This window comes from Alcaligenes nematophilus, from assembly GCF_026344155.1.
Classification (GTDB): domain Bacteria; phylum Pseudomonadota; class Gammaproteobacteria; order Burkholderiales; family Burkholderiaceae_B; genus Alcaligenes; species Alcaligenes phenolicus.
In genome coordinates this window covers 684,191-740,089 of record NZ_JAPKMZ010000002.1, presented here as the reverse complement: position 1 = coordinate 740,089, position 55,899 = coordinate 684,191, and the positions used below count along the sequence as shown (strand labels likewise).

Here is a 55,899-nt window from a genome sequence, read left to right as displayed (position 1 = left end):
GGCCATCGGGTCGCTGATCAGGGCAGGCAGTTCACCCAGGGCTGCCCAGGGGCTGGGGAAGGAATCCAGCCCCACCCAACGGGCCAGCCCTGCCCAGGCCAGCAGCACCAGAATGGCCGCCATGACCAAGGAGGCCCAGCGATGTTCATACCAGTGCTGTGGCGTCATGGGTGGGCCTCCGCCATCAAGGATTGCTCCAGACGAATAATGGTTTCCTGATAGACCGGATTGCGCAGCAGCTCGCTACGGACGCGGGGGCGGGGCAAGTCAATCTCCACCACCTCCTTGATACGGCCGGGCGAGCCAGTCATGACAATCACGGTATCGGACAGGAAGACGGCCTCGTCCACGCCGTGCGTCACAAAGACCACGGTGTTGCGTAACTGCTCCCACAAGCTGAGCAGTTCCGTTTGCAGGGTGACGCGCGTATGGGCATCCAGCGCCCCGAAGGGCTCGTCCATCAGCAGGATGTCCGGCTCATAGGCCAGGGTGCGGGCGATGGCCGCACGCTGACGCATACCGCCGGACAGTTCACGTGGATAGAAGGAGGCGTAAGGCCCCAGCTTGACCTTGTCCAGCCATTCGCTGGCGCGCTGTTCGGCCTGGTCCTTGGGCATGCCTTGTTCGCGCATGCCGTAGGCCACGTTTCCCAGCACGGTTTTCCAGGGGAACAGGGCGTATTCCTGAAACACCGGGCCCCGGTCTGGACCTGGGCCGGTAATGGGCTTGCCCTTGACGCGGATCTGGCCGCTGGAGCAGGACTCAAAGCCCCCTAACATATAGAGCAGGGTGCTTTTGCCGCAACCGCTGGGTCCCAGAATAGACACGAATCGCCCTGCCGGAATGCTCAGGGCGATGTCTTGCAGGGCCGTATGGCTGCGGCCCTGCCGGGTGTTAAAGGTTTTACCGACACCATCCAGTTCAATCATGGTGTGTCCTCGCGTAAATCGGCTCGGTAAAAGTCCTGCACGTTCAAGGCTTGCTTCAGGAAACCGGCCTTGTGATAGCGGTCGTAGGTGCCCTGGATGGATTCCAGATTGGGCTGCATGTCCGGGACGCGGGCAAAGTCCTTGTCGGTGAACAGGTACTGGGCCAGCAAGTCTTTGGGCGCACGGGTAATTTGTGCCGTAACTTCTACGGCCAGTGCAGGGTCTTTGCTGAGCATGCCCATGGCCGTTTTCAAGTCCTGCACATAGGCGCGCACCACTTCTGGGTTAGCGTCGCTATAGGATTTGCTGCAGGCTTCGAAGATCTGTACCGATGGGCTGGCCACTTCGGACAGGGAGAACAGTTTGCGCAAACCGCCTTTCTTCTCGTTCAGCAGGGCAAAGGGCTGGGCCATGGGGCCTGCATCAATGCGGCCACTGCGAATGGCGTCGGCCGCAGGGGGAAAGCCGGTTTCAACGATTTTCACGTCCTTGTCCGGGTCGATACCGTTCTGACGCAGCCACAGCAGCATGTCGAAGTACACACCGGCTCCATAAGCATTGGTGCCAATGACCTTGCCTTTCAGGTCCGCCGCGGTCTTGATCGGGCTGTCTTCCTTCACGGCCCAATAGACGGAGAAGTGATCATCGTCCGAATGCACGTGCTGGGCCACGATATAGGCTTCCAGACCGCTTTCAATAGCGCCATTGGCCAGCGACATGGGGGCCATGGTGGAGCATTCCAGAACGCCAGCACGCATGGCTTGCACCATGGGCGAAGTGCCCTGGAACTGAGTCCACTGGATTTGATATTTCTTGCCCAGTTGCGGGAACAGCTCGGGGCGCTTGGCCATCAGGTACTTGGCTTCCTCGCCCGGAATGGTCCAGCCTACCCGCAAGGTGGGGACTTCCTGAGCCTGGCTCAGACCGTGACAGCTCATCAGGGCAAACAGCAACGCAGCGGTTTTTTTCATTCCTGTGTCTCCTTGGCAAGGTGTTCGGCGCGGGCAGGGGCCAGGCCGATGTGATCCAGCATTCCCAGTACGCGGGCCAGCACGTCGCGTCGATACGCTTGTTGCTGGTCCACCGGGTATTCGTGAAAGCCTTGTCCGCTGCGCAGACCGTTGCGTCCACTTTCCATATAACGGGTGATGATGTCGGGTACGGCGTAGCGTTCCGGGTCCAGGTTCTGCGACAGGTATTGCCCGGCGTGATACAGAATGTCGTTGCCGCCGTAGTCGATGAACTCCAGCACGCCGATGCTGGCAAAGCGGAAACCCAGGCCGTAGCGGGTGGCCTTATCAATATCGGCTGCGCTGGCTACGCCTTCCTCAACCATGCGAGCGGCCTCGTTCATGATCAGGGTTTGCAGGCGTGGAACGATGAAACCGGGGTGGCAACCACAGACCACAGGCACTTTGCCGATGGATTCCAGATTGCTTTGCAGACGGCTCAAGGTCTGCTCGCTGGTGCCGGGGTGGGCACTGATTTCGACCAGTGGAATCAGGAATGCCGGGTTAAGCCAATGTGCGTTCAGGAAACGCTCCGGATGGCTCAACATGGGGGCCAGATCCGAGGCCAGCATGGTGGAAGTGGTGGAGGCGATCAGCGCATCGGGCCGGGCCAGTTCGCCGATACGTCCCAGGGCGTCGGTCTTGGCTTCTTGTGTTTCGGGCACGCCTTCATAAATCAGATCGGCCTGGCCCAGCACTTGCGCCGCTGCGCTCAAGGGGGCGACGCTGATGCAGGCCAGATGGTCGTCGATCTGTTCGGTGGCGAACATGCCCAGGTCGGCCAGTTGTTCCAGCGTGGCACGCAATTCCTGGCGTATTTCGGCTTCCAGACGGGCACTATCAGCAGGCTGACGGGGTTTGAAATCCAGTAAGGTCACGGCTTGGCCGCGCAGCGCATAGGCCAGGGCGATGCCCCGCCCCATGCGACCTGCGCCCACCGCAACGATACGTTTGATCGGGGCGGGCGCGTTCATCAGGCTCTCCCGGCTTGCAGCATCTCTTGCAGTTGCTCGCGGCTCATCGTGTCCAGACCCAGGCTGGCCAGTGTGCGTTGGCCTTGGCGCAAATCTTCACCCACGATGGCACCGGCAATCGCCAGCAAGCCTTTGGTGACGGGAGCATCTACACCGGCCCAGTCGGCTACCGAGGCAAAGAAGGCCAGACCCAGCATGGTGTCTTCACGCATGTAGCGGTGTTCGTGCAGGTCGATCTTCTCGCGCCAGTCGCCGCTTTTCACCAGCTTGGAGTGCGAGGAACGGTCGCCATACATCCACTGATCGTTTTCATAATGGTCGGACAGCGGGAAGTGCGGGGCACCGTAGCCCAGCGCTTCACGAATGCGCATGCGCTCATTGTCCAGTTGCGTGGTCACGGCACGGACCGAAGGCTGAGTGCCTTCGTTATGAATGTCCCAGGCCGGGAAGTGCTCCAGCGGGCCGGCGTTCATCATGATCAGCGGTGGGTGGATGATGGGGCCGGCGTTCATCAGGGCACCGGACAGGGCATCTTCGCAGCGCTCCACGCTGGGGAAGACCTTGCCAATCACATCCAGGGCGTGATCGGTATTACGCGCAGGGTACACGCCAGTAGGCAGGCGGGTGGCGCGGGTGGTGATGTTGATGACGGTATCGCCATGTTTGCGGGCCAGCCAGGGCAGGGTGCCGGTTTCGGCCCAGCTGACATCGGCCTTGTTGCCGGTGCCGCGCACGATCTCGCTCATGATGAAGGAGCCAAAGGTGCCTGGGGGCAGAAATACGACCTGGCCGTCTGTCAGGTGCGGAGCCATGACGCGGGCAATATCGGTTTGGGCAATGGCGGGCGAAGGAATCAGTACCAGATCGGCACCGGCGATGGCCTCGCCAATATCAGCGCAGACTTTGGCAATGGGGATTTCGCGCTCGCCTGCTTCGTCTTTCAAGGTCATGACTGGACGGTCCAGCAAAGGCTGCAACTGGGCCGTATCACGACGCCATAAACGGACCTCGTGGCCCTGTTCGCTCAAGTCTGCCGCTGCTGCGTAACAACCGTGCCCGCCACCTAATACCGCTACCTTCATGTTTGTCTCCAATCTCTTTTTTTGATTTCTATGCACTTGCATATAAATACAGACTAAAAGAAGTTGAGGCCTAAAACAAGAGGATGAATGGGGGGAGTTACCCTAGGGCGGGAAAACTTGGATATGAAGTGAAAAGGCGCGTCATGCGCGCCGGAAGAACACGGCTAAGCCGCGCCACAAGCCAGTTCCAGGGCACGCAAGGTGGCTTGTGCCAGAACGTGGCCGTGGCCGGCTCCGGGCAGAACATGCAGATTCGCCTGCATGCCTTGGGCTTGCAAGTGCGCTTGGAGTTTTTGCATGGTGGGCAGGGTAGGCACACCATTTTTGCGTCCTTCCGGGCCCGCTGCCTGAGCGCTAAGCGGATACCAGGCCTCGGAGGCACCGGCCAGAATATCTACCAGCACCGGCTTGTCTACCCGCTCCAGCAAGGTCCAGATCAGGGGATCACGCCACCACAAGGAAGGGCTGGCGCACAGGTAGTGCTGAATGGGCAGGCTTTGCCGGCTAAGGGCATACAGCACAAACAGACCAGCGTAGGAGTGGCCGTACAGGCTGATGCGCGAACGGGTCAGCGCAGGCTCCATGCTTTGGGCCAAGGCTAGTGCCATACGCACTTGTTCGATCATGGCAGGAGCGCCACCCGCCTGCCATTGGGGGACGCGTGGGTCTTCCCATAGAGTGCCGTCCGGGCTGGGCGGGGTGTAATCCAGAGCGCGATAACGTGTGATCTGATCGCGCTCGCCTTGGTAACCCAGCGACAGAATCGCGCAGTGCTGCAAGGCGGGGTGGCCGCTTTCTTCCAGCAAGGGCAAGGTCCACTGACCATCGAGCAGGCACAGCAAAGGCAGGGGGCCTTGTTCTGGCTTGCTGTCTGGCAGGCGTAGCAAGACGTGATGGGGATGGCCGCCCGCAGGCGGCAGTTCCAGTGGAATCAGGCGTGACATGAAGGCTTAGGGGGCGGGCTTCAAATCAATCATGTAGGTGCCTTCCATCGGCACGGTCAGGAAGCGCTGGTTCACTTCTTCCAGTGTTTTCAGAGCCGAGACGCCCTGGAAGCGGTCGGGGTGAATCCAGGCCGCCAGAGCTTCGATAAAGATCATGTGCAAAGGCGAATCGTTGAAGGCGTGCCAGATGCCGTGGCTATTGCCGCTGCGCACGGCTGGCAAGGCTTGCAGACGGTTGCCATCGATAATGGCCTGCAAGCTTTTACGAGCCTGGTCTTCGCTGACGCCTGTGCCAATAGCCAATCCACCGGAGGTGGTGCGCTTGCCTGCGCCTGTGCCCGTAGCCACATAGACCACAGGCGCGCGGGAATTGATGTATTCAAAATTCAGCTTGCCGGTGGAGCTTTTCAGGACATCCGCGCCAATATTGTGGCCGCCTGCATAGCTGATCATGTCGTTAAAGGTGCCTGCGCCGGGCGAGTTGCAGCAGTCCGTGCTGCCTGCATGGGCATGCACAAAAACGGGCGGATGATCCTCCTTGGGCAGATCGGCCAGTCGCTGGGCAACGCCCTGCATGTGTTCTTCGTAGAACTGGATGAACTCGTCGGTGCGTTCTTTCTCACCCACGGCGTAGCCCAATGCGCGCAGGCTGGGTACGGTGTTCTCCAGCGGGTTCACAAAGAAGTCGATCACAATGACGGGCACTTTGGCGGCAGTCAGGCGCTGGATCAGGGCCGAGTCGCGTGTGTCCTGACCGGGAGTCAGGCCCGCAAAGGCGGCCGTCAGCACGACCAGATCCGGACGCAGGGCCAGGGCCTGTTCGATCGAGAAGGTGTCTGCCGTATGGCGACCCACAATAGGGATACTGGCCAGTTGCGGGTAGCGCTTCAGATAGGTCTCGTACTCGTTGGAGAAGGAGGTTTTGAACTCGTCCGACCAGCCTGCAATCAGGTTTGCTGGCTCGGGGTGGACCAAAGCCAGTACCGGGAAGTGACGTGCCTGAGTCAGCACAATGCGTTTGGCGGGGCCAGGCAGGGTAACGGTACGACCCATGGCATCAGTAACTTCGATGGGCTGGGCCTGCACGCCTAAAGGCAAGAGCAAGGTCAGCGACAGCAGCAGGTGGCGCAGGATGTTCATGGGTTCTCCGAAGGTCACAGCACAGGCTCTTGCAGCCCGTCGATAATGATTTGCAAGGTGCCTTGCGAGCAGCTCTCCACGCGGGCGCGTACGCCATAAGCCTGGGCCAGCGAGTTGGGGGTAATCACCTTGGCAGGCTCGCCTTGCGCCAGCAGACCACCGCCTTCAATCATCAGCGCATAGTCACTATGGCGCAGAGCTACGTTCAGGTCATGCAGCACGATCAGAGTGATCAGATTGTTGTCGTGGGTTTCCTGGGCCAGCAAGTCCATCACGTGGAATTGATAGTTCAGGTCCAGAGCCGACAAGGGTTCGTCCAGCAGCAGCAGGGTAGGCTTGCGTATCAGGGCTTGCGCCAGGCCCACCAGCTGTTTCTGACCGCCCGAAAGCTGGTCCAGATAGTGCATGGACAAGTGCGCAATGCCCAGGCGTTGCAGGATGTGCATGATGTGCTCATGATCCACATCGCGGGCGTGGCCACCAGGGGCCGAGGCATTGGCCGCCACCAGTACGGATTCAAACACACGCAGGTGGACCGAGGCGGGCAGGGATTGGGGCAGGTACACCACTTTTTGGGCGCGCTGCTCGAAGCTGACGCCGCTCAGCTCCTGACCGTCCAGCAGGATCTCGCCGGTGGTGGGCTTGAGCAGCCCCGCCAGGGACTTGAGCAGGGTGGATTTGCCGCTACCATTGGGGCCCAGCAAAGCCACCAGTTGACCGGGCTGCAAAGGCTCGATGGTCAACTTGGACAGAATTTCGCGTTTGCCGTAAGACAGGCTCAGATCGTGGACTTCAAGCATGGTTCACTTTATTTGGCGTCGCAGCACAACGCCCAGGAAGAAGGGCACACCCACCAGCGAGGTGACAATGCCGACCGGAATAATGATGCCGGGCACAATGTTTTTCGAGGCAATCGAGGCCAGCGACAGAATCACCCCACCGACCAGTGCACTGCCGGGCAGGTAGAAACGGTGATCTTCACCAAACAGGCGGCGGGCAATATGCGGCGCAATCAGGCCCACAAAGCCGATGGTGCCCACAAAGGATACGGCCAGTGCAGCCAGCAAGCTGATACGCAGCAAGGACACCAGGCGCAGGCGTGAGACATTGATACCAAAGCTGGTGGCGCGGTCTTCACCCAGACGCAGGGCGGTCAGTTTCCAGGTATCACGCAGCGACAGCGGCAGAATCAGCGCAAACACCGCCAGCATGATGCCGACCTTGCCCCAGGAGGAGCGCGACAGGCTGCCCATGGTCCAGAACACCAGCCCTTGCAGGGCTTCGGCGCTGGCCACAAATTGCACCAGCGAGACCAGTGCGTTAAAGGAGAACACCAGCGCAATACCGAACAGCACCAGGTTGGCGGTGCTCATGGCGCCCCAGCGGGCCACCGCGTCCAAAAGCATGGCGGATAGCAGGGCAAAAATAAAGGCATTGGCGGCAATGGTCCAGGCTTGCGGAATACCAGGAATCGACAGGTCCAGCACAATTGCCAGGGAGGCGCCAAAGGCCGCCGCCGAGGAAATCCCCAAGGTAAAGGGGCTGGCCAGCGGGTTATTCAGAATGGTCTGCATCTCCGCACCGGACAGGCCGAGTGCTAAACCAATGGCCATGGCCATCAAGGCATAAGGCAGGCGGATTTCCCAGACGATAACGCGGGTGGTCGGGTCGGACTGTTCCGGGTTGAACAGCGCGTGGCTCAGTTCTCCCAGGCTAAGACCCGAGGGGCCCAACATGAAATCGGCCACAATCGAGGCCAGAATCACAAGAACCAGGGCTCCAACCAGGAGCCAGCGACGTCTGAGGATGTGTTGATAGTCGGCCAGCGCAGGGGCCGGAACAGCAGATGTGGACATTAAGTGTCTGAATGATAACCGTTTACATAGAAAGAAAGTATAGTTCATCAGCCGGGCTTTGGCGCCCTTACCGCGATTCTTTTATGCAGCTTGAACATTTGGATTTTCTTTCCCCATTGGGCCGACAGTATCGTCTGACTTTGGCCTGGCCGGACGTGCCAGCGCCTGCGCAGGGCTGGCCATTGCTGTGTGTGCTTGATCTACCGCAATTTGAAGCGGTGCTGGCCACCTGTGAGAAGCAGGCTCCACAAGCCTGTGCGGTGCTGGGGATAGGCTATGGCACGGAGGTCTGGCGCGATCAGGACTTCACCCCCGCGCTCAATGGAGAAGCGGGCCACGCGCTGGATTTTCTGGCCATGATGCAGGATGTTTTCTTGCCCTGGGCCTACGCACAAGCGCCTTTGAATACGCAGCGGCGTTTGCTCTGCGGCCATTCCCTGGGTGGCCTGTTTGCCTTGCAACTGCTGTATCAACAGCCAGAATTGTTCGATGCACTGGTGGTGTCCAGTCCCTCGGTCTGGTGGGGGGAGGGCTATCTGGCCCGACTGCTGGCTCAACCCCTGCCCAAAGCCGCTTTGACGATGCCTGTACAGTTCTCCGTTGGCGAGTTCGAGCAAAGCCTGGGCCCGGCAGAGGAAGCCATGCCCGAGGACAAGCGCGAGCTGCGTCGTTTGCGTTTGCAAGAGCGCCGCATGGTGGATGGCACCCGCGAGCTGGCGCAGGCTTTGGCGCAGCAACAAGGTGGCGAGCCGCGTTTTCGCATCGTGCCGGGCTGTAATCACAGTCAATCCGGTTTGGCTGCCTTGCCGCAAGGCTGTCTGGAATGGTTGGCTGATTAGCCCTGTGTTTTCTTGCCCATAAAGACGTTCAGCACGGTGATTGCCTGTATCCTCTGAACGTCCCGGAGCAGACCCGTATAATGCTGCTCATGCTTGCTTGAACCGGCTTTTCTGCCTTTCTCGTTCTCTTCTTCCCGTATTTTCAGGTCACCGCCCTATGGCTGCGCGTCGCGCTTCGTCTGTTTCCGATTCTCTCGTCCCCACTCAAGCGGGCTTGCTGCTCCATCCTCAATGGCTGGATTATCCGCGTCTGGAAGGTGTGGCTCGTCAGGTCGCCAAGAAAGCGCGTTATCAGGACCGGGCAGGGATACGGCGCGTGTGGCTGAAAGCCTGGCGCTTGCCGCAGGACGCCGCCTTTTTCAATCAGATCATCGCCGCCGAACTGGGTTTGAAGGATGCGGACCAGCGCCTGCAGTCCCAAGGCGTGCCCGAGGTCGTGATTCGTACCCTGCGCTTGCTGTATCAAATGAGCGTGGACAAGCTGGAAGCGGATATTTATGAAGCCTTGCGCGAACAACTGCTTGAACAGCGCGCTCAATTGGCCGGAGCGATTGCCTCCCAGTCCTTGCCTTTAAGCGAGAACTGGCCCGAGGCTGAGCGCGGCCCGCGCTTGCAGGCTTTGGTGCAAGCCTGGCAGTCCATGCCTTTGGCGCAGACCTATTTGTGGCAGTTGCAAGCCGCACAGCGCGATCGCGAGCAACGCAGTCAACGCTGGGAGCAGGCCCAAAAAGAACGTGAACAAGCGCGCCAAAAAGAACAAAACGACAAACAGCGCAAGTTCAATCAGGCCCAGGAGCGTCTGACAGCCTGGTTGAAAGAACAAGGTTGCGAGCCGCAACGCATCACCCTGGAGGCCTTCGAGGGCCTGCAAGCCGGGGAACCTGCCCATTGGTTCATGACTGTGTATGGCCGTAATGCCAGTGCCGCTGTCTTGACCCAGGAGTTCAAGCTTGATGCCGAGCAGCAGGAGTTTCTGCTGCAAGCCCAGGCACAACGTCAGGAACGTCAGCGCGAGCAACGCCAGCAGCGTTGGGCCTGGGAGCAGGAGTGCATAGGCTCGGAAGAGACCATGGCCTTGCTGGGTATTACCCGGCAGGAATACGAGCTGTGGCTGGCTGATCGCCGCTTGCCCAGTACCAAGCTGGAAGTGCGGGGTGGAACCGTTGGCGGGCGTGATCGTGTCGCCCATCACCCGGATTTATTAGCAGCGATTGATCAAAGCCAGATTGAGCAATGGCGCGAGCAATACGCCAGCAGCTTGAGCAATCGTGAACGTGCGCAGTACCAGCGAGCGGCTGACCGTGCGCGCACACAATGGCGTCAGCAACAAGTGCTGAACCAGATCAAGAAGCAAGAAGCGTGCGATTACGAAATTGACCCGGAAGATCCCTTGCGCCTGTGGTGGCATAAGGACTTGTGGCTGGCGGTGAATGTGCCCGTAGCGGGCGAGCGTCAGCACTGGCGCGCCAATGTTCGTATGCAGGCCGCCGTACCTTTGCCACGTACCGGCTCGGAGCTGGATCGATTGCCCGCTCGTGTTTCGGTCTTGTTCAACACGGCAGCTCAAAACCGTCTGTCCCAGCGTCTGGAAGATTCGCTGGATGCGTTTTTGCAAACCCAGCGCCCCCTGATTGATGGCTCGTCCTTTCTGGAACTGGCCAAAGCCTTGCGCATGGCTCTGGAAGAGGGCATCGAGCAAAAGGAAATCGAGGCCGGGGATTTTGAAAAGCGTCTGCTCAATGGCCCGGTGCGCCGCATCCTGGAAAGTGTGGAGCAGCAGCGCGCTCAAGATTTGATGCGCCTGGGCGACTTCCCGGAAATGTTCAGCCTGGCCCGAGGCATCCGCCGCCATCTGGTGTTCCGTTTGGGCCCGACCAATTCGGGCAAGACGCACGAGGCCCTGGAAGCCCTGATGGAAGCCCGATCCGGCGTATATCTGGCTCCGCTGCGACTGCTGGCCATGGAGGTGCGTGATCGTCTGATGAACGCGGGCATCCCCTGCAATCTGGTGACGGGCGAAGAGCGCGTGATGGTGCCCGGTGCCCAGCACACTGCCTGCACGGTCGAGATGATGGACCCCACGATGGAAGTGCGCGTGGCCGTCCTGGACGAGATTCAAATGTTGCAAGACGAGCAGCGCGGCTGGGCCTGGACGGCCGCCCTGGTCGGTGTTCCGGCCCGTACCCTGTTTGTCTGTGGTGATGCTTCCGTCCTGCGTCCGTGCGAGCGTCTGGTGCGTTCCATGGAAGAGACCATGGAGCTGGAATTTACCGAACGCAAAACCCCGCTGGAGGTCATGCCTTATCCGGTAGACCCGCCGCGAGCCACAGGCAAGCAAGGGCGTCAGGAAGCGCCGTGGCGGGGGCGCAAAGATCGTCAGCGTGAAGCTCAGGGCGTGTCCAAAGGTGATGCGGTGGTGGCCTTCACCCGTAAGGATGTCCTAACGCTAAGTGCTCGTTACCGCGCCCAAGGCTGGAAAGTCGCCACCATTTACGGCGCGCTGGCTCCGGAAGTGCGCCGCACCGAGTCCGAGCGCTTTTCCCAAGGCGAGGCCGAGGTGCTGGTGGCCACCGATGCGATTGGCATGGGCTTGAACCTGCCGATTCGCCGCGTTTTGTTCTCTACGGTGCACAAGTTTGACGGCCGCTCCATGCGAGCCTTGAACGCAACCGAAGTGCGCCAGATTGCCGGACGGGCAGGCCGCTATGGCTTGTACCCCAAAGGCTATGTGGGGGCGATGGACAAGCAGGATCTGAACCATATTCGTACCCAATTGCAAAGCGACGCCCCCAGCGTGGATTTGCGCTTGCCCATTGCACCCAGCCCCGAGCACGTGCAGGCGCTGGCCTCTTTACTGGATAACAACAATATCGGCGCTGTGCTGCAGTACTTTGCGCAGAAAGTAGCTTCCGATAGCCCCTTGTTTCAGACAGCGGGCTTGAAAGACGCCATTGAGCTGGGCTTTTGTGTAGACCGCCTGGCTCCCAAGCTGGATTTGCGGGAGAAGTTCACCTTTGCCTGCGCGCCGGTGTCCGTGGATAAGGATACGGAGCTGGATTACTTCAAGCGTTGCCTGTCCGCCTATGTGGCACAACGCCCCATGGCCTTGCCACCGGCGCCGTCCTGGCTGAAATCCGCCAGTCCCTCCCGCCTGGAAGACGCCGAATTGCTCAGCAAGCAGATCAGCCTCTATGCCTGGTTCAGCATGAAGTTCCCGCAAGTGTTTGACCAAGGTCCCTGGTTGCCGGAAGTGCGCTCCCAGGTCAGCCGCTTTATTGAGCGCAGCCTGCTGCATCAAAGCGGTTTCGGACAGACTAGCCGCGAGGCTTTTGGTACGCCGTCGCCGGGCAGACGCTGATCTTTTTTTCAGACAAGTGGCTACCGGGCCAGCTAGCATCAAAGCGGCTTGGCTCGATCCGCTTTATATCGTTTGATACACTATGCCCCGTGCGGACGTGTCCGTACGGTCTGGTTAAGGGGTACCATGCCCCTATCCCTGCGCTGATTCTGGCGCCCTCCCTGTTTTCCAAAGCTATCTATGAATTACCGCAAGCTGACCTTGGTGTTGGCGGCGTTGGCGATGCTGGGGCCTTTTGCTACCGATGCCTATCTGCCGTCATTTCACCGTATCGGTGTTGAATTTTCCGTTGACCAGTCAATGGTTCAGCAGACTTTAAGTCTGTACCTGTTTGGTTTTGCCTTCATGAGCCTGTTCTGGGGCATGTTGTCCGACAGCTTCGGGCGGCGTCCCGTGATTCTGGCCTCCCTGATCCTGTTCCTGATCGGGTCCGTGGGCTCGGCGCTGGCCCCCAGCTTTTCCTGGCTGTTGTTCTTCCGTTTGATCCAGGGCTGTTCGGCAGGTGCCGGGCGTGTCGTCGGTCAGGCCCTGGCGCGCGACTGTGTACAAGGGGTGCAAGCTCAGCGCTTGTTTGCCCACATCACGATGGTCTTCAGTCTGGCCCCGGCGCTTGCACCGGTCATGGGCGGCTATTTAAGTAGTTATTCGGGCTGGCGCTCGGTGTTCTGGATGCTGACGGTGCTCAGTATTGCCCTGATTGTGCTGTGCTGGCGGCAACTGCCTGAAACCTTGCCCGTGGCCTCGCGCCAGCCCTTGAAGCTGTGGGTGATTCTGGCCAATTACGCACGGGCCTTGAGCAATGGCCGCTTCGTGCTGGCGATCTCCGCCATTGCCTGTGCGTTTGGCGGCTTTGCCTTGTACATTTCGTCGGCGGCCAGCTTTGTGATTGGTGTGCTGGGTCTGACAGAAACCGCCTTTGCCTGGCTGTTCCTGCCCTTTATTGGCGGTATGTTGGGTGGCTCTATTCTGAATGCCCGCTTTGCCGAGAAATTGGCCCCGGCACGCATGATTCGTCTGGGCCTGTCCATCATGCTGGCTGGCGCGACCTTCAATACCGTGTACAACCTCCTGTTCCAGGCAGAAGTGCCGTGGGCCGTGATGCCTATTTTTGTGTACGCCTTTGGCATGTCCATGGCCTTGCCGGGCATGACGGTGGTGACCTTGGGCACCTTCCCCACCATGCGCGGCCTGGCTTCCTCGGTACAAAGTGCCTGGCAAATGCTTTTGTTTGCCACCGTTTCTGGTGTGGTGGCTCCGCTGCTGTTCGATAGCGGCTTGTTGTTGGCCTTGGGCATGTTGTCGGCGGCTGCCTTGTCGGCCGGATTCTGGTGGTGCAGCCAGTTCCGTTCCAAATCGACCGAGGCTTCCGCCTAAGCCCTATGAAGATCGGGTGCTGTTGTCAGCGCCAGCGCGTTGAGCCAGGCTTGGATTGTTTTCCTGAGCGCCACTGTGATCTGCAGTGGCGCTTTTGCTTTCAGCCGCCGCAGGTACGGAAGGCGTAAACCATTGCACCAGGCCCATGCCCACCAAAATCAGCAGCACGCCTAGAATGCGTCCCATATGTACCGGGCGTGGTGTCAGGCCCATCAAACCGTAGTGGTCGATCAGCATGGAGCTGAGCATTTGCCCGGCCACCACACAGACAATAAAGCTGGCGGCGCCCATGCGTGGCGTCAGAATCAGGGCGGCGCTGATGTAAATGACCCCGCCAACGCCACCCGTCCATACCCACCAGGGGGCATGCGCCAGTTGCGCGGTCAGGGGAGCGGGGGCGCGCATCAGCCAGATTGTGGGCAGCACCAGAGCCGCACTGATACAGAGCGACACCAGTGTGGCCCAGAGCGGATGCCCCAGGACCTTACCCAGAACGGCATTGCTGGCAGCTTGAAACGGCACGGCCGAACCGGCAAAGACAGCCACCAACATACTGAACAAAGCGGTACCGGGCATGAGCGTATCTCCATAAGAATCAAAGCTCTATCTTGCACTATTCGCGATTCTTATTGAAATTAATAGTGTGCACAGTCATTATTCGTTCTATGGATGAACTGCGCCGTATAGACCTGAATTTGATGCTGAGCCTGCATGCCTTGTTGACCGAGCAGCATGTGACGCGGGCTGCTCAACGCCTGCATAAAAGTCAGCCTGCCGTGAGCCATGCCTTGGCGCATTTGCGTCAGGTGTTCAACGATCCCCTGCTGATACGTCGCGGCTCCCGGCTGGAACTGACCGCGCTGGCCTTGCAGTTGCAGCGTCCTCTGGAGCAGGCTTTGCAGCAGCTCAATGGCCTGCTGGATGCGGGTGGCTTTGATCCAGCCAGTGAACAACGTGAATTTCGCTTGGCCATGTCGGATTACGGCGCGCAAATTGTCTTGCCACCGTTGATGCGCCGCCTGCGTCGTGACGCACCGGGTATTCGGCTGGCGGTCAGCCAGGCCAGCCGGGAAGCCATGCAGGGTCAGCTGCGTGATGGCGAGATTGATCTGGCCTTGAGCGTGTTCTCGGAAATTCCAGCCGGCTTGCAGGCGCAGACCTTGTTTGAGGAACACCTGATCTGCATTGCGGATCGGGCCAGTCTGAGCGGCGGGCAAGCCCCTGCTTTGGAAGAGTGGTTGCAGCGCCCGCATGTGTTGCTGGCCATGCGTCCGGGAGGGGAAAGTGAGGTCGACAACGTCCTGAATCGGCTCGGTCTTAAACGGCAGATTGCCTTGTCCTTGCCGCATTGGAGTGCGGCAGCCCAAGTCCTGGCGGGCACGGACCTGATTTTGACGGTGTCCAGCCGCAGTGCCGAGCACTTGCGCGAACAGGCTGAACTGGTGTTTTTCCAGCCTCCCCTGCCCATTCCCTCGGTCTTGTTTCAGCAAGTCTGGCATAGCCGTCGCCACGCGGACCCAGCTCATGTCTGGCTGCGCCAGCAGTTGATGCAGTGCTGTTAAAGCCCGTCTTTACTCTTTATGACGGGCTATGGCTTGACGATAGGGCCTGCAGTTTCCGACAATTTATGTTTACTTTTGAGTTCTCGTTTTTATCCGTTTAAACGGATGGATAAAACGTTTTGGATTGCGTTTGGCAGTCCCTATGTAGTGCTTTTTGAATTGATTGTTGATGAACCCTGCTAATGCCTTGAATCTGGATGAAGACACCTTGCACAAGGAGGCACGAGCCTGGGTCAGCCGCCTGAAAACGTCCTCGCTGACCTCTCGTCAGGCTCGGGAGCTGCGCCGCTGGTGTGGGCGCAGTCCTTCTCATGCATCCGCTTTTGCGCACGCGCGCGAAATGTGGGATGCCATGCCCCAAGATCGTGAAGATTGGCTGCGCGAAGCCAAGTTGATGAAAAAACGTGGCCACCAGCCTTTGCGTCGCGCCTTGCTGGGCGGTTTGCTGCTGGGTGGTGGCCTGTATCTTGTCGCCAAGCCTCCTATGCAGTTGTGGCCTTCCTTGGCTGATTTGCGTGCTGACTATCGCACGGGTGCGGGCGAGCAGCGGCGCGTGCAGTTGCTGGACCATGTCTGGCTGGATATGAATACGCGCAGTCGCCTGAACGTCGGTGACGACCCGCATCTGGGTCGAATTGTGGCTTTGCTGGATGGGGAAGTGGAAGTGCGACAGTCCGAGCGCTCGGCCTCGGTGTGTACGGTGTTTGCGGGTGCTGGCTCCATTCAGACCTTTAATGGCCGTACCAATATCCGCTATCTGGATGGCAAAACCGAAGTTACCTGTTTGTCCGGCAGTGCGCAGGTGGATTTTGGTGGACAGGGATATCGGCTGGCTGCCGGTGAGCAACTTGTTTACGGTCGCCATGCGATCAGCTCGGTGCAGACAGTTGCGGCGGAGGATTTCCCGTCCTGGCGTCAGGGCCGTCTGACTTTTCATGAGCAGCCTTTGTCGCAGGTGCTGGCCGAGCTGAACCGCTATTGGTCAGGACATCTGATTTTGCGAGACGCCACGTTAGGCTCTGTCTTGGTCAGCTTTGCCGTCAGTCTGGATAACTTGCCTGAGGCGCTGGACATTTTGCAGCAGTTATATGGCGTGGCGGTGACGCGCTTGCCTGGCGGAATCGCGCTTTTGAGTCGTGCTTGATTGAAAAAAGCCCGCTTTGCAGCGGGCTTTTTTTTTACTCCTGTGTCTGCTCGGGTTCCTGCAAGCGGCTGACGTGCACCGTTGCAATACGACGCTGGCTGACTTCGGTAATCTCGAAGCGCAAGCCGTCTGCTTCAACGACCGTCCCTACCGTGGGCAGGGAGTCCAGACGCTCCAGCAGGAAACCGGCCACGGAATTGAAGCTGCTGTCTTTCAAAAGCAGGTCGTCCGCTTCCACGGCTTGGGCCAGCAAGAGCAGGTCTATGCTGCCATCCACTTGCCACAGATTGGGGCCAATCTGCTGAATGGCGGGTTGTTCGTCCTCGTCGGGGAACTCGCCGGCAATGGCCTCCAGAATGTCGATGGGGGTCAGCAGGCCTTCAATCGCGCCGTACTCGTCCGTTACCAGCACGAACTGGCCATTGGACTGCTTCAACATGGCAATCGCGCTGAGTACATCGGTGTGCTCGTGAACGATGATGGGCTCACGCAGATCCGGCCACAGTTTGACTTGCGGGTAGTCGTCCAGATCGGCCAGCAAATCCTTGGCGCGCGCCACACCCACCACCTGGTCCAGATCGCCCTGGCACACCGGCAAGAAGCTGTGTGGGGTGGAGCGCAGTTGCTGGCGCAAGGTATCGGCGGAGTCCTCGATATTGAGCCAGGTAATTTCCTGACGAGGCGTCATCAAGGAGCGAATCGGGCGTTCGGCCAGGCTGAGCACACCGCTGACCATATTGCGCTCTTCGGTGCGGAAAGCCTGCTCGTCCAGTTCCAGCTGACCCTCGTTGCCGTTGTCGTCCTTGTCTTCATTCTTGCGGTTGCTCAGCATGCGCAGTACGGCTTCCGCGGTACGGTCACGCAAAGGACGGCGTGACTGCGAGCGCTGCAGGCTGCGGCGGGCAATCTGGTTGAAGAACTCGATCAGGATGGAGAAACCAATAGCCGCGTACAGATAGCCCTTGGGGATCTTGAAGCCCAGGCCTTCGGCGGTCAGCGTCAGACCAATCATCAGCAAGAAGCTTAAGCACAGCACCACCACGGTGGGGTGGTTGTTCACGAAAGTGGTCAGTGGCTTGGAAGCCCAGATCATCAGCGCAATCGAGATAATGACGGCTGCCATCATGACGGGCAGTTGATCCACCATCCCCACAGCAGTAATCACCGCGTCCAGCGAGAACACGGCATCCAGCACCACAATTTGGGCTACCACGACACCAAAGCTGGCATAGGCCTTGTTGGTGCTGGAGTGATGATCGCCACCTTCCAGACGTTCATGCAGTTCGCTGGTGGCCTTGAACAGCAGGAACAGACCGCCCAGCAGCAGGATCAGGTCGCGCCCGGAGAAGCTGAGCGGGCCAATGGAGAACAGTGGCGTGGTCAGGGTGACCAGCCAGGAGACGATAGTAAGCAGACCCAGGCGCATGATCAGCGCCAGCGACAGGCCGATCAGGCGAGCACGGTCGCGCTGATGCGGAGGCAGTTTATCGGCCAGAATCGCGATAAAGATCAGGTTGTCGATGCCGAGAACAATCTCCAGCACCACCAGAGTTAATAAGCCGACCCAGATGCTGGGATCGAGTAGCCATTCCATGATGTTGTCCTGTTAGACAGATAAATAAGTGCAAAAAAGCAAAGAAGCAGGGCGCCGCAGCGCGTCAGGCGTCAGACGCGGGGCGGGCGGTGCTCCGGGGCAAATTCGCAGCAAATTGCTGGCAGGGAATAGGTCGGACAAGCCGATGGCCAGGCATGCAGCCAGAAAGACTGAACCGGGCAGGGCAAGGGGGTATCCGCGTGATCGGCGTACTGTTGCATGGGCGTGTGCGCCAAAATGGCGCTGAGCTGATGCAAAGGATGATTGGCGGATGAGACACGGCGTTCCGCAGACTCGGCTGCATCGGATTCGTGTTGAGCGAATAAAGCCGATTGACCACCTTGCACGGTTGCGTGGTAGTGGGAGCTGTAAGCCTGCAGGGGAAGAATAAGAAGCAAGACGACGACGAACCAGCGTCTCATAGTGTCTAAGGGAAGTCGATGACGGTTCAGTATATCGTATGCGGGCTGGCTCAATGCAAGTGTGCTGTGATGATGGATGGTCAGGTCGGGGTGGCAGGGGCCGCCATCGGGGCGCGTGGCAGCTTGGAAATAGGAGAGGGAAAGCTCAGCCCAGGCAGCCAAACCGGCCCTGATCAAAGTCGGCAATTGCCTGGGTAATTTCCTGTTGTGTATTCATCACAAAAGAGCCGTAGGTCAAAACGGGCTCATCAATGGGCTCGCCGCCCAGCAACAGTAGCTGGGTGTCGCTTTGGGCGTTCAGCCGGATAGTCTGGCCTTCCAGGCTTAGCAACACGACCTGAGCGGGGCGCACTCGCGTTTGCTGGTTCACTTGTACTTCGCCGCTTCGCACCAGCAAGCTGGTGTTCCAGCCCTCGGGCACCTGAAAACAGGCTTGATGCCCGGCCTTGATCTGTATGTCCCACAATAGGAGCGGGCTGTGATGCCGGGCCGCGCCGGGCTGCTCCCGGTATTGCCCGGCAATCACTCGTATCTGTCCGGCCTGATCGGGCAGGGCCAGAGCGGGAATGTCTGCGCTGGGCAGAGACTGCTGGCTGGGTGGCAGAGTTTTCGCACAAGCAGGCAGGTTGATCCATAGCTGCACCATTTCCCAGGTACCACCCTGACGGGCGAACGGCTCGGAGTGGCTGGCCTGATACAGCAGGCCGGAGGCCGCACTTAGCCATTGCACATCGCCCGGACCCAGAATGCCGCTATGACCGCTGGAGTCGCGATGCTCCAGCTCGCCCTGATACACCAGCGTGACGGTTTCAAAGCCGCGCTGCGGGGAGCCATGTACCTTGTGGCGACGGCTACGGGCCGGGTAGGGGGTGGGGACGGCGTAATTCAAGCGCAGAAAGGGGCTGTGCCGGTCCGCGTGGTCCTGATGGCTGAACAAGGTACGCGCCGCCAGGCCATCGTCACCCGCCAAAGAGGGGCATGGACTGAGGATGCTGGCGACCTTTTTCATGGCATGGGTTCCGATTGAAAGCGCATGCCTTCAAGGATAGGGGCGAAACCCCGCTATGATTAGCCCCCGCTATTGCAAAACTGTATTGCTTGGGCGGGCTGGACGAATGTGAGCAATTAGTAACCAAATTAACAAACGTAATCTTCCTGACCGCGCTAGCATTAGCGCACTTTGTTACGTAGAGAGTGGAATGGGGCAGGCTTTTCAGGCCTTGAGCGTCTGGCAGGTAATGGGCGTGGGCTTATTGTTCTTCGGCGGCATTTACGTGCTGTTTGCACTGGGCACCTTGGCGCTGACACATTGGCTTTTACCTGCCTTGGGTTGGGGACGCCCCCTGGACACGCGCCCTTTGCGTCCTGGCCAACTGCGCCGGGAACTGAAGCAATCCGGCACGGCCATTCTGATTTTTGGCACCGGCATGATTTTTCCCTGGGGCTTTTTGCAGCTGGGCTGGGCGCATTTGACGCCTGATGCCAGCGCGACCCGCATTGTTCTGGAAATTCTGGCTCTGGTGATCTGGAACGACGTGCACTTCTGGATCAATCACCGTCTCTTGCATACCCGCTGGTTGCGCCGTTATCACGGCCCGCACCATTCTTCCGTTGTGGTGACGCCGTTCTCCACCTACAGTTTCCACCCGCTGGAGTCGATCATGCTGGGCAATGTGATTTTGCTGCCCATGGTCGTGCATGACTTCAGTTTCTGGTCGCTTTTGTCCGTGCCCTTGTTCAGCCTGTTTTTCAACAGTATCGGCCACTCCAATTACGACTTTTTCCCCAATGTTTCCAGCCGCCATTGGCTGGCGGCCAGCCGTCGTCACCAGCGCCATCACGCGCAGTACAACGGCAATTACGGTTTTCAATTCAGCTTTATGGATCGCCTGTTTGGCACCCGCTTGCCCGATCGCCCCGAGGAGGCGCGGGGATGAGCGCTGCGTGGCGTTTGCGTCAGCCGCGCGATTGGCAAAGCCTGCTGTACCTGATTGCCTATCCTGTGCTGGTGGTCGTGCTGTGGCGGGGCGGCTTCTCCTGGATTCTGTATGGCTTGCTGCTGTTCCTGACGCTGGGCGTTGGCGTCATCAACCATAACCATCATCATCTGCGCATGTGGCGGGGGCGTATCCCCAACCGCTTGACGGACTTCTGGCTGACCCTGGTACAAGGCCACCCCGCTTGCGTGTTCTGGCCTGCACATGGGCGCAATCACCATCGCTATAAACATGGTGAAAAAGATGTGGCCCGCACTTACCGTTTCTGGCGGGGTGACACCAACGACACGCTGGGCTGGTTGATGCACCCCTTTGAGGCCGTACCTGCGCTGTACCCCATGATTTTTGGCTGGCTGGGTAGCCTGCGCCGTCATTGGCCGGGCGTCTGGGCCTATTGCATGGCGCAGTACGGCGTGTGGCTGGGAAGCTGGGCGCTGGCCCTGGCGCTGGACCCGGTAAAAGGCTTTTTGTACGTGATCCTGCCGCAGCTGCACGGTTTGCACTGGCTGCTGACCACGAATTATCTGCAACATGCCCATGCTGATGGCAGTCACGAGGGCCGTCATGGCGAGCAGCTAGCCTATGCCCGCAATTTCGAGGGCCTGGTCAATCCCTTGCTTTTTAATATCGGCCTGCATGTGGCCCATCATGAGCATTCGCGTACGCACTGGTCCGAGCTGACCCGGCTGCACGACACCGAATACCGAGCCCGCACCCCGGACGCCTTGAACGAAGGGGGGCTGGTGCCTTATATGCTGCGTGTTTTTGTGCTGGGCTTGTTCATGCCCCGCTACCGCAGTCAATCCTTGAACGCCGTGGGCCAGACGGAGCGTCGGCGTGATTCCGTGTAATCAGGAGTATTTCTATGCCCGTGGCCTTTGAGCACGTTGTTATCCATCAGGCCCAGTGGTTTATGCCCGGAGAGCCGGTCGATAACACCGCAATGGATAACTTTATTGCCCCCTTGAATCGTATTTCGGGGCGCATCAAGCAGCGCATTCTGGCCGAGAACGGTATTCAGCAGCGCTACTACGCCATTGGTGAAGATGGCAGCACGCGCTGGAGCAATACGGCCATGGCCGCCAATGCCGTGCGTGCGTGCCTGGAGCAGGCGGGTTTGAGCATGGCGGATGTGAGCTTGCTGGCCAGCGGCTCCTCGGGCGGGGATTTGTTGATGCCCGGCTTTGCCAATGCCATTCAAGGTGAGTTGGCCGCTCCTCCCCTGGAGGTGCATTCGGTCCACGGAATTTGCGCCGCTGGCGTGACCGCCTTGCAGGCCGTTGCCCAGGGGATCGAGCTGGGTGCGCACCGTCACGGCATGGCCGTGGCCAGTGAAATGCCATCGCGCTTGTTCCGCCGATCGCGCTTTGCCTCGCAAGGCTATCAGGCGGACTTTGACTCACACTTCCTGCGCTGGATGTTGTCCGATGGTGCGGGCGCGGCCTTGTTAAGTCATCAAGATCAGGTTCTGCCCACAACGCAGCCCGGCGTCCGCCTGCGCCTGCGCTGGATTCATCAAAAATCCTTCTCGGGTGATTACCCGGTTTGCATGCAGCTGGGAGCAACGCGTGATTCCACTCGCAGCCATCTGGATTACGATTCCTGGGCCGAGGCCGAACAAGATGGTGCCTTGTCCCTGCGCCAGGACATTCGCCTGCTGCCGCATCTGTTCGACATCGGCATACACGAATACGTAAAACTGGTGCGCGATGGCTGGGTAGACCCCGAGCGCATCAGCCATTTCCTGTGCCATTACTCCTCCGAAAAATTCATCCCCGTGGTGGCAGATTTGCTGGAACAGGCTGGTCTGGGCATTCCTGCCGAGCGCTGGTACAGCAATTTGCGCTGGCGCGGCAATACGGGCGCAGCGTCCATTCTGATCATGCTGGCCGAGTTCATGCGCGACCGGACCTTGACGCCCGGCGAGCAAATCCTGTGCTACGTGCCCGAGTCTGGCCGCTTCATGACGGCCTACATGCTGCTGGAAGTGGAAGCCTGCGATGCACCGGCCCCGGCTGTGTCTTACCCGTCTGCCAAACAGTCGGCTCCGGCCTCGGTGGATCAGGTGGATATTGCCCCTCCGCATGACCCGGCCACCGCCCCGCAGGGTTTGCGCGATCTGCTGACGCAATTGGCGCCCATCTGGCACGACTATCGCTCCCAAGTGTGGCGTACGCCCTTGCTGCGCAGCCTGCACGACGGTTCGATCCGCATGCAGGATTATCAAAAGTGGATGGCAGACTGGATTCCCCAGGTACGTGAAGGCGCCAAGTGGATGCGCGAAGCGTGCGATTCCCTGTCGCCCACCTATGCTCCGTTGGCCGAGCTGATTCGTTTGCACGCCGGTGAAGAACAGGACGACTTCAAGATCTTGTTCGAGGACTATCAGCATGCCGGTGGCACCGCGACCGAGATCGAGCAACTGAGCCGTAATCCCGGCGGTCAGGCCTTGAACTCATATCTGCATGCGCTGGCGGCCAGCCAGGACCCGATTGGTTTGCTGGGTGCGATTTACATTATTGAGGGCACCGGCCAGCGTATTGTTCCGGCCTTGTTGCCTTTGCTGAAATCCTCGCTGTCGCTGGAACCGAATATGTACCGTTTCCTGCACTACCATGGCATGAACGACGAGCATCACCTGGCCCGCTGGCTGGTGGCCGTTGAACTGGCTCTGGATTGCGATGAAACAGGCCGCGCCGAGCAGATTATTATTGAAACCGCGCGTCGTACCGCCGCCCTGTACCTGATGCAGTTCCAATACGCGAAAGAGTTTTAAGTCATGGATCAAATCCCGGATTTTTTAAGCAAGCCGCATGACCCGCAGGACCCCAGTCCTTGGCGGGCCTTGTATCTGGATCGCAGCACGCCCCTGCCTGATGAAGTGAAGCAGGCTTGGCTGGCCGACTCCAGTTCGTCGTCACGCCAGTATCTGCTGCCATTCCTGCGGCCATTGGCGCGCCTGATGATTATCGTGATTCAGGTCGTTAAAACCTTTTTGCCGCGCAAATGGTCGCATTCGGGGCTGTTGCATCGCATTCTGGTCTGGGGCTTGAAGCGCTTTGTCTCGCCACAGGCCAACTGGCTGATTCTGCGTCACTTCCATTTGGGATCACAGGTGCTAGCCTTTATCGCGGCCAATTCGCCCACCCAGGTGCCGACCACGCCGCTCACCCCCATGAACATCGACGAATTGCGCGATCACACCTTTGTGAAGCACGATTTGAATCTGTTCAATTTCGTGATCCGGCTCAATCAGACCTTGCGGGACAATAATCAGGAAATCGGCCCGCCGCAGCGCGTGGATTTCTCCATGATCCAGCCCGTGCCTTTGGCGCTGGACGATATGCCGCAAGGCCCGCTGAACAAGATGGATCTGCAAAGCGCCATCGAACTGTTCACGCCCCTGTACCAGTTGCTGCTGACTGATAACGACTTCTGGCGTGCGGCCAATTCCCTGCAGCTGGACGAGACCATCGGGATTTACGCGGCCAAGATTTTGCAGGCACCCGAGCATTTGATTCTGGTGAACAATGGTCACCCCTTGGTGCCCATGTCGACCTTGCGAGCAGGTTACCGTTTGGTGCTGCACGGTCTGTCTACAGAGATGCTGCATAGCTTGCTCAATCAGATGAAGCAGGCGCAAGCGCAGGCAGAGGGGGCTCAAACACCGGATTTGGGGCAGGGCGATAGTTCGGTTTCTGCCGAGATGTAAAAATAAAAACGGCTCAATAATGAGCCGTTTTTCTATTGGGCACATGGCCCATTTCCAACCATGCTGTTGGCTACTTTCTGAGACTTAGTTGCGCTTGGTATAGGCCATGTACAGCTCGTGAGCACGGGTTTCAATCGGGCCGCGGGCGTAGTGGCGATCGTCAATGCGATTGCAGTGCAGGACCTTGCCGTTATTGCCGGTGCTAAATACTTCATCGGCATCCAGTACGTCTTGTGGTGTCAGGCTGGCTTCACGTACCTCAATTCCGTCGTCGCGCAGCAGCTGCATGACACGCTGGCGGGTAATGCCGTTCAGGAAGGTGCCGTTCAGCGCCGGGGTCAGGGCGACGCCGTCACGCACAATCCACAGATTGGCAACAGCAAACTCGGCCACCTTGCCCTTGGAGTCCAGCACGATGGCGTTGTCAAAACCGCGTGCGCTGGCATCACGCAAAATACGCTGGGTGTTGGGATACAGGCAGGAGGCTTTGGCATCGGTAGGAGCCATGGACGGATCAGGGCGCAGGAATTCGCTGAAGGTCGCGCTAAAACCGCTGTCAGCAGGCAGTGGGGATTCAAAAATATGAATGGCCAGCTGGGTGGTGGCCGGGTCGGGCAACAAGAAGCCGCCGGGTGCGAAATACAGTAGCTTGATGTAGTAGTCCGTAGTGTGAGACAGCTTTTTCAGGCCCTCGCGCACCAGGTCCACGGTTTGCTGCGGCGTCATCACGGGCTCCATGCCCAGGGTGAGGGCAGAACGGTTCAAGCGCTCGCAGTGCAGGTCCAGATCCGGAGTATGGCCTTGAATAGAACGGGCACCGTCAAAGACCGTGGTGGCCATCCAGAACGCATGGTCGGTCGCGCCAATCAAAGGTGCGCTGGTGCTATTCCATTGACCGTTGGACCACGTGATTTCATTTTTACTCATGGGGCTTTCCTCCTGGTTTTGTTGGGACGTAGTGGCAATTTATCTTGTCGTTGTACTATTTCCAACACACATAATAGAGAGCAAAAAACGACTTGAGGTGGTGTCAGCGTGCTATCTGATATTTACAAAACATATAACTGGACGCTGGCCGAGCTGCATGCTTTCTGCCTGATCTGTGAATGTCAGAACCTGAGTCAGGCCGCGCTGCGTATCGGGATCAGCCAGTCGGCTATTTCCCTGATGGTGCAACGTTGGCGACAGGCGCTGGGTGATCCTTTGTTTGTACGGGCGCGCTATGGTGTGGCACCCACGCAGATCGCCATTGCACTGCGCGAAAAACTGCAACCGTTGCTGGAAGAAGTGGGCATTGCCTTGACGCAAACCCAAGGCTTCAATCCTGCTCAGTCTACGCGTGTTTTCAAGGTCCATATGACGGATATTGGCCAGCTGGTTTTTTTGCCGGGGCTGAACAATTTTGTTGCCAAACGCGCGCCAGGTATTCGCCTGGTCATCAAGAATCTGGGCTGGGAATCGCTGGAAAGTGGTTTGAGTTCGGGCGAGATTGATCTGGCGATTGGCTCTTTGCCCATGATTAAAGGGCGAGTGCATTCGCGCGTGTTCCGCCACGAGCGTTATGTGACAGCCATGCGCAAAGGCCATCCCCTGGCCAGAAATGAGCTGGATCTGGAAGCCTTTGTGGCGGCTGATCATCTGGCCATTGATGCCACCAGCAGCGGGCATTCTCTGGTGGAAAACGCCCTGCGCTCCCTGGATATGCGGCGCAATATCAGCCTGACGATTCCCCACTATCTGGCTGCGGAGCAGATTCTGGTCAACAGCAATTATTTGCTGACCGTGCCCAATGTGGCCGTCCTGTCTTTCCAGGACCCTGCCGCCTTGTGCATTGTGCCTACGCCGCTGGCTCTGCCCAGCTTTGATGTGCGCGTACATTGGCATGAGCGCAGTCGCCAGGACGAAGGCGTGCGCTGGTTGCGCACGGCCATTTCGGATTTGTTCGGGCAGCGTTAAGTCTATTTGTTGATGGCGATGCGGTTTGCACAAGGGCTGTACATGGTTTGTGAGGGCCGTCGTTCAGCACCTTGCCCATTTGGCTATCAAGCAAATTTCAGCACGGCTTCCAGCTCGTGCTCCCCATAGGTGCCGCCTGTCAGCTCAAAGCCCAGTTTCGAGTAGAACGCTTCCGGGCTGCCTTCACCTCGGCTATAGCCTAGCCTAATTTCCTTGTAGCCCTGGTACTTCAGATCATGGATCAGCAGTGCAATTGCTTTGCGCCCGAAACCCAGGTTTTGGAAGGGGGCTGCAATCATGAAACGCCATAAAAAGGCACCAGGATACAGAATGCCTTCGTCGTGGTCGGCACCGATATGCAGCATGATAAAGCCCACCAGGGTGTCATCGGCGTAGATGGCACGGAACCAGGCATTCTCGGAAAAGTGAGCTTCTGCAATGGAGGTGCCATTGTCGGCAATCATGCTTCGCTGTGCGGGAGACAGGGTCTCGCTTAGCTCACATACCTCGTAGACGGTTTGCGAGTTGATGCGACGAAAAGAGACGGTGGCGTCTTTGGAAACGGTTTGTTCACTCATATGAATTCAAGGTTTCATGTTCAGCTAAAAGGCGCTCGGTTCAGGCGTGTTTGGACCCGTAGGTGATGCGTCGTAGAACCGCCTCCAGCGGGCCACGTCCCCAGCGCTGGGCGATCAGGCCTGTCAGGCTCATGGCCAGCAAAGCCAGGCCAATGGAGATCAATAGCAGTGCTGCATTGCCAAAGGAGTCAAACAGATCCAGGCCATAGCTGCTGAAAATCAGACCAGCCAGAATGCCTTGGCTGACATAGGCGCTCAGTGAATTGCGGCCCGCCTCAATCAGTACATTGGGCAAGCTGAGCCATTGTCCGCAACGCAGCAGCAGGTACAGATACACCGTGGCTAGCAAGGGCGCGCCGATGGCGATGCTGAACAGACCCGTCAGCCCCATCAGGTTTTCTTCGTTGGTCACGGAGGCGCTAAAGAAGTTGATCGCCAAAGCCAGTGGCAGGAGCCAGGGCAGGGCGCGCCCCAGCTTTTGTTGGCCGGCGCTATGGGCTTCAAAGAAGTTGCTCTTGGCCGCGGCCAAGCCCATCAGCATGGCTCCAAAGGCCAATGGACCCTGGTACAGAAACAGGAAGGCAAAGGACTCCGGCCATTCGCTGATGCGTGCCAGCGTTGCCTCGGAGAAGGCACCGCCCAAGGAGTACACCGGGGCCATGTCTTCGCTACCGGCCAGCAGATAAGCGATCAGTGCCAGGCTGGCAATTTCTACCAGCACCATCAACAACGCCACCTTGATCAACCCGCGCGGGGAGAGCTTGCGTAGCGGCCAGATCAGCACACCCAGCACCGAGTAAAGCAGCAGGATATCGCCGGTAAAAACCAGCGTCGCGTGCAAGCAACCCAGCACGGCCAGGCCGAACATGCGGCGGAAGTAGCGGCTGCTGAGGGGGACGCCAGCACGTTCGGCAGAGCGTGCCTGGATTTCTATACCCCAGCCAAAAATCAGCGAGAACAGCAGGAAGAATTTGCCCTGAAACAGAAATTCGATCAGGAAGGCAGCCATGTGGTCATAGGAGGAGGATGTGGCTGTCGGGCCACTGTCGCTCAGTGCCAGATAGGGCAGGTTCACCACACAAATACCGATCAGGGCAGCGGTGCGAATCAGGTCGATGGAGGAGTTTCGAGAAGCCGTAGACATGGATGTTTATTGATTGAGCGCTTGTTCAATGCCATAATATTGAGCGCTTGCTCAATGTGTCAATAGGGAGGGAAGGTGATGAGTGAAAAAGAAGACAGTGCCACACGAATTCGACAGGCCGCGGTTGAGGTCCTGATGGAAGTTGGTGTTCGCGCCGCCACCACTCGCATGGTGACCGAACGGGCTGGAGTGGGCCGTGGACTGTTGAACCATTACTTTCGCTGGTCCGAATTGCGGGCCGAGGCTTGGGGCGAGATCTTCGATCAGCTCATGGAATGGGAGGCTGCGCAATCTGCAGACCCTCGGGTTCTGATGGAGGATTACCTGAAGACGGCCTTCGAAGAGCGCAATCGCATCTATTGGTTTTTGTGGATTGATGCCACTGATCTGGCCAAAACCGATGCAGCCCTGGCCGTAGTGACCACCCGCGTGCATAAAAGAATGCTGGAACAACTGGCCTCTTACCTGAGTCGGGGCACGGAGCAAGGTTTTTGGCAGGTACCCGATGCCCAGGGCACGGCACTGCGCTTATCTGCGATGTATGACGGCTTGGCCAATATGCTGTTGACCGATTTTACGGATCTGAGCCCTGCCCAGGCCGAACAGCATTTGCGACATTTATTTTTTCTGGAAACCCGGCCGACTTAGCCTGAATCCGTCGGCCTGCCTTAAGTAGTTTGATGATGGAAATCGATACTGATTACAAAACGCTATCCTCCCGCCATACCTCCGTGGGCCGGATTTTGGGTTTGTTCAAACCCTGGCGCATGCGCTTGTTTATGGTGGCCCTGCTGATTGCCTTTGGTGCAGTGATTGGCGTGGTGTCTCCTTTTTTGCTGCGCGAGATTATCGACACAGCTTTGCCGGACCAGGACTTTGGACTGCTGGTTTGGCTGGTGCTGGGCCTGCTGGGTATCAGTGCCTTGGGTGCCAGCATCAGTGTGTTGCAAACCATTTTGTCCACCAAGATCGGGCAGGCCATCATGCACGATTTGCGGGTCGGTTTGTATCGTCATCTGCAAAGCCTGTCGTTGGGCTTTTTCATTCGTACTCGTACAGGTGAAATTCAGTCCCGTATCGCCAATGATATTGGTGGCTTGCAGGCTGTGGTCAGCAACACAGCCACTGATTTGGCGCGTAACTTGAGCGTGGTGGTCACCACGGCCATTGCCATGTTGCTGTTGGACTGGCGCTTGGCTCTGTTCTCCTTTGCTGTCTTGCCGCCCTTGATCTGGCTGAGTAATAAGGTAGGGGAACTGCGCGAGCGTTTGACGCATGATCAGCAGGCTGGTCACGCGAATATGTCGGCGACAGTGCAGGAAACCTTGTCAGCTCCGGGCATCATTTTGTCCCGTACCTTGGCACAAGGCGGTTTTTTGACGCGGCGCTTTGCACAGGTCTCCTCGGAGGTAGCCCGACTGGAAGTGCGTGCGCACACGGCTGGTGAATGGCAATGGTCGCTGATCTATCTGTTTTTAAGTGCCTTGCCCGCTTTGACGCTGTTGCTGGGTGGCTGGCTGATCGGCCAGGGGATGGTGGTCACCATCGGAACCCTGGTTGCCCTGATTGCCTTGCAGGAGCAGTTGATGTGGCCGTTGGAAGAACTGCTGCAAAGCGGGGTGCGTCTGCGCACTACCCGAGCGCTGTTCACCCGGATTTTTGAGTACATGGATACGCCGCCCGAGTTGACAGAGCCTGCCCAGCCCCGCCCTTTCCCGGCTACGGGACCGCGAGGTCATGTGCGGCTCAAAGGAGTGAGCTACCGCTATCAATCCGAGACCGCTACCTTGTCCGACATCAATATGGATATTCCTGCGGGCAGTCATGTGGCGATTGTGGGACCGACAGGCGCTGGTAAAACTACCCTGGGTTACTTGTTGGCGCGTCTGGCCGACCCGAATCAAGGCAGCATCACGATTGATGGTATTGATCTGCGCCAGATGAGTTTCGAGCAGTTGGCCAGTGTGCTGGGCGTGGTGAATCAGGAGCCCTTTTTGTTGAATGCCAGCATTGCGGAGAATTTGCGTTTTGCACGGCCTGAGGCAAGTGATGAGGAGCTGCTGGCCGCAGCCAAAACCGCGCAGATTCATGACTTCATCATGTCCTTGCCGCAGGCGTATGAAACTACGGTGGGCGAGCGAGGGTATCGTTTTTCCGGGGGCGAAAAACAGCGCTTGGCTCTGGCTCGTACCATTCTGCGCAACCCGCCCGTTCTCTTGCTGGATGAGGCCACTAGTGCGTTGGATAACACCACGGAAAATGCCATGTCAGCCGCCTTGGCCAAAATGGCGGAAACTCGTACCGTTATTTCGATTGCGCACCGCCTGTCTACCGTCCGTCATGCCGACCGCATTTTTGTGCTCAAGGCGGGCAGGCTGGTTGAGCAGGGTAGCCATCAGGAACTGGCTGCGCTGGACGGTGTGTATGCCCAACTTTTGAAAGCCGGTCAGTCCATGTGAGGTGGACGTGGAAAAGTTGAAAGTCGTATCAAGGAGAATTTGTGTGAATCGCGAGAACAGGACCGTGTCTGCATCGGCACTAAGCAAAATCACCACCTTCGAGGATGGCGACCCCAATGAGAATCCCTGGGTGGCAGGCGAGCCTAAAGCAGAGCTGATCGAGGTTCAGGACTACGATGCGAACTGGCCGGTGCTGTATCAGCGCTTGAGTCAGGAAATTCAGGCGGCCCTGGGCAATAAGGCCCTGACTATTGCGCATGTGGGCTCGACCGCGGTGCTCGGTCTGCCTGCCAAGCCTGTGATTGATATTGATGTGCTGGTGGCCGACCCGGAGCAGGAAGAGGACTATGTTCCTGCGTTGAATGCCTTGGGTTATGAGTTGAGCATACGTGAGCGCTCCTGGTATCAGCACCGCATGCTGCGTCAGGAAGAGCCGCGTGTGAATCTGCATGTGTTCGGCCCGGATTGCCCTGAGCATATTCGCCATATCCTGTTTCGGGACTGGTTGGGTACGCATCCCGAGGATTTGCAGCGCTATGCCCAGGCCAAAATGCAGGCTAAAGAAGGGGCTGGCAGTGTGCGGGATTACAACCAGCGAAAGCAGGCAGTAGTGCGGAATATTTATCAAAAGATTTTTGCATCGCAGGGACTGTCGTCTTGAGCCTGGCCGGTGTTCTTGTCCCGGCTGCAGCCTTGACGTACCTACCGCTGACATCAGTGTCTTGCTTGCCAGCTAACACTTTACAAACAGGATGCGCCCCATGAGGATTCGTCACTCGCGCCCGGAGGACGGGCAACGTGCGGTTGAAATCTGGCGCAAGGCCGTGGATGCCACGCACGATTTTTTATCCGTGCAGGATCGTCAGGAAATTGATGTCATGGTCTGCGGTTTTCTGCCTCGGGCCAGTTTATGGCTGGCGGTGGATGAGACGGATTACCCGCTGGCTTTCATGCTGCTTGAGCAGGGCCATATGCAGGCCTTGTTTGTGGACCCGGACAGCCGGGGTATGGGTGTGGGCAAGGCCTTGGTGCTGCACGGCTTGAGCCTGCATCCCAGCATGACCACTGATGTGAATGAACAGAATGAGCAGGCTGTGGGCTTTTACGAAAAAATGGGCTTCAAGCGTATTGGACGCTCGCCCGTGGATGATCAGGGCAAGCCATACCCGCTGATTCACCTGCAGTATCAGGTCTGATGGGCATCACGGTTTGATTCGTTTGGCTTGATCCCTCCCTCCGTTTTTATCGACTGTTTTCAGCAAGGTTTTTAAGTATGAGTTTTCCTCTTGCCTGGCAAACCCGACTGGCTGCCGCCAAGGTACAACGTCAAACCATTGGGGAGTCCGGGGCTGATGTCTGGCGTCTGGACTGGCCGGATGGCTCCTGCCAGTTTGTGAAGGCAGAAGACGATCTGCCTTTGGCCGAGCTGCCCGATGAAATTGAGCGCTTGCGCTGGATGCATACGCAAGGTCTGCCTTGCCCAGAGGTGCTGGATACCTTGTTGGCGCAGGGCCGCCATTGGCTGCTGATGAGTGCTGTTCCTGGGCGCGATCTGGCCTGCACAGAGGGCTTGTCTCCCCAGCAAACCGTGGAGTTACTGGCTTCGTCCTTGCAAGGCCTGCACCGCTTGCCACTTGAAGCCTGCCCCTTCGATCATCGCCTGGAGCATCGGTTGGCCGATGCACGTGCCAGGGCGAAAGCCGGCCTGATTGATGAAGAAGATTTTGACGATGAGCGTCAGGGCATGCCGGTTCAAAGCCTGCTGGACGAGCTATATGCCAGCCGCCCAGGACAAGAAGATCTGGTGGTCACCCATGGCGATGCCTGCTTGCCCAACTTCATGGTGCATCAAGGGCAGTTCAGCGGTTTTATCGACTGCGGACGTTTGGGCGTGGCGGATCGTTATCAGGATCTGGCGCTGACGGCGCGCAGCATAGAGCGCAATTTGGGCAAGGAGTGGCTAGCGCCTTTCTTTGCTTTGTACGGCGTGGAAATGGATGCCGAGCGCATCGCTTTCTTCTGCCTGTTGGATGAGTTTTTTTAAACCCGACTGGTCGTTGTCTCCCAAGGTCAGCCACTATTGGCAAATCGGCTTTGCACGCGGCATTCCCTAGACCAGCAGTGCAGAGCTTGTGCTGCCTGATGAGAAGCTCTGTCGGGCAAAACCAGCGCCGTTTCGGACGCTGGCAATGTGATCTTAGGCGCAGATAAAGTTCAGCTCGCCGATCCCTTGAATGGCCGCCTGAATCCGGTCGCCGGGGGCGGCATACAGCATGGGTAAACAGGTGCCCGTAATGATGACCTGCCCTTTTTGCAGCCCGCCAAGGTGGTGGCTGCCTTGATTAGCCAGCCAGATGAGCAGTCGCGTCAGCTCACCCGCCGGGTTCTGGTTCGGGCCTTGCAGCAAGGGTTGCTGCCCCACTTGCAGGCGTGCCCATTCAGGTTGTAGCAGTGCCATATCCTGCGCGGCGACGCCTTGCGGCTGATAGACCAGCGCACCGTGACTGGCCAGATCGGCCAGGGTGGATAGACGGCCTACGGAGTCACGCTGCGCAAAGCGGGATTCCACAATTTCGACGGCTACACAGATCTGGCTGACCGCCTGCCAGATTTGTTCCATGGAATACGGTGCCTGGCCGGGCGGTAAGTCCTGACCCAGAACCAGGCCGATTTCCACTTCTATGCCGCGCAAGGACAGCTCCTTGCTGGATGGTACATCCGGGCTGGCGTAACGAGAACGCTGGGGCAGGGGGGCGCAGGTGGGCGGGGCCACGCTATTGGCCGCGCCGACTTTCCAGCCTCCTATGGGGCCCAGGGTTTCCATTTGCACGGCCTGGACGCGATAGGCCTGATCAAAAGACACAGGTCGCAGCGCGTCGGGCCAGTCTTCGATGGGACGGTGTTCTTGGCGGGCCTGGAGCAGACGTTGTGCCGTCGCCAGGCAGTCGGTTTGCAGTGTGGTGCTCATCAAGGCTTACCAGCCTAATAAGCAACGGCCCAAGGCTACCGCAACGGTGGCCTGCGTGGGCTCCACGACGGCAATGCCCAAAGCCTGTTCCAGCGCCTCGCGCTGATTGGCCATGCCAGCGCAACCCAGCACCACCACATCAGAACCGTGCTCATCGCGCAGGCGCTGGCCGACTTCTGTCAGACGTTGCAGGGCTTTTTTCTCGTCAGTCAGCTCCGACACGCCCATATTGATAGCCAGGTCGGCGGCCAGGCGATCAGTCACCCCCATTGCACCAAAGTAGCGCAGGTGACGCGGGATAGAGGCCTGCAAAATGGACAGCACCCCAAAACGCTGGCCCAGTGACAAGGCAGTCAGCACGCCGGTTTCGGCAATGCCCAATACAGGCACATCCACTGCTTCGCGCAAGGTGTACAGGCCGGGGTCGCTAAAGCAGGCCACCACATAAGCAGCGGCGTCTTCTTTGACGCTCAGGGCCTGGGCGCGCAAGTGAGGGATCAGGGTGTCAATATCGGTCTGGCTTTGTACACCCGCCGGGCCTTGGGGCAGGCGCAGGCAGGAGATGGCCGGGCCATCGGCCAGACGCAGAGGCTGGACTGCACGGTCCAGGCCATCCGTTACGATCTGGCTGGAATTGGGGTTCAGAACGTAGATATGAGGGCGACGGTTCATGATGTTTTTATGTTTGGGTGGGCGGTAGCCCGTTTTGGTGGCTTAGTTTTTCTGACTGAAAGCGGCCTTGCAGTCCGACATACCAGTCAGAACCATGCATGCGTCCGATTGGGTCGTAAGCATCGATATCAATGCGCCCTTCAGGCGTCAGGATGGCGTCGTCGCAGTGCAAATGCAGGATTTCGCCAATGACGATATGGCGTAGCGGGCCCAGGTCCAGCGCGGTGTGCAAGCGGCATTCAAACTGCACTGGGCATTGGGCGATACGGGGCGGCTGCACTTGCACGCTGGGGGCCAGATCCAGGCCCGCCTGCAGGTGCTCGGCCTGACCGGTCGGGTAAGCAATGCCGCAGATGTTCATGGCGCGTGCCATCTTGGCGCTGATCAGGTTCACCACAAACTGGCTGGTGGCCAGGATATTGCGGGTGGTGTCTTTCAGACCATCGGCAGAGTGCGCATCGTTTTCCAGGCCCAGTGCCAGTACGGCAGGCTCCGAGCCCATCACATTGAAAAAACTGAACGGGGCCGTGTTCACGCGCCCCTGCTGGTCACAGGTCGTGACCAGGGCAATGGGGCGCGGCAACACGGTGTTGACCAACAAGCGGTAGCGTTCGCGTTCGCCAAGCTGATCACAGGACCAGTCCATGTCAGCTCTCCAGGCTCTGGTCCAACATGACAACGGTCTGATACAGAACCCGCGTACCGTCCAGAAGCTGCTCGGACGTGATGGATTCTTCAGGGCAATGGCTGCGACCATTCAGGCAGGGAATGAAGATCATGCCCATGGGGCCGCTGGGTGCCATGTAAACCGCATCATGACCGGCGCCGCTAGGCATGACCATGCTCGGGTATCCCAAAGCGCTGGCAGCCTGCTCGATGATGCTCATCACCTCGGGCGTGCAGTCCGTGGGTTTGGCCAGGCTGACTTGCGCCGCGTCCAGACCCAGGCCCATGGCCTCGATTTCCGGGCGCAACTGGGCCAACAGTTCCTCGGTGAAGTTCTGCATCAGCTCCTGGCGGTCGCTGCGTACTTCCACCATCATCTCCACCCTTCCGGGTACAGCATTGGAAGCGTTGGGTGTCAGGTTCAGGTTGCCAATGGTGGCGACCAGATAGTCTGGTCCCCCCAGAGCCCGGCGGGCCTTGCGGTCCACTTCACTGATGATCAGGCTGGCACCGACCAGAGCATCACGGCGTATGTCCATGGGTGTGGTGCCTGCATGGTCCGGGCGACCTGTGATGATGATGCGGTGGCGGCAAATGCCCACGATATTGCTGACCACGCCAATAGGCAGATTGCGCGATTCCAGCACCGGGCCTTGTTCGATATGCAACTCGACAAAGGCGGCGGTATCACCGGGCGCACGACGGGCCTGGGCCAGCTCCTGGGGGCGGCCACCGATGCGAGCAATGCCTTGCGCCAGCGTTTCGCCCTGAGGATTGCGTTCGGCCAGCATGGCGTCGGACAGGACACCGCCCATGGCGCGACTGCCTACGCAGGATACGCCATAGTCGCTGGGCTCCTCAGACAGAAAATCCACCACTTCAAAAGGGTGGTCCAGCTGGATGTTCTGCTCGTTCAGGCAGCGGGCCACTTCCAGCCCGGCCAGCACGCCGATGATGCCGTCGTAGCGTCCGCCATACATCACGGTGTCGCAGTGCGAGCCAGTCGTAATCGGTGCCAGGCCGGGCTTGCGCCCTTCGCGGCGTCCGATCAGATTGCCTGCGGCGTCCATGCGTACGGTCAGGCCCGCTTCCTCGAACTGTTGTAGCAACCACTGACGCGATTGCAGAAACAGATCGGAGAAGGCGCGGCGGGTCCAGGGCTGGTCAGGCAGCGTGAACGCGGCCAGCTCCTGGGTGCTGCGCCACAGGCGCTCCTGATTCAACAAGGGCATGGCCAGACTCATGACAATTCGCCTGCCTTATGCGGACGGATGAACTGACCGTCGCCCGCAGCGTTACGCACGGTTTTGCCGTCCCAGGCCAGTTGGCCGCGCACATAGGTGGCTTCCACACGCACTTGGAACTCGCGGTCCTCGAAGGAGCTCCAGGTGACGGCGGACAGGCTGGTGGACGGGTCAAAACGGTAGGTTTCGGGTTTGACGATCACGATATCGGCGTCTGCGCCCACATTCAGCGAACCCTTGCGGTGTTCCAGCAGGAAGTGTTGGGCAGGGCCCCAGCACAATTGCTTGACGACCATAGTGGGGGAAATGCCGTGTTCGGCGCAGCCGGTCCAGAAGGCAGGCAGCAGGGTTTCCAGACCAGGGCCACCGGAGGAGTTCTGGAACACGTTGTCGAATTGCTTGCGCTCCAGGCCCCAGCTGACGTGGTCGGAGGACACGAAGGTACATTCGTCGTTGGCGATGTGGGTCCAGAGCAGATCCATTTCCGCCTTGGGGCGAATGGGTGGGTAATGCTTGGTCTTGGCTCCGAAGCGGCGGGTGTGCTCTTCGTGGTTCAGCATCAGGTACTGCACGCAGGTCTCGATGGACGCCTTGTGGCCTGCCTGACGGTACATATTGCAGATCTCAAAACCGCGCGACAGGGACACGTGCACAGCGTGGGCACGGGCGCCGGTCTGGGCACCGATTTCATAAATGGCGCTGGTGGCCAGGTTTTCGATCAGCGGAGTATGAGCGCGCAGGAACGCGTCCCAGCCCGTATCACCCGCTTCAACCATGCGCTTGATGTTCTTGCGCGTCAGTTCCTGGTCCTGATTGTGGACACCGCAAGCCAGACCGGAGGGGGCGATCAGGCGGAAGGCTTCCATCAGAATGTCTTCTTCCACGCGCGGGAAACGGTTGGGGCTGGCTTCAAAGGTAGAGAATTTGAAACCGCAAACGCCGCCTTCAATCAGGCCAGCGGCTGCTTCCAGACCATGCTGGTCGTTCAGGGTGCCGTAGCAGGCCACGTCCACGTGGCAATCGCTTTCAATGCGGGCAATCTTGTCTTCCAGCTGCGGGCGGGAGGCAACGGGTTCGGGATCGTCGTACGGCATTTCCACCATGGTGGTCACGCCACCGGCGGCCGCCGCACGCGAGGCCCAACCCAGACCTTCCTGATTGGCCTGGCTACCAGAGTGCACCTGACCGTCCAGCACGCCGGGCATGACCCACATGCCACGCGCATCCACATGTTCACGGGCCGAAGGAGCCGCGCCAACACCGCGGGCTGCTACTCGGCCTTCGCGGACGGCCACCCAGCCGTCAGTGATGATGCGGTCGCGTTCAACAATATTTCCTCGTACTACCAGATCAAAGTCGCTCATTATCTTCCTCCTTGGATAGCTCGGGCCCGCGCATCTCGCTTGCCCGCAATCGTGTTCGTTTCCATGATTGAAGCAAATCCAGTCATGAATGTCGTATGCCTATTTATCGGTAAAACATAACGTCATGTTAAGTCTTGCTTGGAGTGCGCCCAGCGCTGCACGTGATAGCGGTCGTGGCCCAGGCACAGGCAGAACGAACCTACGGCTTTGGCCAGTTTTTCCGTGATGTGGCGCTTGTCGTAGGTATTGCGTGTGATGCGTTCCTGGGCCTGCTCCACTTGTTGGCGCAGGCGAGGCATATTCACTTGGGTTAACTGTCGGTCGCGCACGGCAAACTGGCCGTCGACCATCACATGGCGCAGCGCCAGCCCGTCTTCCAGATGCACCAGCTGATTGACTGTGTTGTTATGCGGAATCCAGTTGATATGAGCCAGATCCAGAAACACGATGTCGGCCTTTCGACCTGGTTCCAGACGTCCCAACTGCTCGCCCATGCCCAGGCAGCGGGCGCTGCCTTCGGTGGCGGCGTACAGCGCTTGTTCGGTTGTGACCCAGCGTTCTGTATCCGGGCCGCGCACCTTGGACGAGAAGGAGGCCAGACGCATGGCCTCGTACATATTCTGGTTATCGCCACTATTGGAGCCGTCCGTGCCCAGGCCCACGGTAATGCCGCGTTCCAGCATGGAGTTCACATCGGCAATTCCATTGCCTAAACGCATATTGCTGCCGGGGTTGTGGGCCACCATGGCACCGCGTTCGGCCAGAATGTCCAGGTCGCGCTCGTCCAGCCAGATGGCGTGTGCCAGGGTGAAACGGGGCGAGATCAGGCCCAGCTTGTCCAGATGCTGAACAATGGTGGTGCCATAGCGTTTCATGCCGGTCAGGGCTTGCACATAGGACTCGCCAACGTGGCTGTGCAGGCCGATATTGCGCTCCGCGCTGATTTCACCGCAGGTTTGCAGGAACTCGTCCGAGCACAGCATGGGAATGGTCGGGGCCAAGGCCACGCGAATGCGGTCGGGGTTGCGCTGCTGATCCAGAAAGTCCGTCAGGCCCGAGAGCGTAGCCCGGAACGATTGCGGTGCCAGTTGGGCCACAAACTTTTGCAGCTCTTCCGGTAGGGCTTCGATCAGGCCGGGGACGGACTGGTAAAAGGACAGGTCCGCCATCATGGGCGCTACCGTGGCTCGCATGCCAGCATCCACATAGGCCTGGGCAACCGCGTTCATGCCTTCCGCCGTCGGGACCGGGACTTCGGAGTACAGGTCGTAGCTGGCGGTACAGCCTTTGAGCAGCATTTCTGCCGCGTTCAACTGAGTGCTCAGGTATTTGTCTTCCAGATGGCGGTCGCCATTGATCCAGGGGCCAGCCGTCAATAAAAGCTCCAGCGACCAGCGATCCCCCATGGCTTTGGCATAGGTGCCGTGGCCGTGGGTGTGGGCGTTGATCAGGCCGGGGTGCAGCAGTTGGTCATCCGCTTGCACCACCGTGGCTTCAGACGGCGCGGGCAGGCCGGGCGGGCCCATGGCTTCGATCTCGCCATTCTTGATCAGAATGTCCAGAGGTTCGGCTTTGGCTTGGGCGTGGGCCAGCACCAGGCCCCCACGGATGACGGTATAACTTGATGTCATGATCAGCTCCGATTGTCCTTGATTGCCCAAGGGAACAGGATGCGTTCGGCGGCAGAAATTATCTGAAAGAACACAATGCCCAGCACGGACAAGATCGCCATGGCGCCAAAGGCAACCGGTGTCTTGAAGAAGGCCGTAGAGGTGGTGATCAAGTAGCCCAGACCTTGGTCAGCGGCTACAAATTCACCGACTACAGCACCCACTACGGACAAGGTAATGGCCACTTTCAGGCCCGAGAAAATAAAGGGCACGGCAAAGGGCAGGCGAATGCGGAAAAACTCTTGCAAGCGGGTGGCGCGGCAGGCACGGACCAGCTCGATCAGCTCGGGCGGGGCCGCCAGCAGGCCGGAGGTCATGGAGATCACCAGCGGGAAGAAGGCCACCAGAAAAGTCACCACGACGCGTGGCAGCTCAGTGGGTCCAAAGATAATGACCAGAATCGGAGCCAGGGCCACCTTGGGGATGGACTGGGTCAGGATCAGCAGCGGGTAGATGGCCTGCTCGAAAAAGCGCGAGTAGGTAATCAGTACGGCCAGCGGAAAGCTGATCACAATCGACAGCAAAAAGCCCAGCATGATGGTGCGCGTGGACACCAGCGTGTGCATCAGCATGGCCTCTTTCATTTGCATGGAATCGGCCCAGATGCGCGAGGGGGCAGGCACCAGATATTCAGGGATATCAAACAGGCGGCTGGCCAGCTCCCACAGGATGACCACGGTAATCAGGGTGATGGCCGGGACGGTAATTTCATTGAAATCGCGCAGGCGCAGTCGTCGCTTGCGCACGGGCGCGGCGCCCAGGGTTTGAGTTTGCTCGCTCATCAAGCCACCTCGTGTTGGAAAATGAGTTCACGGACGGCAGCGGCACAGCGCGTAAATTCGGGCGTGCCCACCAGGGAAAAGTCGCGTTCGCGGGGCAGGTTCACGTCCAGAATTTCGGTAATCTGGCCGGGGCGCGGCGACATGACCACAATGCGGTGGCCCAGCATGACGGCTTCGGAAATCGAGTGCGTCACAAACACAATGGTTTTGGGGTCTTCGTACCAAAGGCGCAGCAGCTCCAGCGTCATGGTTTCGCGTGTCAGTGCGTCCAGGGCGCCGAAGGGCTCATCCATCAGCACGACTTTGGGGTTGTGGACCAAGGCGCGGCAAATGGCTACGCGTTGCTGCATGCCACCGGACAATTGCTTGGGGTGGTGGTGCAGAAAATTGCCCAGCCCGGCGGTAGTGAGCAGACGCGTGGCGCGGCTGCGGGCCTGATCGTCCAGACGACCCATGATGCTCGATGGCAAGAGGGTGTTGTCCAGAATATTGGCCCACGGCACCAGCGTCGGGGCCTGGAACACGATGCCGGTGTCCTGGCGGGGGTGGGCAACGATTTCATCATCAATGCTGACGGTGCCGGTGGTGGGCATCAGCAAGCCGGCGATCAAGCGTAGCAGCGTGGATTTTCCACAGCCTGAAGCGCCGACAATGGCAATGATTTCGTTGTCCTGGATGTCCAGATTGATTTGTTTCAGCGCCTGAGTCTCTCGCTCGGTATTACGACCGTAGATCAGGTTGACGTCTTGAATGCGTATCACAATGCGCTCCTAGGCGCGCGCCGGCCCGCCTGGGCCAAGCCGGAGCACGCGCGAAAATCAGTTCAGCTCAGGGCTTGGCCGTGCCGTTGGCCTTGACGATGAACTGGGTGTCGTAGGCTTGGTGATAGTCCCAGGCGGGATCCAGGCTTTGGGCTTCTGCAACGGCCTCGTAGGTGTTTTTCATGCGGCCTTCTTCCAGGCTGCCTACTCCGTGCTCGGCACTGAAATCGGTGTAGATGTAGCCCAGCACCGCGTTCAGGTTGCCCATGCAGTCATCAAGGTCGATTTCCGGATTGGCCTTTACGTGGGCCTGACAAGCCGTGTCCGGGTCCTTGCGGGCGGCTTCCCAGGCTTCGATGGTGGCGTCCAGGAAGTTCTGCACCATTTGTGGACGCTCGGTCAGTGTCTTGTCGGTGGCGAATACGGACAGGGCGTAGATGTTGAAACCCTGATCGCTAAAGGGCAGCACCACGATTTCCTTGCCAAAACGCTTAGCCTGCTTGTTCTGGTAGTAGTAGTTGGTGGCCAGGAAAGGAGCGGCGTCCACTTTGCCGTTGATCAGCAGCGGTGCCATGGAGGAGCCGTCAACGGTCACCCACTGAATCTTGTCGGGATCGGTGTTGGCCTTGCGCGCCACCATGGGGAAGTAAAGCTTGTGGCTGTTACCGGGCGAGACGGCAATTTTCTTGCCTTCCAGGCCGGAGAAATCGGTAATGCCCGAGTCTTTGCGCACAAACAGGGAATGGGCCGAGTGCGAGAAGGTGGAAGCAATGGCCTTGATGGGAGTCTGGCTGTTCTGACGCGAGGTCAGAATGGCGGAAATATCGGCCAAGCCAATATCGGCCGCGCCGCCAGCCACTTTCAGAACTGTGTCACCCGAACCGGTGCCACGGGTAATCTTCAGGTTGATGCCGTGTTTCTCGTAAATCCCGTTGGCAATGCCCGAGTAATACGGGGCATAGTCGCCGGTGGGGATGAAGTCCAGCATGAGATGAACGTTGTCAGCGGCGTGGGCGGTGGGCGCAGCGGCGGCCAGTCCCAAGCCCAGCACCGCCAGGGTGCGAGCAAGCAGGGTTTGCATGATTTTGTCTCCGTGTCGTAGTTATGAAGCCGCTCTGTAAGCCCGTTGCGATCAAGGCGCGCCGGGATGGCAGCTTGAAAAAATTGAAACATAGGCAAATCAAAATGTCTTATGCTTATTTGTGCTCGAAACATAAGGCTACGTTAAGGGATGCTGCTCAATCTTCGTCAAATCGAGGTTTTTCGCGCGATCATGCTGACCGGTTCCATCAGCAAGGCGGCGCAATTGCTGAACGTGTCGCAACCGGCCATCAGCCGCCTGCTGTCCTATACCGAATCGCGTATTGGTCTGGTGCTGTTCGAGCGCATCAAGGGGCGTCTGTACCCCACGCCCGAGGCGCGTCGGCTCTATCAGGAGGTGGAGCAGGTTCATAACAGCGTGCAGCGGGTAAACGAGGTGGCCACCGACCTGATCGAAAAGCGTCACGGCAGCTTGCACATTGCCGTCAGCCCTAGTCTGGGCCAGACCTTGATCCCCATGGCGGTGACGCGTTTTCGCCAGGCATTCCCGGACGTGAAGGTGTATGTGCGCACGCTGATTTCCAGTGATCTGGTACAGGCTTTGGTCACCCAGCAGGCCGAGGTCGGTGTGGCTATCGTGCCGCTGACACATCCCAGCTTGCATGCCCAATCCATTTACGAAAACCATCTGGTGGCGGTGTTGCCAGCCAGCCATCCTCTGGCTGACAAGCAGGAACTGGACGCCAGCGATCTGGAAGGACTGGACCTGATTGGTTATGGCAATGACACCCCTTATGGCCAGATGGTGCAGCAGTTATTTGGTAACCGTCCGGGTGTGCCGCAACTGGCGGTAGAAGTGCGTTTGACGCATATTGCCTGTGCCATGGTGCAGGCTGGAGCCGGGATTGCAATTGTGGACGAGCTGGCCGTGGCAGGCCGGGTCTGGCCGGATGTGGTGGTACGCCCCATTAATCCGCGCACCACCATGCCTTTGCACATGCTGCATTCCAATGTGGTGCCGGTGTCGCAATTGGCTCACGACTTCATGAAAGTGGTCATTTCTACCGCCTCCCGAGGGATGCGGGCAGGCTGGGCTTGAGTGATTCATCCATAAATACATCGTCCCCCCACGCTGCGCTTTTGCTTGGCGGCCTCTCCAGGGGGGGACTTACCCTTATCAAGGGCGACTGTCGGGAAATGTGCGTGTTCGCGTATTGCGCCGCGTATAAGGGGTACGGGTATTTGCTTAACCCTGTGTTATGAAGGGTTAATAAAAAAGCATATGACATCAAGGTTTTGCCAATCCTAGAATTAAAGCACTACAAACAGAAAATGGATGGCAAGGAGACCTTATGCAAGGCGTATACACAATCGCCCCGTTGGCTGCGGCTGTATCCCGCAAAAACACCCTGTCCCGCTGGGGACGTGTCAGCAGCAAAGCTGGCTTGATGCTGGCCACATTGGCTGCCGGCGTGGCCTTGAGCCTGCCCGCTCATGCGGTCAACCCCAATCAGGGCAAGATGTTCAAGGTGGCTGCAGACGTGGGCCTGGTTCCGTTTTTCATGCGCGGCACCGATGGCAAGCTGGATGGCTTTTCCAATGATCTGACCCAGGAAGTGGCCCGACGCATGGGTTACGAGGGGGCGGAGGTCATCGACACCCCGTTTTCCGCTATTTTTGCGGGCTTGTTTTCCAGTCGCTACGACATGGTGGCGGCTCCCACCAACACCACACGTGAACGTGCGGAGCAAATGCTGTTTGCCGAGCCGTATATGGCGGGCGGCCTGAGCTTTCTGGCTAAAAAGGGCGCGACCGTCAATGCGCTGGAAGACCTGAAAGGCAAGACCATTGCCGTCAATAACGGCAGCTTCTCGGACCGTTGGTTGCAGGACAATCAGGAAAAATACGGCTACAAGATCCAGCGCTTCAACAAGAACACGGATGCTGTGCAGGCCGTGGCTATTGGTCGCGCCTTTGCCAATATGTCCGAGACTCCTTTGGCACGCTATATCGCCACCCAGACCCCCGCACTGGCCCCGGTCTACGACATGACCACCGAGGCTAACTACGCCTTTGCCTTCCGCAAGGACGACACGGCCCTGCGTAATCGCGTGGATGAAGTGCTGGAATGCATGAAGCAGGACGGCTCTCTGTCCAAGCTGCATGTGAAGTGGTTCGGTACAGAACCCAATGCTGGTACGGCTATGACGGTGATTTTCCCCGGCTATGGCGTGCCCGACTTCCCTGGCTACGAGCCCACCGAGCACACCCCCGACTGCTCCCGTCCTTAAAAGCGCCTTCGCGCTGTTTCTCTAGCTATATGGCCCTGCAGGGGCCGGTCCCCGCCTGCCCGACTGGCAGGCGGTCAAGGAGCGACCATGAGTGAAATTGTCCGCATCCAGGGCTTGCGCAAATCGTTTGGGCAGGCCGAAATTCTTAAAGGCATAGACCTGAGCGTCAACACCGGCGAAGTTGTCGTGATGATTGGCGGCTCGGGCTCGGGCAAAAGTACCTGTCTGCGCTGCATCAACCGTCTGGAAACCCCGACCAGCGGCACGATTGTGGTGGCTGGCAGTGATGTGACCTGTCCGCGCACCGACCTGAACCAGGTGCGCCAGAACATAGGCATGGTGTTTCAGGGCATACACCTGTACCCGCATATGACGGCGCTAGGCAATGTGATGCTGGCGCTGCGCAAGGTGAAAAAAGTGCCCAAGGCGCAGGCCGAAGAGCAGGCCCGACATCATCTGGAACAGGTGGGTCTGGCCCAGCGTATCGAACACTATCCCAGCCAGTTGTCCGGCGGCCAGCAGCAGCGGGTGGGCATTGCCCGCGCGCTGGCGCTGGAGCCCAAAGTCATGCTGTTTGACGAGCCTACCTCGGGTCTGGACCCGGAGCTGGTCGGTGAAGTGCTGAACGTGATGAAACGCACCCGCGATGCGGGCATGACCATGGTGATTGTTACGCACGAAATGCAGTTTGCCCGCGAAGTAGGGGACCGCATTGTGTTCATGGACCAGGGCGTGATTCTGGACCAGGGCAGTCCCGATGAAATTCTGTGTAAGCCGCGTCACAAGCGTATTCAGGATTTTCTGAGCCGCATGAACTGAGGCCGGCCATGGATCAGATAATTTATTACTTCTTTAACTGGACGCTGATCAGCCCCTATTTGCCCGAGATCATGCAGGGCTTTTGGGTCACGCTGCAAATGGCCGTGATGACCGTGGTTCTGGGCACTGTCCTGGGCCTGGGTCTGGCCGTGTTGCGTTGCTACGGCTGGCGTCCCGTCAATATCTTGATGACCTTGTATGTGGACGTGTTCCGTGCGATTCCGCAGCTGGTCATTATTGTGCTGGTGTTCTTCGCTTTGCCGTCCCTGGGGATTGTGATTGAACCCGTTCCTGCCACCGTTCTGGCCTTGAGCCTGGTGCTGTCTGCCTTTGCTGAAGAAATCTTCTGGTCTGGCATTGCTGCGGTGCCTACGGGGCAGTGGGAAGCGGGCCGGTCCACCGGCATGGGTTTCAGTCAGACGCTGTTTGCCATCATCCTGCCGCAAGCCGTGCGCCTGGCGATTCCACCACTGACCAATCGCGCTATCGGAATTACCAAAGGCACCACCTTGGGTTCGGTGATTGCCGTGCCTGAGCTGCTTAATGTGTCCAGCAATATCCAGTCCAACATCGCCAACCCCACCGCCTTTACGGCCGGGGCCATTTTGTTCTGCCTGATTTTCTTCCCCTTCGTTCATCTGACGAGGGTGCTGGAACGGCGCTATGCGATCAAGTCGTAGGAGTGACGCGCTATGGAACTGATCGATACTTTTCTGAACCCGAAGATTCTTGCCGCCAGTTGGCCCTTGCTGCTTCAGGGCTTGTGGCTGACCGTCAAGCTCTCGGTGATCATCGTGCCGCTGGCTGCCTTGCTGGGTCTGGTGATTGCCTGCCTGCATTACCAGCAGCATCGCTGGCTGAACAGGCTGATCCTGCTGTACGTGGATTTCTTTCGTGCCTTCCCACCTTTGGTGCTGCTGATCTTCATTTACTACGGCCTGCCGTTCCTGGGCCTGCCCTTGAATGAGTTTTCCGCCACGGTGCTGGCGCTGGTTTTGAACAGCAGTGGTTACTTCGCGGAGATTTTCCGTGCCGGGTTGGAGTCGGTGTCCCCCGGACAGAACGAGGCGGCGCGCTCCACGGGTTTGAACGCCCGTCAGGCCATGGCCTATGTGGTTGTGCCCCAAGGTGTGCGCAATGTAATTCCGGATCTGGCCAGTAACACGCTGGAAGCCATCAAGCAGACCTCGATTGCTTCGGCCGTGGCCTTGCCTGAACTGCTGCGTTCGGCCCAGATCGTGCAGGGCGAGACCTATAGCCAGACGCCTCTGGTGGCCGCTGCGCTGATTTACTTCATTCTTCTCTGGCCCTTGGTACGCATGATTTCGCGTATGCAAAAGCCATTTGTTATTCCACGTTGAGCCTAAGCGTAATTATGAAAAATAAAGGTGTCTTTTCCATTTGCCCCACTCCCTTCAAACCGGGTGGCGAGCTGGATTTGCAAAGCCTGGTCAGTCTGGTGAATTTCCAGCTGGAAGCCGGTATTCACGGCTTGGCGATTTTGGGGGTGATGGGTGAACTGCACAAGCTCAGTACCTTTGAGCGTCGGCGTGTCATTGAAACCGTCGTGGCGGCAGTGCGCGGTGCGGTGCCGGTCTGGGTGGGGGTGCGGGCCATGGGAACGGCAGCGGCGGTGGAGCAGGCTCGCAGCGCTGAAGATCTGGGGGCCGATGCGATTTTTGTCGCTCCCTTGGCGGGGGCGGATGACGATATGCAGGTGTCCTTTTACCGCCAGATTGTGCAGGCTATTCGTTTGCCGGTGGTCATTCACGACTTCCCGGAACTGTTCGCCGCCCGCATCAGTCCGGCCTTGGCTGTGCGTTTGAAGGCAGAGGCGGGTGTGTCCATTCTGAATTCCGAAGACCCTCCCGTCGGACAGAAGATTACCGCTGTGCGGGGTCTGTCTGGCGATGCCTTGCCGATCTTGAGTGGCCTGGGTGGCATGCATTTTCTGGAGGAGTTGCAACGGGGCGCGGATGGTGTGGTTACCGGCTTCTCCTTTCCGGAAATTCTGTTGAAAGTCTATGCCTTGCATCGTCAGGGCGAGCAGGAAGAAGCCGCCCGTGTGTTCGACCGTTATTGTTCGCTGATCCGTTACGAGTTTCAGCCTTTGGTGGCACTGGCTTTGCGCAAGTATTCCTATATGCGTCGTGGCATCATCGCCTGCGATGCGACGCGGGATCCGGCGACGGCTCTGGACCATATCAGCCGGGATGAGTTTGAGGCTGTGGTGCGACGTGTGGGTCTGGACTTGTCCGCCAAGGGTGTGCAAACCGTTTAAACCTTGCTGTTCTTGAGTAACTGCTGCATTTGTTGGATTTGCCGGGTAAATAACGTCTGGGGGGCCCCGGCGTTATTTAGCCGGTTTTTTTGCTTGCGCTTCTTCTTCTTCTTCTTCTTCTTCAGTTTCCTGAGCGTTGGGGAGGGCGCTGTTTGTGTGCAGAGCAGGAGGTTTGTGAGACAAGGAGCGCAGAGAGCCTGCATGTTTAGATAGTGCTTCGTGGAAACGCCGGTCTGGGCCGGGGGGCCGTCCTCCGGGCTTGGCTCCTTGCCGGTGCTGCGCACCGGTACCCTGGTCAGGCTTGCTATTCGGGCGCGCCCTGAACTCGCGAAAGTGCCTTGTCCACAGGACAAGGCACAAGCATTTCGCTCAAACAGCAGGGCGCTTGTACCCCGAATAGCAAGCCCGCCTGCGGCAAGAAGCCTGAATCGCCCAGAGGACGGCCCCCCGGCCCAGACCGGCTCACAATGACTATCAATATGAGGTTTTCGGCTTTTTGGAGCCTGACCGTATGTGGTTCTTGCGGCTGTTGTAGCGGCGGGAGGGGCTTGAGGGGGGCGAGGTTGGCGTGTTGATCGTCGCTCTCAATAGTTAGCGGTGGGTGTGGGGGGACGCAAAAATAGGAGCCAGGCACTAACTATTGGGAGCCAGGCACTTCATGGGAGCATGAACCTTGCTCAGGATATCCAGCTCAACAAAATGTTGTGCGTAATCGGGAGCTTGTCGTGCGTCTTTGACGCCAGAGCCAATGCGCTTGTCACGGTGATTGTTGTTGTCTCAGTCTCTTGTTCTTTTAGGTTTTCTTGCTCACTCAGGCGCTTTTATAGGCGCATAAGGAGTTGGTACAAGGACGAGAGGTGCTGCGGCCAGGCGGCTTTGGGTTGAAAAGCCTTTGATCAGGAGCTGGCCTCTAGCCTGCCTGGGTGCTGCCAGAGTTTTTGAAGTGGCTGGAGTCGCGCAGTATGATCAGACATTCTGCCCTTGGATCGGGATTGCCATGTTTGCCTATGTCGGGCTGCGTACTGCCTGCTTTGATACGCCTTTAGGGGCAATGCGTCTGCTGGTGGACGCTCAAGGAGCCTTGCTGCGTCTGGACTTCGAGGAAGAGACCGTACATGGTCTGACGCCCGAGCAACTGGCCGGGCTGATCCCGGAACCTGCTTTGGCCGAGCCCGTGCAGACTCAACTGGACGCGTATTTTGCCGGCAAGCTGCAGCAGTTTGATCTGCCTTTCAGCCTGCAAGGGACAGAGTTTCAGCAACAGGTCTGGCAGGCCTTGCTGACTATTCCCTATGGTCAGACCTGGACCTATGGCCAGATGGCCGAACATCTGGGCCGTCCCAAGGCGGTCCGTGCTGTGGGCCAGGCCTGCGGCCTCAATCCCATCAGCATTATCGTGCCGTGTCACCGCGTGCAAGGCGCCAATGGCATGTTGACCGGCTTTAGCTCCGGTTTGCATCGCAAAGCCAGCTTGCTGGACTTTGAACGCCGTGTGCATTTGACTGGCACGGGTGACATCCAGGCCAGCATGCCCGCCCAGCTGGATTTGTTCTAAAGCAGGACAGGGCTCACTCCGTACCCAAATCAACAAGCCTCCGTGCACAGAATCACAAGTCCGGGCTTGTCCTCGTCCCTATACTGGATTCGTTAAGAATCAACTATTCCGTGTGGAGACAGACTATGGGGCAGGACGTACAAGCCGAGCGCAAGGCGATTCGCGAACACATGATTATTGACGGCAAACCCGTCACTGAATCTCAAGGGCCCACGATTCCCGTCTACGATCCCGCAACGGGACAAGTGATTGCGCACCAGCCCGAGGCCGGTGCTCAAGGCGTGGATCTGGCCGTGCGTGCTGCGCGCCAGGCTCTGGAGCAGGGCGAATGGGCTCAGATGTTGCCCGCTCAGCGCGAGCGCCTCTTGTTGCGTTTGGCTGATTTGATTGAATCCCACGCGGATGAGCTGGCTCGTCTGGAAACCCTGAACAACGGCAAGCTGCTGTTCTTCTCCTACGGCCTGGAAGTGGCGGCCAGCGCACAATGGCTGCGCTACATGGCTGGCTGGGCCACCAAGATGAATGGCGAATTGCTCTCGCCTTCCATCGGCTTTCCTCCCGGCGTGAAATACCATGCTTACACCCGCCAGGAACCGGTTGGTGTGGTGGGCGCTATCGTGCCCTGGAACTTCCCGTTGCTGATGGCGGTGTGGAAGATTGCGCCTGCCATGGCCGCCGGTTGTACCGTGGTTCTGAAGCCTGCTGAAGAGACACCGCTGACTGCCATTCGTCTGGCCGAGCTGGCTCTGGAAGCTGGTTTCCCCGCCGGTGTGATCAACGTGATCACGGGTCGTGGCGAAAGCACAGGTGCGGCTTTGACGGCTCACCCTGGCGTGAACAAGATTTCCTTTACCGGCTCCACGGAAGTGGGCAAGTTGATTGGTCATCAGGCCGTCAACGACATGAAGCGCATGTCCCTGGAGCTGGGCGGCAAATCCCCCGTGGTCATCATGGACGATTGCGATGTGGACATGGCCATTCAAGGTGCGGCCAACGCCATCTTCTTTAACCAGGGCCAGGTATGTACTGCCGGCTCGCGTCTGTTCGTGCAAAAAGGCATTTACGAGCGCGTGGTGCAGGGCGTAGCCGATCTGGCTTCTTCCATGACTCTGGGATCGGGCTTTGAGCAGTCCACCCAGATTGCTCCGCTGATTTCCGCCCGTCATCAGCAGCGCGTGCAGAACTACATTGATGTGGGCCGCCAGCAAGGCGGTCGCATGTTGGCAGGCGAGGGTGCTCGCCCCGAGCAGGGCTACTTTGTACGCCCCACCGTGTTTGCCGACGTCGCTCCCGATGCTCGCATCATGCGTGAAGAAATCTTTGGTCCCGTGGTGGTCGCGACCCCGTTTGACACCGAGGCGCAGGCATTGCAGTTGGCCAACGATACAGACTTTGGCCTGGGTGCCAGCGTCTGGAGTCAGGATCTGGCCCGCGTCCAGCGTTTGACTGCTGGCATCAAGGCCGGAACCGTGTGGGTCAACACCCACAACATGCTGGACCCCAGCATGCCCTTTGGTGGCTACAAGCAGTCCGGCCTGGGTCGGGAGCACGGGCGCGCTGCGGTAGAGGCTTACCTGGAGACCAAATCGGTCTGCATGGCCTACCCGGCAGCCTAGCTAGGGATAAAGGCGCGAACACAATAACGATACCGTTCGCGCCTCTTTGAGGAGACAACAATAATGTATGCAATTTTGCAGCGGACCGCTCTGGCCTTGGCCTTGAGCGGCGTCAGTGCCGGTGCCGCCCTTGCGGGCGACCCCAGTGCGCGGGACTGGATTCCTGCTCCGGTAGGGACCAATATCCTGGCCGTCTACATGATGGGCCTGAAGTCGCACGGTTTTTATGATCAGGGTTCACGAATTGGCGATAGCCCCAAGCTGAATGTGCAAGGCATGATTTACCGCCAGATGCACTTTCGCGAACTGGCCGGCAAGACGGTGCAGTACGAGCTGATCGTGCCCGGTTTTCGCAACACGCTGGATGTTCCAGGGCAAGACCGGGATCGCATGACCGGGATTGGTGATGTGACTGCCGGTGCCGCCGTGTGGCTGCACAACGATCCGGAAAACCGTTTCTGGTTTGCGTGGGAGCCTTTCATTACGGCTCCTACAGGTCGTTACCACGGCTCGCAGGCTGATGTGTCCTCCGGCAAGAATCGCTGGAGCACGATCCAGGACTTTGCGATTGTGAAAGGCTTTGGGGAGTCCTCCTTTGTGGAAGGCGTGGCGGAGTTCGAGTTCTTTGGCAACAACAAGAACTACTACGGCCAGACCCTGAAAAAAGACACGGCAATCCGCCTGATGGCCCTGGTTTCAACCAACCTGACTGAAAAGACTTATGTGGGTATGCGCTACCGCTACGAGACTGGTGGCCGTGAACGGGTCAATGGCCAGACCACGGCGACGCGTGCACGTAACCACCAGTTGGCCGCCGAGATCACCCACCAGTTGACCGACGCTCACCAGGTGCAATTGCAGTACATCCATGATTTGAAAGTCGAGAATGGCCCGCGCATGCGCGGCCTGCAATTCCGTTATGCCTATGCGTTCTGACAGCGTGGACGCCCATGAGGAGAGACATCCAATGAAGTCTAAATTTAAATTAACGACCGCCGCCGCCATGTTGGGGCTGATGGTACTGGCCGGTGGCGCGCAGGCCCAGGACAAGCCGCGCGAAGTCCTGACAGGTGGTCACAGTGTGTCTGCCCCGCAGGAAAACCGTATCTATGTCATGGACTCGGTGTTCATGCACCTGACCGAAAGCCGTGTGCACGTTTATGACTACACCAACGGCAAGTTCCTGGGCATGGTACCCACCGCCTTCAACGGCCACGTGCAGGTGTCCAACGACGGCAAGAAAATCTACACCATGACCACCTATCACGAGCGCATTACGCGTGGAAAGCGCTCGGATGTAGTGGAAGTGTGGGATGCCGACAAGCTGACCTTCGAGAAGGAAATTTCCCTGCCACCCAAGCGTGTGCAAGGTCTGAACTATGACGGTCTGTTCCGTCAGACGACGGACGGCAAGTTCATCGTGCTGCAAAACGCCTCGCCAGCGACCTCGATCGGGATCGTGGACGTGGCCAAGGGTGATTATGTGGAAGACGTCACAGCTGCCGCCGGTTGCTGGAGTGTAATCCCCCAGCCCAACCGCCCACGCAGCTTCATGACTATTTGTGGCGATGGTGGCCTGTTGACCATCAATCTGGGCGAGGATGGCAAAGTCGCCAGCCAGTCGCGCAGCAAGCAGATGTTCTCCGTGAAGGATGATCCGATCTTTATCGCTCCGGCTCTGGACAAGGACAAGGCTCACTTCGTGTCCTACTACGGCAATGTCTACAGTGCGGATTTCAGCGGTGACGAGGTCAAGGTAGATGGCCCCTGGTCCCTGCTGAACGACGAGGACAAGGCCAAGAACTGGGTGCCCGGTGGCTACAACCTGGTGGGTCTGCATCGCGCCAGCGGTCGCATGTATGTGTTCATGCATCCCGATGGCAAAGAGGGTACTCACAAGTTCCCCGCGGCCGAGATCTGGGTCATGGACACCAAGACCAAGCAGCGTGTAGCCCGCATTCCAGGGCGTGATGCCTTGTCCATGACCATTGATCAGCAACGCAATCTGATGCTGACCCTGGACGGTGGCAATGTGAACGTCTATGACATCAGCCAGCCTGAACCCAAGTTGCTGCGCACCATTGAAGGCGCCGCAGAAGCATCCTTGCAAGTTCAGTTCCACCCAGTTGGGGGTGTCTGATATGGACCCGGTCCTGACCTACGCCAGCCTGGCTTGCTTGGCCGTGCTGATGGGACTGGGGGCGCTGGATAAACTGCGTCACTTCAGCCTGTTCGAGGCAGCCGTTGGCGGTTATCGATTGTTGCCGGAAGTGTTGCTACGACCGTTCAGTGTGCTGTTTGTCGCTGCCGAGGCCTTGAGTGCGCCTTTGCTGCTGTGGCCAGCCAGCCGTTCGCTGGGGGCGGTTCTGGCCCTGTGCGTCCTGCTGGTCGCCACCAGTGGCATTGTGATGAACCTGCTGCGTGGCCGCCGCGATGTGGATTGCGGCTGCTCCGGGCTGGGGGAATCCTCCGGTGGTCTGTCCTGGTGGCTGGTGGCTCGCAATGCCTTGCTGGCTGCGCTGGCCGTGGCCAGCGGTGACTGGGCCATCAGCAGCGCCCGTGAACTGGTCTGGGTGGACGGTTTGACCTTCTTTGGTGCCACCTTGGCCTTGCTGGGCCTGTACTATGCGGCCAACCAGCTGATCGAATCCCATCTGAAATTCCAGAAAATGCAGAATTCTTAGGAGACCTAAATGACCGCTTTAATGATTTCCAACGTCATTTTATGGGTAATCGTACTGGCCCTGGTGCTGGTTGTACTTGCCCTGTCGCGCCAGATTGGCGTGTTGTACGAACGGGTAGCCCCCATGGGCGCCCTGACTATGGATAAAGGCCCGCAGGTGGGTGATGCCGCTCCCGTCATGGAATTGCAGGACCTGCGCGGTCGTGCCGTTACCGTGGGCGTGGCTGGTCCGCGTAGCCAGTTGATTTTCTTCATGTCGCCTACCTGCCCGGTGTGCAAGAAGCTCTTGCCCATTCTGAAGTCCATTCAGGGCTCGGAAGGTCAGTGGGTAGATATTGTGCTGGCCAGTGATGGCGAGATGCCCGAGCATCTGGCTTTCTACCAGAAAGCACAACTGGACGCCTTCCCTTACGTCCTGTCCACACAGCTGGGCATGGGCTTTCAGATCAGCAAACTGCCTTACGCCGTCCTGATCGACGAGAACGGTGTGGTGCGCGGCAAGGGTCTGGTCAATTCGCGTGAACAGCTGGAAAGCCTGTTTACCGCCAAAGACCTGGGCGTGGCCTCGGCGCAAGAATACTTGGCCGGTGACTCGGGCATGAAGCAAGTGCAGGTATCACGAAAGGAGAACGTCAATGCGTTGGCTGGATAAATTTGGGGAGAGCCTCTCCCGTTCTGTGGCCCACAAGACTTCGCGTCGCAGCGTGCTGCGCTCGGTGGGCAAATTAATGGTCGGTTCGGCCTTTGTGTTGCCTGTATTGCCGGTGGCTCGCGCCGCCGGTGGTGGTGGCAGCAGCAGTGGTGCCGATCACATCAGTCTGAATCCCGATCTGGCGAATGAAGACGAAGTGAACTCCTGCGACTACTGGCGTCATTGTGCGGTGGACGGGTTCCTGTGCTCTTGCTGCGGTGGCACGACCACCACCTGCCCTCCGGGCTCGACGCCTTCGCCCATCTCGTGGATTGGCACTTGCCACAACCCGCATGATGGCAAGGACTACCTGATCAGCTACCACGACTGCTGCGGCAAGACCGCTTGTGGCCGCTGCCAGTGCAACACGCAGACCCGTGAGCGTCCTGGTTACGAGTTCTTCCTGCACAATGACGTGAACTGGTGCATGGCGAACGAGAACAGCACCTTCCATTGCACGACATCGGTACTGGTTGGCTTGGCTAAAAACTAAAAAAGCCCGTCGGGCTGCCAGGATTACGGGGGGAGCGGTCCTTGAGACGTCAGTTCTCTTCCGTATGGGCAGTCCCCCAGGGTTTGCATAAGGTGCCGGGCGGCCAGGATGGCGTCCGGCCACTTAAGGAGGCATCACTGTGTGGACATCTTTGCGCCTGGCCTGTTTGGGCGCCGTACTCCTGGCGTTTACGCCTTGGGCCCATGCCCAAGAAGAGATGGCCGGAACGGGCGATTACCTGCAAAGTTCGCAGGCTTTCAAAGACTATATGCTGCAATGCGCAGGTTGCCATCGCTACGATGGCCAGGGCCTGACGCATCGGGGCATCCCCAATTTCAACCAGTCCATTGGCTTGTTTACACGCTTGCCAGCTGGACGGGACTATATGATTCGAGTGCCCGGTGCCTCGCAGTCGCAACTGGATAATGCCGATCTGGCTCGTGTGCTGAACTGGATTGTGGCCAAGTTCAGCCCGGAAGAAATGACACCCGATTACCGACCCTTTACCTCGGCCGAGGTAGGGGCATCGCGCCGGCATCGTTTTGATGATGTACTCAAGGCGCGTACGGAGCTAACCGTCAAGATGAACAGTATGGGTCTGGAGCCTGCGCCCTACCTGTACGGCTCCATGGATCGCTGATACAGCGGGTTAACGACCGTAGACGCTTGAATTTTTTAGGGCTATAAGAAAGGGGGCATATTCTGCCCCTTACCCCGATCAATTGCGTTGGCCGAAAGGGCACTCAGGCAATGTCTATGTTATTGCGCACTCCCTCTGCTTCTTTCAAGAGCCTGGCTGCTTGGCAGGAAGTGGTGTGCGCGTACTTTGTGCCCTTGGAAGTTCAGCCGGATTCTCGCCGTGGTTTCTCCAACCGGGCGGCCACCGATCGCATGGGTTCGGTCGATGTCATGGAACTGTGTACCAGCGCGCAGCGCGTGCGTCGTACCCAGGCCTTGGCCAGCCGATCCGAGCAGGCACTGTACAAGGTCACCTTGCAGATCAGTGGCAGCAGTCAGATTCAGCAGGATAATCGCAGTGGCATCTTGCACGCCGGGGAGTGGGGCATTTATGACACCACCCGCCCTTACGAGGTGGCCGTGCAGGATCAATCCCACTTTCTGGTCTTGCAGTTCGAGGAAGAGCGTTTACTGCCTTGGTTGCCCTGGCTAAGCGATGCGGTGGCCCGTTCGTTCTCCGCCACCACAGGTCCGGCCCGAATTGCCATGGATATGCTGCGTTTGGGTTTGCAGGAGCGCGGGCACTTGTCGCCCTCGGCTTTGAGCGAACTGTCCCAGACCGTGATTCGCATGATGGCTCTGAGCCTGGCCGATGGTCGCCCGGTGACGACCGAGTCCGCCCTGGACGAAGTGCGGCGCGGGCAGCTGCTGCAAATTCAGCAATACGTGCAGGATCATCTGGGTGATACCGGCTTGAATGCCCAGTCCCTGGCGCTGCAATTTCGCATTTCACGCCGTTATCTCTACAAGCTGTTCGAGCTGTGCGGGCAAGCGCCTGCCGACTACATCATGGCCGCCCGTCTGGAGCGCGCCTGTCAATTGTTGGTGGACGGCAAACCCGGTCGGCAGATCAGTGAGTTGGCCTGGCAAATGGGCTTTTCCGACGCGGCCGTGTTCAGCCACGCCTTCCGGCGACGCTATGGCGTATCGCCCAGCGAATGGCGTCGCAGCCGTATTTGCGGCGATTAAGTACAGCTACGTAGACGCAACTCCGACTTATCGCAGACGGGTCGGATTTCTATCCTAGAGGCTCATGATTATGGGGCGGCCGGTGTGGTTCGCCCGGCTTCTCAAGGACAGTCTTATGCGTCTACACCTCGATTGTGCGTTGCTGCACACCCAGCCATCGTGGGCTCAGAATTTACAGGCCATCATCCCGCCTTGCGAGCGTTTGCAGCTGCATGTTCTGCAGGCGCCACCACCGCCCCATCCCGATCAGGAGTATTTGTTTTTGCGCAGCGCATCGGCCTTGCTGCTGCGTTTTGATGCCTGTCTGATTCCCATCGAAGCGGCCACCCTGATTCACGTGCGCCGAGCCTTGTCGGCGGCTCAAGGTCATTTGCCAGTGCCGGTCTTTGGTTTGCTGCGGGGTGCCATCAAGGCCGCTGCCCTGACAGATCTGCTGGAACTGGGCCTGGCAGACTACGTACGCGAGCCTTTATGCCTGGACGATTTGCGCGCCCGCATCAATCGTCAGCGTTTACAGACCT

General features: G+C 58.6%; 56 protein-coding genes (2 of these 56 only partly in view). 31 read left to right on the top strand and 25 right to left on the bottom strand.

Translation table 11 applies throughout. The annotated features are described in order from the left end of the window. The 9 genes from OSH04_RS08550 to OSH04_RS08510 form a co-directional block, all read right to left on the bottom strand. Positions 1-168: the beginning of an ABC transporter permease gene (locus OSH04_RS08550; RefSeq protein WP_035268452.1), read on the bottom strand. 618 nt of this gene lie to the left of the window's left edge; 168 of the gene's 786 nt are visible here — the first part of the coding sequence; its start codon is at positions 166-168; the stop codon falls past the left edge of the window. Next, on the bottom strand, positions 165-929 hold the full coding sequence (locus tag OSH04_RS08545) for an ABC transporter ATP-binding protein (RefSeq protein ID WP_009462836.1): 765 nt from the start codon (positions 927-929) through the stop codon (positions 165-167). The genes OSH04_RS08550 and OSH04_RS08545 overlap by 4 nt, the downstream gene beginning before the upstream one ends. After that, positions 926-1,900 carry an ABC transporter substrate-binding protein gene (locus tag OSH04_RS08540; protein WP_266108264.1) on the bottom strand — a complete coding sequence of 325 codons (975 nt, stop codon included), beginning with the start codon at positions 1,898-1,900 and terminating at the stop codon, positions 926-928. Before OSH04_RS08540 ends, OSH04_RS08545 begins: the two co-directional genes overlap by 4 nt. Further along, positions 1,897-2,913: a 3-hydroxybutyryl-CoA dehydrogenase gene (locus OSH04_RS08535; RefSeq protein WP_035268448.1), complete on the bottom strand. Its 1,017-nt coding sequence runs from the start codon at positions 2,911-2,913 to the stop codon at positions 1,897-1,899. Before OSH04_RS08535 ends, OSH04_RS08540 begins: the two co-directional genes overlap by 4 nt. Further along, a complete protein-coding gene (locus OSH04_RS08530; RefSeq protein ID WP_060186119.1) occupies positions 2,913-3,995 on the bottom strand; it encodes an NAD/NADP-dependent octopine/nopaline dehydrogenase family protein in 1,083 nt (360 codons plus the stop codon). Before OSH04_RS08530 ends, OSH04_RS08535 begins: the two co-directional genes overlap by 1 nt. Before the next feature lie 164 nt (positions 3,996-4,159). Beyond that, the gene (locus OSH04_RS08525) at positions 4,160-4,939 is read right to left on the bottom strand and encodes an alpha/beta hydrolase (protein ID WP_247966104.1); all 780 of its coding nucleotides are present in this window, start codon (positions 4,937-4,939) and stop codon (positions 4,160-4,162) included. 6 nt (positions 4,940-4,945) lie between these two features. Beyond that, positions 4,946-6,079: an ABC transporter substrate-binding protein gene (locus OSH04_RS08520; protein WP_266108263.1), complete on the bottom strand. Its 1,134-nt coding sequence runs from the start codon at positions 6,077-6,079 to the stop codon at positions 4,946-4,948. 14 nt (positions 6,080-6,093) lie between these two features. After that, positions 6,094-6,879 carry an ABC transporter ATP-binding protein gene (locus OSH04_RS08515; RefSeq protein ID WP_021447071.1) on the bottom strand — a complete coding sequence of 262 codons (786 nt, stop codon included), beginning with the start codon at positions 6,877-6,879 and terminating at the stop codon, positions 6,094-6,096. Between the two features lie 3 nt (positions 6,880-6,882). After that, positions 6,883-7,935 (bottom strand): FecCD family ABC transporter permease, encoded by a 1,053-nt coding sequence (locus tag OSH04_RS08510; protein ID WP_021447070.1) that lies wholly within the window; start codon positions 7,933-7,935, stop codon positions 6,883-6,885. A gap of 98 nt (positions 7,936-8,033) precedes the next feature. Between OSH04_RS08510 and OSH04_RS08505 the strand changes: the two genes are divergently transcribed. From OSH04_RS08505 to OSH04_RS08495, 3 genes are all read left to right on the top strand, one after another. After that, entirely contained in the window at positions 8,034-8,774 is a 741-nt protein-coding gene (locus OSH04_RS08505) for an alpha/beta hydrolase (protein WP_266108262.1), read from the top strand. 157 nt (positions 8,775-8,931) lie between these two features. Further along, a complete protein-coding gene (locus OSH04_RS08500) occupies positions 8,932-12,132 on the top strand; it encodes an SUV3 family DEAD/DEAH box RNA helicase (protein ID WP_266108261.1) in 3,201 nt (1,066 codons plus the stop codon). A gap of 180 nt (positions 12,133-12,312) precedes the next feature. After that, positions 12,313-13,506, top strand: a complete 1,194-nt coding sequence (locus OSH04_RS08495; protein WP_266108260.1) for a multidrug effflux MFS transporter — start codon at positions 12,313-12,315, stop codon at positions 13,504-13,506. A gap of 3 nt (positions 13,507-13,509) precedes the next feature. Here the strand turns inward: OSH04_RS08495 and OSH04_RS08490 are convergent, their stop codons facing one another. Beyond that, a complete protein-coding gene (locus OSH04_RS08490; protein ID WP_266108259.1) occupies positions 13,510-14,082 on the bottom strand; it encodes a DMT family transporter in 573 nt (190 codons plus the stop codon). Between the two features lie 89 nt (positions 14,083-14,171). Between OSH04_RS08490 and OSH04_RS08485 the strand changes: the two genes are divergently transcribed. Both OSH04_RS08485 and OSH04_RS08480 read left to right on the top strand, forming a co-directional pair. Then, positions 14,172-15,068 (top strand): LysR family transcriptional regulator, encoded by an 897-nt coding sequence (locus OSH04_RS08485; protein ID WP_009462789.1) that lies wholly within the window; start codon positions 14,172-14,174, stop codon positions 15,066-15,068. A 169-nt stretch (positions 15,069-15,237) separates the two neighbouring features. Then, a complete protein-coding gene (locus OSH04_RS08480) occupies positions 15,238-16,212 on the top strand; it encodes a FecR family protein (protein ID WP_083054338.1) in 975 nt (324 codons plus the stop codon). Positions 16,213-16,246: 34 nt separating this feature from the next. Here the strand turns inward: OSH04_RS08480 and OSH04_RS08475 are convergent, their stop codons facing one another. The 3 genes from OSH04_RS08475 to OSH04_RS08465 all read right to left on the bottom strand — a co-directional run bounded on the left by OSH04_RS08475 (position 16,247) and on the right by OSH04_RS08465 (position 19,237). After that, complete coding sequence (locus tag OSH04_RS08475; RefSeq protein WP_021447067.1) at positions 16,247-17,806, bottom strand: TerC family protein; 1,560 nt, start codon at positions 17,804-17,806, stop codon at positions 16,247-16,249. Between the two features lie 71 nt (positions 17,807-17,877). Next, entirely contained in the window at positions 17,878-18,228 is a 351-nt protein-coding gene (locus OSH04_RS08470; protein ID WP_035268424.1) for a hypothetical protein, read from the bottom strand. 145 nt (positions 18,229-18,373) lie between these two features. Next, a complete protein-coding gene (locus OSH04_RS08465; protein WP_266108258.1) occupies positions 18,374-19,237 on the bottom strand; it encodes a pirin family protein in 864 nt (287 codons plus the stop codon). Between the two features lie 190 nt (positions 19,238-19,427). On the opposite strand from OSH04_RS08465, the gene OSH04_RS08460 reads away from it, so the two are divergent. Genes OSH04_RS08460 through OSH04_RS08445 form a run of 4 tightly spaced genes read left to right on the top strand, consistent with a single transcriptional unit; the run spans position 19,428 to position 23,937 of the window. Next, positions 19,428-20,165 carry a sterol desaturase family protein gene (locus OSH04_RS08460; RefSeq protein ID WP_035268419.1) on the top strand — a complete coding sequence of 246 codons (738 nt, stop codon included), beginning with the start codon at positions 19,428-19,430 and terminating at the stop codon, positions 20,163-20,165. Beyond that, on the top strand, positions 20,162-21,076 hold the full coding sequence (locus tag OSH04_RS08455; protein WP_088451376.1) for a fatty acid desaturase: 915 nt from the start codon (positions 20,162-20,164) through the stop codon (positions 21,074-21,076). The genes OSH04_RS08460 and OSH04_RS08455 overlap by 4 nt, the downstream gene beginning before the upstream one ends. 14 nt (positions 21,077-21,090) lie before the next feature. Next, a complete protein-coding gene (locus tag OSH04_RS08450) occupies positions 21,091-23,001 on the top strand; it encodes a beta-ketoacyl-ACP synthase III (protein WP_251196427.1) in 1,911 nt (636 codons plus the stop codon). A gap of 3 nt (positions 23,002-23,004) precedes the next feature. Then, positions 23,005-23,937 carry a DUF6999 family protein gene (locus tag OSH04_RS08445; protein ID WP_266108256.1) on the top strand — a complete coding sequence of 311 codons (933 nt, stop codon included), beginning with the start codon at positions 23,005-23,007 and terminating at the stop codon, positions 23,935-23,937. A gap of 84 nt (positions 23,938-24,021) precedes the next feature. On the opposite strand, the gene OSH04_RS08440 is transcribed toward OSH04_RS08445, so the two are convergent. Continuing rightward, a complete protein-coding gene (locus OSH04_RS08440; protein ID WP_060186132.1) occupies positions 24,022-24,864 on the bottom strand; it encodes a branched-chain amino acid aminotransferase in 843 nt (280 codons plus the stop codon). Between the two features lie 108 nt (positions 24,865-24,972). Here OSH04_RS08440 and OSH04_RS08435 point away from each other — a divergent pair, with 108 nt between their 5' ends. Further along, a complete protein-coding gene (locus OSH04_RS08435) occupies positions 24,973-25,893 on the top strand; it encodes a LysR family transcriptional regulator (RefSeq protein WP_266108254.1) in 921 nt (306 codons plus the stop codon). Between the two features lie 86 nt (positions 25,894-25,979). Here the strand turns inward: OSH04_RS08435 and OSH04_RS08430 are convergent, their stop codons facing one another. Then, the gene (locus OSH04_RS08430; protein WP_035268405.1) at positions 25,980-26,471 is read right to left on the bottom strand and encodes a GNAT family N-acetyltransferase; all 492 of its coding nucleotides are present in this window, start codon (positions 26,469-26,471) and stop codon (positions 25,980-25,982) included. Between the two features lie 40 nt (positions 26,472-26,511). Further along, positions 26,512-27,615 carry a DUF418 domain-containing protein gene (locus tag OSH04_RS08425; protein ID WP_115635300.1) on the bottom strand — a complete coding sequence of 368 codons (1,104 nt, stop codon included), beginning with the start codon at positions 27,613-27,615 and terminating at the stop codon, positions 26,512-26,514. Between the two features lie 78 nt (positions 27,616-27,693). On the opposite strand from OSH04_RS08425, the gene OSH04_RS08420 reads away from it, so the two are divergent. The 5 genes from OSH04_RS08420 to OSH04_RS08400 all read left to right on the top strand — a co-directional run bounded on the left by OSH04_RS08420 (position 27,694) and on the right by OSH04_RS08400 (position 32,118). Next, on the top strand, positions 27,694-28,263 hold the full coding sequence (locus tag OSH04_RS08420; protein ID WP_035268401.1) for a TetR/AcrR family transcriptional regulator: 570 nt from the start codon (positions 27,694-27,696) through the stop codon (positions 28,261-28,263). 32 nt (positions 28,264-28,295) lie between these two features. Continuing rightward, the gene (locus OSH04_RS08415) at positions 28,296-30,074 is read left to right on the top strand and encodes an ABC transporter ATP-binding protein (protein ID WP_137430816.1); all 1,779 of its coding nucleotides are present in this window, start codon (positions 28,296-28,298) and stop codon (positions 30,072-30,074) included. A 43-nt stretch (positions 30,075-30,117) separates the two neighbouring features. Next, positions 30,118-30,735 (top strand): GrpB family protein, encoded by a 618-nt coding sequence (locus tag OSH04_RS08410; protein ID WP_035268397.1) that lies wholly within the window; start codon positions 30,118-30,120, stop codon positions 30,733-30,735. A gap of 100 nt (positions 30,736-30,835) precedes the next feature. Beyond that, on the top strand, positions 30,836-31,270 hold the full coding sequence (locus OSH04_RS08405; protein ID WP_203145173.1) for an acetyltransferase: 435 nt from the start codon (positions 30,836-30,838) through the stop codon (positions 31,268-31,270). Positions 31,271-31,347: 77 nt separating this feature from the next. Then, positions 31,348-32,118: an APH(3')-II family aminoglycoside O-phosphotransferase gene (locus OSH04_RS08400; RefSeq protein ID WP_250756617.1), complete on the top strand. Its 771-nt coding sequence runs from the start codon at positions 31,348-31,350 to the stop codon at positions 32,116-32,118. A gap of 153 nt (positions 32,119-32,271) precedes the next feature. Here the strand turns inward: OSH04_RS08400 and OSH04_RS08395 are convergent, their stop codons facing one another. The 9 genes from OSH04_RS08395 to OSH04_RS08355 all read right to left on the bottom strand — a co-directional run bounded on the left by OSH04_RS08395 (position 32,272) and on the right by OSH04_RS08355 (position 41,282). Further along, positions 32,272-33,042 (bottom strand): 2-keto-4-pentenoate hydratase, encoded by a 771-nt coding sequence (locus OSH04_RS08395; protein ID WP_250756618.1) that lies wholly within the window; start codon positions 33,040-33,042, stop codon positions 32,272-32,274. A 6-nt stretch (positions 33,043-33,048) separates the two neighbouring features. After that, entirely contained in the window at positions 33,049-33,714 is a 666-nt protein-coding gene (locus OSH04_RS08390) for an aspartate/glutamate racemase family protein (RefSeq protein WP_266108252.1), read from the bottom strand. A 7-nt stretch (positions 33,715-33,721) separates the two neighbouring features. Beyond that, complete coding sequence (locus tag OSH04_RS08385) at positions 33,722-34,360, bottom strand: flavin reductase family protein (protein ID WP_266108251.1); 639 nt, start codon at positions 34,358-34,360, stop codon at positions 33,722-33,724. 1 nt (position 34,361) lies between these two features. Beyond that, the gene (locus OSH04_RS08380; protein ID WP_247966092.1) at positions 34,362-35,624 is read right to left on the bottom strand and encodes a Zn-dependent hydrolase; all 1,263 of its coding nucleotides are present in this window, start codon (positions 35,622-35,624) and stop codon (positions 34,362-34,364) included. Beyond that, positions 35,621-36,988 carry a dihydroorotase gene (locus OSH04_RS08375; RefSeq protein WP_009462747.1) on the bottom strand — a complete coding sequence of 456 codons (1,368 nt, stop codon included), beginning with the start codon at positions 36,986-36,988 and terminating at the stop codon, positions 35,621-35,623. The genes OSH04_RS08380 and OSH04_RS08375 overlap by 4 nt, the downstream gene beginning before the upstream one ends. Positions 36,989-37,110: 122 nt before the next feature. After that, a complete protein-coding gene (locus OSH04_RS08370) occupies positions 37,111-38,619 on the bottom strand; it encodes an amidohydrolase family protein (protein ID WP_266108249.1) in 1,509 nt (502 codons plus the stop codon). A 2-nt stretch (positions 38,620-38,621) separates the two neighbouring features. After that, positions 38,622-39,440, bottom strand: a complete 819-nt coding sequence (locus tag OSH04_RS08365) for an ABC transporter permease (protein WP_266108248.1) — start codon at positions 39,438-39,440, stop codon at positions 38,622-38,624. After that, positions 39,440-40,201, bottom strand: a complete 762-nt coding sequence (locus OSH04_RS08360) for an ABC transporter ATP-binding protein (RefSeq protein WP_009462739.1) — start codon at positions 40,199-40,201, stop codon at positions 39,440-39,442. The genes OSH04_RS08365 and OSH04_RS08360 overlap by 1 nt, the downstream gene beginning before the upstream one ends. Positions 40,202-40,268: 67 nt before the next feature. Then, entirely contained in the window at positions 40,269-41,282 is a 1,014-nt protein-coding gene (locus OSH04_RS08355) for an ABC transporter substrate-binding protein (protein ID WP_035268378.1), read from the bottom strand. Positions 41,283-41,432: 150 nt separating this feature from the next. Here OSH04_RS08355 and OSH04_RS08350 point away from each other — a divergent pair, with 150 nt between their 5' ends. From OSH04_RS08350 to OSH04_RS08275, 16 genes are all read left to right on the top strand, one after another. Then, the gene (locus OSH04_RS08350; RefSeq protein WP_083054310.1) at positions 41,433-42,341 is read left to right on the top strand and encodes a LysR substrate-binding domain-containing protein; all 909 of its coding nucleotides are present in this window, start codon (positions 41,433-41,435) and stop codon (positions 42,339-42,341) included. Between the two features lie 253 nt (positions 42,342-42,594). Beyond that, entirely contained in the window at positions 42,595-43,533 is a 939-nt protein-coding gene (locus tag OSH04_RS08345; RefSeq protein ID WP_026484057.1) for a substrate-binding periplasmic protein, read from the top strand. An 87-nt stretch (positions 43,534-43,620) separates the two neighbouring features. Next, the gene (locus tag OSH04_RS08340) at positions 43,621-44,352 is read left to right on the top strand and encodes an amino acid ABC transporter ATP-binding protein (RefSeq protein ID WP_009462730.1); all 732 of its coding nucleotides are present in this window, start codon (positions 43,621-43,623) and stop codon (positions 44,350-44,352) included. 8 nt (positions 44,353-44,360) lie between these two features. Then, on the top strand, positions 44,361-45,032 hold the full coding sequence (locus tag OSH04_RS08335) for an amino acid ABC transporter permease (RefSeq protein ID WP_060186146.1): 672 nt from the start codon (positions 44,361-44,363) through the stop codon (positions 45,030-45,032). Between the two features lie 12 nt (positions 45,033-45,044). After that, the gene (locus tag OSH04_RS08330) at positions 45,045-45,713 is read left to right on the top strand and encodes an amino acid ABC transporter permease (RefSeq protein ID WP_009462726.1); all 669 of its coding nucleotides are present in this window, start codon (positions 45,045-45,047) and stop codon (positions 45,711-45,713) included. A 14-nt stretch (positions 45,714-45,727) separates the two neighbouring features. Next, positions 45,728-46,633, top strand: coding sequence for a dihydrodipicolinate synthase family protein (locus OSH04_RS08325; protein ID WP_137430809.1), 906 nt, complete (start codon positions 45,728-45,730; stop codon positions 46,631-46,633). A gap of 997 nt (positions 46,634-47,630) precedes the next feature. Then, complete coding sequence (locus OSH04_RS08320) at positions 47,631-48,188, top strand: methylated-DNA--[protein]-cysteine S-methyltransferase (RefSeq protein ID WP_009462720.1); 558 nt, start codon at positions 47,631-47,633, stop codon at positions 48,186-48,188. A 125-nt stretch (positions 48,189-48,313) separates the two neighbouring features. Further along, the gene (locus tag OSH04_RS08315; RefSeq protein ID WP_021447061.1) at positions 48,314-49,804 is read left to right on the top strand and encodes an aldehyde dehydrogenase family protein; all 1,491 of its coding nucleotides are present in this window, start codon (positions 48,314-48,316) and stop codon (positions 49,802-49,804) included. Between the two features lie 63 nt (positions 49,805-49,867). After that, positions 49,868-50,740 (top strand): transporter, encoded by an 873-nt coding sequence (locus tag OSH04_RS08310; protein ID WP_052159243.1) that lies wholly within the window; start codon positions 49,868-49,870, stop codon positions 50,738-50,740. A 31-nt stretch (positions 50,741-50,771) separates the two neighbouring features. Next, entirely contained in the window at positions 50,772-51,944 is a 1,173-nt protein-coding gene (locus OSH04_RS08305) for an aralkylamine dehydrogenase heavy chain (protein WP_009462712.1), read from the top strand. Position 51,945: 1 nt separating this feature from the next. Beyond that, positions 51,946-52,488, top strand: coding sequence for a MauE/DoxX family redox-associated membrane protein (locus OSH04_RS08300; RefSeq protein ID WP_009462709.1), 543 nt, complete (start codon positions 51,946-51,948; stop codon positions 52,486-52,488). Positions 52,489-52,497: 9 nt separating this feature from the next. Then, complete coding sequence (gene mauD / locus OSH04_RS08295; protein ID WP_009462707.1) at positions 52,498-53,139, top strand: methylamine dehydrogenase accessory protein MauD; 642 nt, start codon at positions 52,498-52,500, stop codon at positions 53,137-53,139. Then, positions 53,123-53,671 (top strand): aralkylamine dehydrogenase light chain, encoded by a 549-nt coding sequence (locus OSH04_RS08290; RefSeq protein ID WP_021447059.1) that lies wholly within the window; start codon positions 53,123-53,125, stop codon positions 53,669-53,671. The genes mauD and OSH04_RS08290 overlap by 17 nt, the downstream gene beginning before the upstream one ends. Before the next feature lie 139 nt (positions 53,672-53,810). Beyond that, complete coding sequence (locus OSH04_RS08285; protein ID WP_021447058.1) at positions 53,811-54,311, top strand: cytochrome c family protein; 501 nt, start codon at positions 53,811-53,813, stop codon at positions 54,309-54,311. A gap of 116 nt (positions 54,312-54,427) precedes the next feature. Continuing rightward, entirely contained in the window at positions 54,428-55,378 is a 951-nt protein-coding gene (locus OSH04_RS08280; protein ID WP_009462703.1) for an AraC-like ligand-binding domain-containing protein, read from the top strand. Between the two features lie 115 nt (positions 55,379-55,493). Beyond that, a protein-coding gene (locus tag OSH04_RS08275) for a hypothetical protein (RefSeq protein WP_266108247.1) crosses the window boundary here: on the top strand, positions 55,494-55,899 show its 5' portion. 398 nt of this gene lie beyond the right edge of the window; only the first 406 of its 804 coding nucleotides appear in the window; it begins with the start codon at positions 55,494-55,496; the stop codon falls past the right edge of the window.

Bases quoted from the DNA above. Each gene is read 5' to 3' on its own strand.
- mauD (WP_009462707.1), top strand. From the start codon at position 52,498: ATGACCGCTTTAATGATTTCCAACGTCATTTTATGGGTAATCGTACTG.
- OSH04_RS08320 (WP_009462720.1), top strand. From the start codon at position 47,631: ATGTTTGCCTATGTCGGGCTGCGTACTGCCTGCTTTGATACGCCTTTA.
- OSH04_RS08380 (WP_247966092.1), bottom strand. From the start codon at position 35,624: ATGAGTCTGGCCATGCCCTTGTTGAATCAGGAGCGCCTGTGGCGCAGC.
- OSH04_RS08475 (WP_021447067.1), bottom strand. From the start codon at position 17,806: ATGGAATGGCTACTCGATCCCAGCATCTGGGTCGGCTTATTAACTCTG.
- OSH04_RS08315 (WP_021447061.1), top strand. From the start codon at position 48,314: ATGGGGCAGGACGTACAAGCCGAGCGCAAGGCGATTCGCGAACACATG.
- OSH04_RS08445 (WP_266108256.1), top strand. From the start codon at position 23,005: ATGGATCAAATCCCGGATTTTTTAAGCAAGCCGCATGACCCGCAGGAC.
- OSH04_RS08485 (WP_009462789.1), top strand. From the start codon at position 14,172: ATGGATGAACTGCGCCGTATAGACCTGAATTTGATGCTGAGCCTGCAT.
- OSH04_RS08515 (WP_021447071.1), bottom strand. From the start codon at position 6,879: ATGCTTGAAGTCCACGATCTGAGCCTGTCTTACGGCAAACGCGAAATT.
- OSH04_RS08490 (WP_266108259.1), bottom strand. From the start codon at position 14,082: ATGCCCGGTACCGCTTTGTTCAGTATGTTGGTGGCTGTCTTTGCCGGT.
- OSH04_RS08480 (WP_083054338.1), top strand. From the start codon at position 15,238: ATGAACCCTGCTAATGCCTTGAATCTGGATGAAGACACCTTGCACAAG.
- OSH04_RS08335 (WP_060186146.1), top strand. From the start codon at position 44,361: ATGGATCAGATAATTTATTACTTCTTTAACTGGACGCTGATCAGCCCC.
- OSH04_RS08470 (WP_035268424.1), bottom strand. From the start codon at position 18,228: ATGAGACGCTGGTTCGTCGTCGTCTTGCTTCTTATTCTTCCCCTGCAG.
- OSH04_RS08405 (WP_203145173.1), top strand. From the start codon at position 30,836: ATGAGGATTCGTCACTCGCGCCCGGAGGACGGGCAACGTGCGGTTGAA.
- OSH04_RS08385 (WP_266108251.1), bottom strand. From the start codon at position 34,360: ATGGACTGGTCCTGTGATCAGCTTGGCGAACGCGAACGCTACCGCTTG.
- OSH04_RS08290 (WP_021447059.1), top strand. From the start codon at position 53,123: ATGCGTTGGCTGGATAAATTTGGGGAGAGCCTCTCCCGTTCTGTGGCC.
- OSH04_RS08440 (WP_060186132.1), bottom strand. From the start codon at position 24,864: ATGAGTAAAAATGAAATCACGTGGTCCAACGGTCAATGGAATAGCACC.
- OSH04_RS08375 (WP_009462747.1), bottom strand. From the start codon at position 36,988: ATGAGCGACTTTGATCTGGTAGTACGAGGAAATATTGTTGAACGCGAC.
- OSH04_RS08525 (WP_247966104.1), bottom strand. From the start codon at position 4,939: ATGTCACGCCTGATTCCACTGGAACTGCCGCCTGCGGGCGGCCATCCC.
- OSH04_RS08345 (WP_026484057.1), top strand. From the start codon at position 42,595: ATGCAAGGCGTATACACAATCGCCCCGTTGGCTGCGGCTGTATCCCGC.
- OSH04_RS08545 (WP_009462836.1), bottom strand. From the start codon at position 929: ATGATTGAACTGGATGGTGTCGGTAAAACCTTTAACACCCGGCAGGGC.
- OSH04_RS08460 (WP_035268419.1), top strand. From the start codon at position 19,428: ATGGGGCAGGCTTTTCAGGCCTTGAGCGTCTGGCAGGTAATGGGCGTG.
- OSH04_RS08425 (WP_115635300.1), bottom strand. From the start codon at position 27,615: ATGTCTACGGCTTCTCGAAACTCCTCCATCGACCTGATTCGCACCGCT.
- OSH04_RS08400 (WP_250756617.1), top strand. From the start codon at position 31,348: ATGAGTTTTCCTCTTGCCTGGCAAACCCGACTGGCTGCCGCCAAGGTA.
- OSH04_RS08520 (WP_266108263.1), bottom strand. From the start codon at position 6,079: ATGAACATCCTGCGCCACCTGCTGCTGTCGCTGACCTTGCTCTTGCCT.
- OSH04_RS08330 (WP_009462726.1), top strand. From the start codon at position 45,045: ATGGAACTGATCGATACTTTTCTGAACCCGAAGATTCTTGCCGCCAGT.
- OSH04_RS08355 (WP_035268378.1), bottom strand. From the start codon at position 41,282: ATGCAAACCCTGCTTGCTCGCACCCTGGCGGTGCTGGGCTTGGGACTG.
- OSH04_RS08455 (WP_088451376.1), top strand. From the start codon at position 20,162: ATGAGCGCTGCGTGGCGTTTGCGTCAGCCGCGCGATTGGCAAAGCCTG.
- OSH04_RS08430 (WP_035268405.1), bottom strand. From the start codon at position 26,471: ATGAGTGAACAAACCGTTTCCAAAGACGCCACCGTCTCTTTTCGTCGC.
- OSH04_RS08450 (WP_251196427.1), top strand. From the start codon at position 21,091: ATGCCCGTGGCCTTTGAGCACGTTGTTATCCATCAGGCCCAGTGGTTT.
- OSH04_RS08305 (WP_009462712.1), top strand. From the start codon at position 50,772: ATGAAGTCTAAATTTAAATTAACGACCGCCGCCGCCATGTTGGGGCTG.
- OSH04_RS08540 (WP_266108264.1), bottom strand. From the start codon at position 1,900: ATGAAAAAAACCGCTGCGTTGCTGTTTGCCCTGATGAGCTGTCACGGT.
- OSH04_RS08395 (WP_250756618.1), bottom strand. From the start codon at position 33,042: ATGAGCACCACACTGCAAACCGACTGCCTGGCGACGGCACAACGTCTG.
- OSH04_RS08325 (WP_137430809.1), top strand. From the start codon at position 45,728: ATGAAAAATAAAGGTGTCTTTTCCATTTGCCCCACTCCCTTCAAACCG.
- OSH04_RS08500 (WP_266108261.1), top strand. From the start codon at position 8,932: ATGGCTGCGCGTCGCGCTTCGTCTGTTTCCGATTCTCTCGTCCCCACT.
- OSH04_RS08370 (WP_266108249.1), bottom strand. From the start codon at position 38,619: ATGACATCAAGTTATACCGTCATCCGTGGGGGCCTGGTGCTGGCCCAC.
- OSH04_RS08310 (WP_052159243.1), top strand. From the start codon at position 49,868: ATGTATGCAATTTTGCAGCGGACCGCTCTGGCCTTGGCCTTGAGCGGC.
- OSH04_RS08340 (WP_009462730.1), top strand. From the start codon at position 43,621: ATGAGTGAAATTGTCCGCATCCAGGGCTTGCGCAAATCGTTTGGGCAG.
- OSH04_RS08510 (WP_021447070.1), bottom strand. From the start codon at position 7,935: ATGTCCACATCTGCTGTTCCGGCCCCTGCGCTGGCCGACTATCAACAC.
- OSH04_RS08420 (WP_035268401.1), top strand. From the start codon at position 27,694: ATGAGTGAAAAAGAAGACAGTGCCACACGAATTCGACAGGCCGCGGTT.
- OSH04_RS08390 (WP_266108252.1), bottom strand. From the start codon at position 33,714: ATGAACCGTCGCCCTCATATCTACGTTCTGAACCCCAATTCCAGCCAG.
- OSH04_RS08495 (WP_266108260.1), top strand. From the start codon at position 12,313: ATGAATTACCGCAAGCTGACCTTGGTGTTGGCGGCGTTGGCGATGCTG.
- OSH04_RS08365 (WP_266108248.1), bottom strand. From the start codon at position 39,440: ATGAGCGAGCAAACTCAAACCCTGGGCGCCGCGCCCGTGCGCAAGCGA.
- OSH04_RS08415 (WP_137430816.1), top strand. From the start codon at position 28,296: ATGATGGAAATCGATACTGATTACAAAACGCTATCCTCCCGCCATACC.
- OSH04_RS08280 (WP_009462703.1), top strand. From the start codon at position 54,428: ATGTTATTGCGCACTCCCTCTGCTTCTTTCAAGAGCCTGGCTGCTTGG.
- OSH04_RS08465 (WP_266108258.1), bottom strand. From the start codon at position 19,237: ATGAAAAAGGTCGCCAGCATCCTCAGTCCATGCCCCTCTTTGGCGGGT.
- OSH04_RS08350 (WP_083054310.1), top strand. From the start codon at position 41,433: ATGCTGCTCAATCTTCGTCAAATCGAGGTTTTTCGCGCGATCATGCTG.
- OSH04_RS08530 (WP_060186119.1), bottom strand. From the start codon at position 3,995: ATGAAGGTAGCGGTATTAGGTGGCGGGCACGGTTGTTACGCAGCAGCG.
- OSH04_RS08535 (WP_035268448.1), bottom strand. From the start codon at position 2,913: ATGAACGCGCCCGCCCCGATCAAACGTATCGTTGCGGTGGGCGCAGGT.
- OSH04_RS08300 (WP_009462709.1), top strand. From the start codon at position 51,946: ATGGACCCGGTCCTGACCTACGCCAGCCTGGCTTGCTTGGCCGTGCTG.